Origin of the sequence: Pseudomonas entomophila, from assembly GCF_029478665.1 — a bacterium.
Taxonomy (GTDB): Bacteria; Pseudomonadota; Gammaproteobacteria; order Pseudomonadales; family Pseudomonadaceae; genus Aquipseudomonas; species Aquipseudomonas entomophila_F.
Genome location: NZ_JARPQB010000040.1, coordinates 1 through 57,671 on the forward strand (window position 1 = coordinate 1; position 57,671 = coordinate 57,671).

Annotated in this window: 41 protein-coding genes (1 of these 41 running past the window's edge); 26 read left to right on the top strand and 15 right to left on the bottom strand. The window is 66.1% G+C overall.

What is annotated here, in order from left to right:
- The first annotated feature begins 253 nt into the window (after positions 1–253).
- The 9 genes from ppnN (at position 254) to P5705_RS19075 (ending at position 15,728) form a co-directional block, all read left to right on the top strand.
- Entirely contained in the window at positions 254–1,627 is a 1,374-nt protein-coding gene (ppnN, locus tag P5705_RS19035) for a nucleotide 5'-monophosphate nucleosidase PpnN (RefSeq protein ID WP_277462506.1), read from the top strand.
- Positions 1,628–2,062: 435 nt separating this feature from the next.
- Entirely contained in the window at positions 2,063–3,622 is a 1,560-nt protein-coding gene (glgA, locus tag P5705_RS19040) for a glycogen synthase GlgA (RefSeq protein WP_277462507.1), read from the top strand.
- Between the two features lie 15 nt (positions 3,623–3,637).
- Positions 3,638–5,380 carry a malto-oligosyltrehalose trehalohydrolase gene (gene treZ, locus P5705_RS19045; RefSeq protein ID WP_277462508.1) on the top strand — a complete coding sequence of 581 codons (1,743 nt, stop codon included), beginning with the start codon at positions 3,638–3,640 and terminating at the stop codon, positions 5,378–5,380.
- Entirely contained in the window at positions 5,377–7,446 is a 2,070-nt protein-coding gene (gene malQ, locus P5705_RS19050; RefSeq protein WP_277462509.1) for a 4-alpha-glucanotransferase, read from the top strand. The genes treZ and malQ overlap by 4 nt, the downstream gene beginning before the upstream one ends.
- Positions 7,443–10,217 carry a malto-oligosyltrehalose synthase gene (locus P5705_RS19055; RefSeq protein WP_277462510.1) on the top strand — a complete coding sequence of 925 codons (2,775 nt, stop codon included), beginning with the start codon at positions 7,443–7,445 and terminating at the stop codon, positions 10,215–10,217. The genes malQ and P5705_RS19055 overlap by 4 nt, the downstream gene beginning before the upstream one ends.
- Before the next feature lie 20 nt (positions 10,218–10,237).
- Positions 10,238–10,477 carry a DUF2934 domain-containing protein gene (locus tag P5705_RS19060; RefSeq protein WP_277462511.1) on the top strand — a complete coding sequence of 80 codons (240 nt, stop codon included), beginning with the start codon at positions 10,238–10,240 and terminating at the stop codon, positions 10,475–10,477.
- A gap of 120 nt (positions 10,478–10,597) precedes the next feature.
- On the top strand, positions 10,598–12,751 hold the full coding sequence (gene glgX / locus P5705_RS19065) for a glycogen debranching protein GlgX (protein ID WP_431196963.1): 2,154 nt from the start codon (positions 10,598–10,600) through the stop codon (positions 12,749–12,751).
- A gap of 565 nt (positions 12,752–13,316) precedes the next feature.
- The gene (locus P5705_RS19070; RefSeq protein WP_277462512.1) at positions 13,317–14,393 is read left to right on the top strand and encodes an autotransporter outer membrane beta-barrel domain-containing protein; all 1,077 of its coding nucleotides are present in this window, start codon (positions 13,317–13,319) and stop codon (positions 14,391–14,393) included.
- Positions 14,394–14,681: 288 nt separating this feature from the next.
- Entirely contained in the window at positions 14,682–15,728 is a 1,047-nt protein-coding gene (locus P5705_RS19075) for a hypothetical protein (protein ID WP_277462515.1), read from the top strand.
- A gap of 89 nt (positions 15,729–15,817) precedes the next feature.
- Here P5705_RS19075 and glgB read toward each other — a convergent pair whose 3' ends face one another.
- The 3 genes from glgB to P5705_RS19090 form a co-directional block, all read right to left on the bottom strand.
- The gene (glgB, locus tag P5705_RS19080; RefSeq protein WP_277462516.1) at positions 15,818–18,028 is read right to left on the bottom strand and encodes a 1,4-alpha-glucan branching protein GlgB; all 2,211 of its coding nucleotides are present in this window, start codon (positions 18,026–18,028) and stop codon (positions 15,818–15,820) included.
- A 159-nt stretch (positions 18,029–18,187) separates the two neighbouring features.
- Complete coding sequence (gene treS, locus P5705_RS19085) at positions 18,188–21,505, bottom strand: maltose alpha-D-glucosyltransferase (RefSeq protein WP_277462517.1); 3,318 nt, start codon at positions 21,503–21,505, stop codon at positions 18,188–18,190.
- Between the two features lie 149 nt (positions 21,506–21,654).
- Positions 21,655–23,673: an alpha-1,4-glucan--maltose-1-phosphate maltosyltransferase gene (locus P5705_RS19090; RefSeq protein WP_277462518.1), complete on the bottom strand. Its 2,019-nt coding sequence runs from the start codon at positions 23,671–23,673 to the stop codon at positions 21,655–21,657.
- Between the two features lie 135 nt (positions 23,674–23,808).
- On the opposite strand from P5705_RS19090, the gene P5705_RS19095 reads away from it, so the two are divergent.
- Positions 23,809–23,976 carry a hypothetical protein gene (locus P5705_RS19095; RefSeq protein ID WP_277462519.1) on the top strand — a complete coding sequence of 56 codons (168 nt, stop codon included), beginning with the start codon at positions 23,809–23,811 and terminating at the stop codon, positions 23,974–23,976.
- A gap of 91 nt (positions 23,977–24,067) precedes the next feature.
- On the top strand, positions 24,068–24,286 hold the full coding sequence (locus tag P5705_RS19100; protein WP_213660525.1) for a DUF2970 domain-containing protein: 219 nt from the start codon (positions 24,068–24,070) through the stop codon (positions 24,284–24,286).
- 183 nt (positions 24,287–24,469) lie between these two features.
- Here P5705_RS19100 and P5705_RS19105 read toward each other — a convergent pair whose 3' ends face one another.
- Entirely contained in the window at positions 24,470–25,006 is a 537-nt protein-coding gene (locus tag P5705_RS19105; RefSeq protein ID WP_277462520.1) for an RrF2 family transcriptional regulator, read from the bottom strand.
- 269 nt (positions 25,007–25,275) lie between these two features.
- On the opposite strand from P5705_RS19105, the gene P5705_RS19110 reads away from it, so the two are divergent.
- Positions 25,276–26,478 carry an NAD(P)/FAD-dependent oxidoreductase gene (locus P5705_RS19110; RefSeq protein WP_277462521.1) on the top strand — a complete coding sequence of 401 codons (1,203 nt, stop codon included), beginning with the start codon at positions 25,276–25,278 and terminating at the stop codon, positions 26,476–26,478.
- 233 nt (positions 26,479–26,711) lie between these two features.
- Positions 26,712–28,322 (top strand): methyl-accepting chemotaxis protein, encoded by a 1,611-nt coding sequence (locus P5705_RS19115; protein WP_431196964.1) that lies wholly within the window; start codon positions 26,712–26,714, stop codon positions 28,320–28,322.
- Between the two features lie 94 nt (positions 28,323–28,416).
- On the opposite strand, the gene P5705_RS19120 is transcribed toward P5705_RS19115, so the two are convergent.
- The gene (locus P5705_RS19120) at positions 28,417–29,820 is read right to left on the bottom strand and encodes a purine-cytosine permease family protein (protein ID WP_277462523.1); all 1,404 of its coding nucleotides are present in this window, start codon (positions 29,818–29,820) and stop codon (positions 28,417–28,419) included.
- A 315-nt stretch (positions 29,821–30,135) separates the two neighbouring features.
- Between P5705_RS19120 and P5705_RS19125 the strand changes: the two genes are divergently transcribed.
- From P5705_RS19125 to P5705_RS19170, 10 genes are all read left to right on the top strand, one after another.
- A complete protein-coding gene (locus P5705_RS19125) occupies positions 30,136–30,621 on the top strand; it encodes a flavin reductase family protein (protein WP_277462525.1) in 486 nt (161 codons plus the stop codon).
- A 151-nt stretch (positions 30,622–30,772) separates the two neighbouring features.
- The gene (locus P5705_RS19130) at positions 30,773–31,813 is read left to right on the top strand and encodes an LLM class flavin-dependent oxidoreductase (RefSeq protein ID WP_277462526.1); all 1,041 of its coding nucleotides are present in this window, start codon (positions 30,773–30,775) and stop codon (positions 31,811–31,813) included.
- A gap of 324 nt (positions 31,814–32,137) precedes the next feature.
- On the top strand, positions 32,138–32,734 hold the full coding sequence (locus P5705_RS19135; RefSeq protein WP_277462528.1) for an amino acid synthesis family protein: 597 nt from the start codon (positions 32,138–32,140) through the stop codon (positions 32,732–32,734).
- Between the two features lie 66 nt (positions 32,735–32,800).
- The gene (locus P5705_RS19140) at positions 32,801–33,634 is read left to right on the top strand and encodes an alpha/beta fold hydrolase (protein WP_277462530.1); all 834 of its coding nucleotides are present in this window, start codon (positions 32,801–32,803) and stop codon (positions 33,632–33,634) included.
- Entirely contained in the window at positions 33,631–35,112 is a 1,482-nt protein-coding gene (locus tag P5705_RS19145; RefSeq protein ID WP_277462532.1) for an aldehyde dehydrogenase, read from the top strand. The genes P5705_RS19140 and P5705_RS19145 overlap by 4 nt, the downstream gene beginning before the upstream one ends.
- Positions 35,113–35,124: 12 nt before the next feature.
- Positions 35,125–35,610, top strand: a complete 486-nt coding sequence (locus P5705_RS19150; protein ID WP_277462534.1) for a flavin reductase family protein — start codon at positions 35,125–35,127, stop codon at positions 35,608–35,610.
- Positions 35,611–35,749: 139 nt separating this feature from the next.
- Positions 35,750–36,139, top strand: a complete 390-nt coding sequence (locus P5705_RS19155) for a carboxymuconolactone decarboxylase family protein (protein ID WP_277462535.1) — start codon at positions 35,750–35,752, stop codon at positions 36,137–36,139.
- A 92-nt stretch (positions 36,140–36,231) separates the two neighbouring features.
- Positions 36,232–36,984 (top strand): GntR family transcriptional regulator, encoded by a 753-nt coding sequence (locus P5705_RS19160; RefSeq protein ID WP_240063222.1) that lies wholly within the window; start codon positions 36,232–36,234, stop codon positions 36,982–36,984.
- Positions 36,985–36,986: 2 nt separating this feature from the next.
- Complete coding sequence (locus P5705_RS19165) at positions 36,987–37,550, top strand: NUDIX hydrolase (protein WP_277462536.1); 564 nt, start codon at positions 36,987–36,989, stop codon at positions 37,548–37,550.
- Between the two features lie 227 nt (positions 37,551–37,777).
- Positions 37,778–39,967, top strand: coding sequence for a GAF domain-containing hybrid sensor histidine kinase/response regulator (locus P5705_RS19170; RefSeq protein WP_277462538.1), 2,190 nt, complete (start codon positions 37,778–37,780; stop codon positions 39,965–39,967).
- A gap of 87 nt (positions 39,968–40,054) precedes the next feature.
- On the opposite strand, the gene P5705_RS19175 is transcribed toward P5705_RS19170, so the two are convergent.
- Both P5705_RS19175 and P5705_RS19180 read right to left on the bottom strand, forming a co-directional pair.
- On the bottom strand, positions 40,055–42,136 hold the full coding sequence (locus P5705_RS19175) for an ATP-binding protein (protein WP_431196965.1): 2,082 nt from the start codon (positions 42,134–42,136) through the stop codon (positions 40,055–40,057).
- A 199-nt stretch (positions 42,137–42,335) separates the two neighbouring features.
- Positions 42,336–42,968, bottom strand: coding sequence for a LysE family translocator (locus P5705_RS19180; protein WP_277462541.1), 633 nt, complete (start codon positions 42,966–42,968; stop codon positions 42,336–42,338).
- Positions 42,969–43,383: 415 nt separating this feature from the next.
- On the opposite strand from P5705_RS19180, the gene P5705_RS19185 reads away from it, so the two are divergent.
- Positions 43,384–43,617 (top strand): hypothetical protein, encoded by a 234-nt coding sequence (locus tag P5705_RS19185; protein WP_346780512.1) that lies wholly within the window; start codon positions 43,384–43,386, stop codon positions 43,615–43,617.
- Between the two features lie 275 nt (positions 43,618–43,892).
- On the opposite strand, the gene P5705_RS19190 is transcribed toward P5705_RS19185, so the two are convergent.
- From P5705_RS19190 to P5705_RS19200, 3 genes are all read right to left on the bottom strand, one after another.
- Positions 43,893–47,048: an efflux RND transporter permease subunit gene (locus P5705_RS19190; protein WP_277462544.1), complete on the bottom strand. Its 3,156-nt coding sequence runs from the start codon at positions 47,046–47,048 to the stop codon at positions 43,893–43,895.
- A 15-nt stretch (positions 47,049–47,063) separates the two neighbouring features.
- Positions 47,064–48,281 (bottom strand): efflux RND transporter periplasmic adaptor subunit, encoded by a 1,218-nt coding sequence (locus tag P5705_RS19195; RefSeq protein ID WP_277462545.1) that lies wholly within the window; start codon positions 48,279–48,281, stop codon positions 47,064–47,066.
- Between the two features lie 111 nt (positions 48,282–48,392).
- Positions 48,393–49,607 carry a TolC family protein gene (locus tag P5705_RS19200; RefSeq protein ID WP_277462546.1) on the bottom strand — a complete coding sequence of 405 codons (1,215 nt, stop codon included), beginning with the start codon at positions 49,605–49,607 and terminating at the stop codon, positions 48,393–48,395.
- 312 nt (positions 49,608–49,919) lie between these two features.
- On the opposite strand from P5705_RS19200, the gene aroQ reads away from it, so the two are divergent.
- The gene (gene aroQ / locus P5705_RS19205; protein ID WP_277462547.1) at positions 49,920–50,369 is read left to right on the top strand and encodes a type II 3-dehydroquinate dehydratase; all 450 of its coding nucleotides are present in this window, start codon (positions 49,920–49,922) and stop codon (positions 50,367–50,369) included.
- Positions 50,366–51,214, top strand: coding sequence for a shikimate dehydrogenase (locus P5705_RS19210; protein WP_277462548.1), 849 nt, complete (start codon positions 50,366–50,368; stop codon positions 51,212–51,214). The genes aroQ and P5705_RS19210 overlap by 4 nt, the downstream gene beginning before the upstream one ends.
- Before the next feature lie 382 nt (positions 51,215–51,596).
- Here the strand turns inward: P5705_RS19210 and P5705_RS19215 are convergent, their stop codons facing one another.
- The 5 genes from P5705_RS19215 to P5705_RS19235 all read right to left on the bottom strand — a co-directional run.
- The gene (locus P5705_RS19215) at positions 51,597–52,730 is read right to left on the bottom strand and encodes an SGNH/GDSL hydrolase family protein (RefSeq protein ID WP_277462549.1); all 1,134 of its coding nucleotides are present in this window, start codon (positions 52,728–52,730) and stop codon (positions 51,597–51,599) included.
- Positions 52,717–54,549, bottom strand: coding sequence for a carbamoyltransferase family protein (locus P5705_RS19220; protein ID WP_277462550.1), 1,833 nt, complete (start codon positions 54,547–54,549; stop codon positions 52,717–52,719). Before P5705_RS19220 ends, P5705_RS19215 begins: the two co-directional genes overlap by 14 nt.
- Entirely contained in the window at positions 54,546–55,163 is a 618-nt protein-coding gene (locus P5705_RS19225) for a LysE family translocator (RefSeq protein WP_277462551.1), read from the bottom strand. Before P5705_RS19225 ends, P5705_RS19220 begins: the two co-directional genes overlap by 4 nt.
- The gene (locus tag P5705_RS19230; protein ID WP_277462552.1) at positions 55,160–57,337 is read right to left on the bottom strand and encodes an iron-containing redox enzyme family protein; all 2,178 of its coding nucleotides are present in this window, start codon (positions 57,335–57,337) and stop codon (positions 55,160–55,162) included. The genes P5705_RS19225 and P5705_RS19230 overlap by 4 nt, the downstream gene beginning before the upstream one ends.
- Positions 57,338–57,597: 260 nt before the next feature.
- Positions 57,598–57,671: the 3' portion of a TetR/AcrR family transcriptional regulator gene (locus P5705_RS19235; RefSeq protein ID WP_277462553.1), read on the bottom strand. The gene runs 589 nt beyond the window's last position; only the last 74 of its 663 coding nucleotides appear in the window; its start codon lies beyond the right edge, outside the window; it ends in the stop codon at positions 57,598–57,600.

Consider the following 57,671-nt stretch of genomic DNA (forward strand, 5'->3'; position numbering starts at 1 on the left):
CTCACTCCAGATTCTAATCCCCCATCAAGACACAAGCGGCTTTGTGCCGCGAAAGGGTCGCAGCGCGACCCCCCGGATATCGGCGGCGCTGCAATGATTGTTGGGGCTGCCCTGCAGCCCTTTCGCGGCACAAGGCCGCTCCTACAGGTGCCCCACCAGCTGCCGGGTTTTCACAAGCCCCCTCGTTGCCACGCACATTTGCTTGTATGGTGTTGTCCAAGAAGGATGTTTTACCCGCACAGGAAAGACTTACATGCCCCAACGCAATGTCATCAACGCCTCCGTCAGCCCCAAGGGCAGCCTGGAGACGCTGTCGCAACGTGAAGTCCAGCAACTGAGCGAAGTCGGTACCGGCAGCCTCTACACCCTCTTCCGCCAGTGCGCCCTGGCCATCCTCAACACCGGCGCCCATGTCGACAACGCCAAGACCATCCTCGAGGCCTACAAGGACTTCGAGGTGCGCATCCACCAACAGGACCGCGGCGTGCGCCTTGAACTGCTCAACGCGCCGGCCGATGCCTTCGTCGATGGCGAGATGATCGCCAGCACCCGGGAAATGCTGTTCAGCGCCCTGCGCGACATCGTCTACACCGAAAGCGAGCTGGCCAGCCAGCGCATCGACCTGGAAAGCTCCCAGGGCCTCACCGACTATGTCTTCCACCTGCTGCGCAACGCCCGCACCCTGCGCCCGGGCGTGGAACCGAAGATGGTGGTGTGCTGGGGCGGCCACTCGATCAGCAGCGAGGAATACCAGTACACCAAGAAGGTCGGCCACGAGCTGGGCCTGCGCAAGCTGGACGTCTGCACCGGGTGCGGCCCGGGCGTGATGAAAGGCCCGATGAAGGGCGCCACCATCGCCCACGCCAAGCAGCGCATGCACGGCAGCCGCTACCTCGGTTTGACCGAGCCGGGCATCATCGCCGCCGAGGCACCCAACCCGATCGTCAACGAGCTGGTGATCCTGCCGGACATCGAGAAGCGCCTGGAGGCCTTCGTCCGTGTCGGCCACGGCATCATCATCTTCCCCGGCGGCGCCGGCACCGCCGAGGAATTCCTCTACCTGCTCGGCATCCTCATGCACCCGGACAACCAGGACCTGCCATTCCCGGTGGTCCTCACCGGCCCGCGCAGCGCCGAGCCGTTCCTGCAGCAACTGCACGCCTTCGTCGGCGCAACCTTGGGCGAAGCCGCCCAGCGCCACTACCAGATCATCATCGACGACCCGGCCGAAGTGGCCCGCCACATGGTCGAGGGGTTGAAGGAGGTCAAGCAGTTCCGCCGCGAGCGCAACGATGCCTTCCATTTCAACTGGCTGCTGAAGATCGCCGAAGGCTTCCAGCATCCGTTCGACCCGACCCACGAGAACATGGCCGCGCTGGCCCTGCGCCGCGACCTGCCGCCCCACGAACTGGCGGCCAACCTGCGCCGGGCGTTCTCCGGCATCGTCGCTGGCAACGTCAAGGACAAGGGCATCCGCCTGATCGAAGAATACGGCCCTTACCAGATCCGCGGTGACGCGGCGATCCTCGACCCGCTGGGGCGCCTGCTGCAGGCGTTTGTCGACCAGCACCGGATGAAGCTGCCAGGTGGCGCGGCCTATGTGCCGTGCTACCAGGTCGTGACTTGAGACACCCCGGGGCCGCATCGCGGCCCCTCCTCCATCCCGCCCCGCACCATCAGTCACATGCCGTGACATCTCGCCAACGTTTGCGCAAAAAAACACCGCAATAAAAATGACCAGCGGGTCACTTTAATGCCCGTTCGTCTCCTACACTCCAGTTTCGGCCCGCGAATTGCTCGGAAAAAGTGACGTAAAAAAGTCGAACTTTCCGAAATACGGGCAGGTCAGGAACTAAGTAGGCCAACGCAAAGGGACTTCCTCACGCCAGGCCAACCCACCCCAGCCAGTCCACGCGCCTTTCGGCCGGAATGCCGCACGTGTCGCGCTTGCGCGCACAGCTTTGGGGCAAGGATCGCACTACGAAGATGCAGTGACCAAACCAGAGAGAACCAGAACGCGCCAACGCCACGCACCTGAAATGCACATGGGACGGAGAGAAGTATGATCAGTGCCGCTGTCGAACCTCACGTAGACGCATTCAACCCGGACAACCGCGAACCGCTCACTGCGGATTTCGCTCCGACAGCCAAGGCACCTGGCGCCCAGCGCCAGCACAACCCGAACAAGCGCAAGATCCTGTTCGTCACCTCGGAGATCGCCGACCTGGTCAAGACCGGCGGCCTGGGCGATGTCTCCGCGGCCCTGCCCCGGGCCCTGGCGCACCTGCACGATGTTCGCGTGCTGATCCCCGGCTACCGCCAGGTGGTCGAAAGCGACAACCCCATCCATATCGTCGGCGAGCTGGGCGGCCATGCCGCGCTGCCACCGTGCAAGATCGGGCGCATGGACCTGGCCGACGGCCTGGTGATCTACGTGCTGATCTGCCCCGAGCTGTACCAGCGCGACGGCACCCCCTACGGCGCCAACAATGGCCGCGACTGGCCGGACAACCATATCCGCTTCGCCCGCCTGGGCCTGGCCGCGGCCGAGATCGCCGCCGGCGAAGGCATGGCCCACTGGCGCCCGGACCTGGTGCACGCCCACGACTGGCCGGCTGGCCTGGCCCCGGCCTACATGCACTGGCGCGGCCTGAGCACACCGACCCTGTTCACCATCCACAACCTCGCCTACCAGGGCGTGTACAGCCGTGGCTGCAGCCCGGAGCTGGCGATCCCGGACCACGCCATGCAGCAGGAAGGCATGGAGTTCTACGGCAAGCTGTCGTTCCTCAAGGCGGGGCTTGCCTATTCCAGCCACATCACCACGGTCAGCGCCACCTATGCCCGGGAGATCACCACGCCCGAGTTCGGCTGCGGGCTGGACGGTTTCCTCGCCAGCAAGGCCCAGCAAGGCCTGCTCGGCGGCATCCCCAACGGCATCGACGAGAGCTGGGACTCGGCCACCGACCAGCACCTGCACCACAACTTCAGCATCAACGACTGGGCCGGCAAGGCGCGCAACGCCCAGCAGGTGCGCGAGCTGTTCGCGCTGGAACCGTCCGAAGGGCCGTTGTTCGCGGTGGTGTCGCGGCTGGTCTACCAGAAAGGCCTGGACCTGACCCTGGGCGTGGCCGACGCCATCGTCGAGCAAGGCGGCCAGCTGGCGATCATCGGCCGAGGCGAGCCGGAAGAAGAACAGGCCATGCGCGAACTCGCCCTGCGCCACCCGGGCCGCATCGGCGTGCGCATCGGTTTCAACGAGACCGACGCCCGGCGCATGTTCGCCGGTTCCGACTTCCTGCTGATGCCCTCGCGCTACGAGCCCTGCGGCCTGAGCCAGATGTACGCCCAGCGCTTCGGCTCGCTGCCGGTGGCGCGCAACACCGGCGGGCTGGCCGACACCATCGAGAACGGCGTGACCGGTTTCCTGTTCGACGACTCGACCGTCGACAGCTACCGCGAGGCCCTTGAACGCGCCTTCTATGTGTACGGCAAGAAGCACCTGCTCAACGCCATGCGCTGCCTGTCGATGACCCAACCCTTCAACTGGTGCCAGGCCGTGGAACCCTACGCCCGTTTGTACGAGGACCTGGTCAAGCAGGCGCACTTCGCCCACTACTGAGACAGGGAGCGCACGATGCACAGGCATGGCGCACAGTTGCTGGACGCCACGTCGGCGCGCTTCGCCCTCTGGGCACCGGATGCGCGCAGCGTGAGCGTGGTGATCGGGCAACGACCGCCCGTCGAACTGCAGGCCGAGGGCGATGGCGGGTACAGCGTGGTCACCGCCTGCCAGGCGGGTGAGCGTTATCACTTTCAGATCGACGATGAGCTGCAGGTGGCCGACCCGGCCTCGCGCTACCAGCCCGAAGGCGTACAGGGCCCCAGCGCGCTGGTGGACCTGAGCGGCTACGCCTGGCAACACCCATGGCAGGGCCGGCCCTGGCATGAGGCCGTGATCCAGGAGTTGCACGTCGGCCTGCTCGGCGGTTATCCCGGTGTCGCCGAGGTATTGCCACGCCTGGCTGCGCTCGGCATCAGCGCCATCGAGCTGATGCCCCTGGGGCAGTTCCCGGGCGAGCGCAACTGGGGTTATGACGGTGTGCTGCCCTTCGCGCCTCAACACAGCTATGGCACGCCACGGGAGCTTTTCGACCTGGTCGACAGTGCCCATGGCCACGGCCTGATGGTGCTGGTGGACGTGGTCTACAACCACTTCGGGCCCGACGGCAACTACCTGCACCACTATGCCAGCCCGTTCTTTCGCGACGACCGGCAGACGCCCTGGGGCGCGGCCATCGACTTCCGCCGGCCGGAGGTGCGCGAGTACTTCATCCAGAATGCGCTGATGTGGCTGTGCGACTACCGCTGCGACGGGCTGCGCCTGGATGCCGTGCACGCCATCGACCAGCCGGACTTCCTGGTCGAGCTGGCACAGCGGGTGCGCGCCGCCGTCGAGCCGGGGCGGCAAGTCTGGTTGGTGCTGGAAAACGAACACAACCAGGCCTCGCTGCTGCAGCAAGGCTTCGACGCCCAGTGGAACGACGACGGCCACAATGCCCTGCATGTGCTGCTGACCGGTGAAACAGAGGGCTACTACGCCGACTACGCGAAACGCCCCATCGAACAATTGGCCCGCTGCCTTGTCGAGGGTTTCGCATTCCAGGGCCAGTCCGATCGCCATGGCGTGCCACGGGGCGAGCCCAGCGGGCACCTGGCGCCCACTGCGTTCGTGCTGTTCCTGCAGAACCATGACCAGGTTGGCAACCGCGCCCTGGGCGAACGCTTGAGCCGCCTGTGCCCGCCACAGGCCTTGCGCGCCGCCACCGCGTTGTTGCTGCTGGCGCCAATGATCCCGCTGCTGTTCATGGGTGACGACGAGGGTAGCCGCGAGCCGTTCCTGTTCTTCACCGACTTCCATGACGAACTGGCCGATGCCGTGCGCGAAGGCCGGCGCGGTGAGTTCGCCCATTTCAGCGCCTTCACCGACCTGCGGCAGCGCGAGCTCATCCCCGATCCCAATGCCGAAACCACCTTCGACACCTCCAGGCTGCACCACAAGGAAGTGCTGGCTGGCTGGCACGGCCTGTATCAGCAACTGCTCGACCTGCGCAGGCGCCACATCATCCCGCGCCTGCCCGGCACCCGCGCCCTGGGCGCCGACGTGCTGGGCGACAAGGCACTGACCGCCCGCTGGCGCCTGGGTGATGGCCACGTGCTGCGCATCGACCTCAACCTCGACGCGCAGCCGCAACCGGCACAGCTGCCGCCCCTGGAGCGGCGCTTGTACGACAGCAGCGACAACGCCCATCCCGACTCGACGTTGGCCGCGCACAGTTGCGTGGTCAGCCTGCTGCCCCCCGACCAGGAGACGCCATGAGCGAGCAACCCCTCCATCGCCTGGCCGCCCGGGTGGGCCTGGCCCGCGACTGGATCGACGCCAACAACCGTCCGCAGCAGGTGAGCGACGACGTATTGCGCCAAGTGCTGCAAGGCCTGGGTCACCCGGCCCACGACCGCGCGGCGATCGACGCCAGCCTGCGCGCCGTCGAGCAGGCCGAGGACAGCGAACACCTGCCACCGTTGCTGACCGTCGACAGCGGCCAGCCGCTCGACCTGCAACGCTACTTCAGTGCCGCAAGCACCGCGCGATGCATCCTCGAAGACGGTACGCCACGCACCTTGCAACTGGACACCCAGGCCCGCCTGCCGGGCGAACTGCCGCTGGGTTACCACCAGCTGGACATCGACGGCCGAACTTTCACCGTGGCGGTGGCGCCCGCGCGCTGCCATGCCCTGCAGGACCGCGTGCAGCAAACACCGCCCCGCTGCTGGGGCCTGGCGGTGCAGTTGTACAGCCTGCGTCGCCCCGGCGATGGCGGCCATGGCGACTGCCTGGCCCTGGAGCAGCTGGCACGCAGCGCCGCCGAACGCGGCGCCGATGCCCTGGCGATCAGCCCGATCCATGCGTTGTCGATCGTCGACCAGCAGCACTACAGCCCCTACTCGCCCTCCAGCCGCCTGCTGCTCAACACCCTGTACGCCAGCCCCGCCGCCCTGCTGGGCGAGCGCGCCGTGCGCATGGCGATCGAGGCCTGCGGCCTGGAACAGACGCTCGAAGACCTGGAGCAGCGCCCGCTGGTCGACTGGCCACGGGCCGCCGACGCCCGCCTGCGCCTGCTCGAGGCGCTCTACCACGACTTCAGCCAGGGCGATCACCCGCTGCGCGAAGATTTCGACGGTTTCCGCGCCGGCGGCGGTGAAAAGCTCGAGCACCACTGCCGCTTCGAAGTGCTGCAGGCCCACGCCCTGGAACACGGCCTGGGCGCCGACTGGCGCACCTGGCCGGCGGCCTGGCACGACCCCTACCACCCGGAAGTCGAAGCCTTCGCCCATGCCTACCCCGCCCGCGTGGAGTTCCATGCCTTCTGCCAGTGGCTGACCGAACGCAGCCTGCAACGGGCCCAGGACGCCGCGCGCGGCAACGGCATGGCCATCGGCCTGATCGCCGACCTGGCGGTGGGCGCCGACGGTGCCGGCAGCCAGGCCTGGAGCCGCCAGGACGAGCTGCTGGCCGACCTCAAGGTCGGCGCGCCCCCGGATATTCTCAACCGCGCCGGGCAGGATTGGGGCATCTGCGCGTTCTCGCCCGAAGGCCTCAGGCGCAACGGCTTCCGCGCCTTCATCGAGATGCTGCGGGCCAACCTGGCCCATGCCGGCGGCCTGCGTATCGACCATGTGATGGGCCTGCGCCGGTTGTGGCTGGTCCCCCGTGGCGCCAAGCCCAGCGAGGGCGCCTACCTGGAGTACCCACTGGACGACCTGCTGCGCCTGCTGGCCCTGGAGTCGGTACGCCACCAGGCGATTATCCTCGGCGAAGACCTCGGCACTGTGCCCGAAGGCCTGCGTGAACGCCTGGCTGACAAGGCCGTGCTGGGCATGCGCGTACTCCCCTTCGAACAAGCCTCGCCTGGGCATTTCACGCCGATCCTCGACTGGCCCGACAACGCCCTGGCCACCACCGGCACCCATGACCTCGCGCCCCTGGCCGGCTGGCTGGCGGGCCGCGATATCGACTGGAGCCACCGCCTGAAGCTGATCGAGGCCGCCACCGAGTTGCACTGGCGGCATACCCGGGCGCTGGAGCGCGACGGCTTGCGTCGCACCCTGGAACAGAACTACGGCCCGCAAGCGGACGACAGCGCGCTGATCGACGCCGCGATCCGCTACGTCGGGCACACCCGCGCCCCGCTGGTGCTGGTGCCCCTGGAGGACCTGCTGGGCTGCGACGAACAACCCAACCTGCCCGGCACCACCGAAGGCCACCCCAACTGGCGGCGACACTTCAGGACACCCGTGCGCGACCTGCTCGACGACGAGGACGCCGCCCGCCGCCTGGAGCTGCTGGCCCAGGCCCGCGAGCAGGCCTGGGAGCGTGACCGGTGAAAGCGCTGACCGCGACCCTGCGCCTGCAACTGCACAGCGACTTCACCCTCGATGACGCGGTGCCGCTGGTGCCTTATTTCGCCCGGCTCGGCATCAGCCATGTCTACGCCTCGCCGATCCTCACCGCGCGCACAGGCTCACGCCACGGCTATGACGTGGTCGACCCGACCCGGGTCAACCCGGAGCTGGGTGGCGAGGCGGCGCTGGAGCGCCTGGTGGCCGCCCTGCGCCAGCACGGGATGGGGCTGATCCTCGACACGGTGTCCAACCACATGGCCGTGGGCGGCGCCGACAACCCCTGGTGGCAGAGCCTGCTGGCCTGGGGGCGGCGCAGCCCGTACGCGAGTTTCTTCGATATCCAGTGGCACTCCAGCGACCCGCTGCTGGCCGGGCAACTGCTGCTGCCCTTCCTCGGCAGCGACTACGGCGTGGCCTTGCGCGACGGTGAGATCCCGCTGACCTTCGACGCGGACCAGGGCCTGTTCGAGGTCGCCCATCATCAACACCGTTTCCCGATCTGCCCGCTGGACTACGGGCGCATCCTCGGCCAGGCCGAGGACCCTCGCCTGCACGCCCTGGCCCAGCGTTTCAGCGCCCTGCACGAAGCCGTCGAGCCGCTGGCCGACGCCTTGCCCCTGCACCGCGAGCTGGCACGCCTGGCCACTGCCGGAGCGCGCCTCGAGGGCGCCCTCGCCGCCTTCGACAGCTGCGACGCGGCGGGCTTCAAGCGCCTGCACCTGCTGCTCGAACGCCAGGTCTACCGCCTGGCCAGCTGGCGCACCGCCGCCGACGACATCAACTGGCGGCGCTTCTTCGACATCAATGAACTGGGTGGCCTGCGGGTGGAACGCCCGGAAGTGTTCGAGGCGACCCACGCCAAGTTGTTCGAGCTGATCGAGCGGGGGCTGGTGGATGGCCTGCGCATCGACCATATCGACGGCCTCGCCGAGCCACGCCGCTACTGCCGCAACCTGCGACGGCGCGTAGAGCGGTTGTTGGCGCGCCGCCCTGTGCAGGCCGCCATCGAGCACTTCCCGATCTACGTGGAGAAGATTCTCGGCACGGACGAACACCTGCACCGTGACTGGCTCACCGATGGCACCACCGGCTACGAATTCATGAACCAGGTATCGCTGCTGCAGCACGACCCTGCCGGCGAAGCCCCCTTGGGCGACCTGTGGCGCGATGTCAGCGAACGCCCCGACTTCCCGGACGAAGTGCGCGAGGCCCGCCACCTGGTGCTCAACGCCAGCCTGGCCGGCGACTGCGAGTCGGTGGCCCAGGCCCTGCTACAGGTGGCCCGCGACGACCTGATGACCCGCGACCTCACCCTGGGGGCCATCCGTCGCGCATTGCAAGCACTGGTCGAGCACTATCCGGTGTACCGCACCTACATCCATGCCGGGGGCCGCCCCAGCGAGGACGAAGCATGCTTCCAGCAGGCACTGGCCGGCGCACGCCGGTCACTGGGTGAAGCCGACTGGCCGTTGCTCGATCACCTGGAGCAGTGGCTCGGCGGACAGCCCTGGCGCCAGCTGCCGCCTGGCCGAGCACGCAAGCACCGGCGCCACGCCTGCGTACGCTTTCAGCAATTGACCGCGCCGAGCGCCGCCAAGGCGGTGGAGGACACCGCCTTCTACCGCTCCGGCCGCCTGCTGTCGCGCAACGATGTCGGTTTCGACGCCGAACGCTTCAGCGCCGATCCCGCCTGGTTCCACAACGAGGCGCAACGGCGCCTGCGCGACTTCCCCGACAACCTGCTGGCCACCGCCACCCATGACCACAAGCGTGGCGAGGACTGCCGCGCCCGCCTGGCGCTGCTCAGCGAGCGTGGGCCCTGGCTGGCCAGCCGCTTCGAGCATTGGCACGAACTGGCCACACCCTTGCGCACGGCGTTGGAAGATGGCGTCGCGCCCAGCCCGGGCGATGAGCTGATGCTGTACCAGACCCTGCTCGGCAGTTGGCCACTGGACCTTGACCTGCACGATGCCGTGGCCCTGCGCGCCTATGCCGAACGCATTCGTCAGTGGCAATGCAAGGCGCTGCGCGAAGCCAAGTTGCGCAGCAGCTGGGCGGCGCCCAACGAAGCCTATGAACAGGCCTGCGCCGAGTATGTCGACGGCCTGTTGCTGGACGACGAGAACCAGCAACTGCGCCAGTCCCTGCACGACGCCGCGCGCCGCCTCGATTGCCCCGGCGCCCTCAATGGCCTGGCCCAGTGCCTGCTACGCATGACCACCCCCGGCGTGCCCGACCTGTACCAGGGCAACGAGTACTGGGACCTGTCGCTGGTCGACCCGGACAACCGCCGCCCGGTGGACTACGCGGCAAGGCGGGCCAGCCTGGACGACAGCGCGACGTCGGCCGAACTGCTCGCCCACTGGCGCGATGGGCGCATCAAGCAAGCGTTGCTCGCGCGGGTACTGGATTGCCGGCAGGCCCACCCCGAGCTGTTCCAGCGTGGCGCCTACCTGCCGCTCACCGTGCGCGGGCGTCACGCTGACCAGGTGCTCGCCTTCGCCCGCCTGGGCGAGGGCGAACGCGCCGTCATCGTCGTACCGAGGCTGGCCAGCGCCCTGCTGGGCAACGCCCCGACCCCCTTGATCCCGGCGCAGAACTGGGACGATACCCGGCTGACCTTGCCGTTCGCCTTGTCGCCTGCCAACTGTTCGGGACTTTTCGCCGGTGCCGCGGTCACCCCTTCAAGGGAGTTGTTGTTGAGCACCGTGCTGGCGGAGTTTCCGGTCAATGTGTTGATTGATCATGCCTAACTGCATTCAGGAGCGTCGTGATGAGTGTCGATGAAAAACGTATTCGCGAATTCGCCTATCAAATCTGGGAGTCGGAGGGTAAGCCGGCCGGCCAGGAGGACCGCCATTGGGACATGGCGCGCAAGCTCGCCGAGGCCGAGTCGTTGGCGCCTAAAGCCGCGCCGCGCAAGAAGGCGGTGGCCAAGCCCAGGGCGACGCCAGTGGAGAAGCCCACTGTCGCCAAGAAGCCTCGGGCGGTGAAAAAGCCCGCGGCGGGCTGACACCTGCACCGGCCTCTTCGCGGGTAAACCCGCTCCCACATGCTCTCCTGCAGGAGCGGGTTTACCCGCGAAGAGGCCAGCATTGCCACCCAAGCATTCCCCCGCACCTTGAGGACTGCCATGAGCCCCCGCGCCCTGAAGAAAACCCGCTCCGTCGCCCCGTCGCGCATCCGCGAAGGCCTGCCCTTCCCGCTCGGTGCCACCTGGGACGGCCTGGGGGTCAACTTCGCCCTGTTCTCGGCCAATGCCAGCAAGGTCGAACTGTGCCTGTTCGACGCCACCGGAGAACACGAGCTCGAGCGCATCGAGCTGCCCGAGTACACCGACGAGATCTACCACGGCTACCTGCCGGACGCCCATCCTGGCCTGGTCTACGGCTACCGCGTGCACGGCCCGTACGATCCGGCCAACGGCCATCGCTTCAACCCCAACAAGCTGCTGATCGACCCCTACGCCAAGCAACTGGTGGGCACGCTGAAATGGTCCGAGGCACTGTTCGGCTACACCATCGGCCACCCCGACGGCGACCTGTCATTCGATGAGCGCGACAGCGCGCCCTTCGTGCCCAAGTGCAAGGTGATCGACCCGGCCTTCACCTGGGGCCGCGACCAGCGCGTGCTGATCCCCTGGGAGCGCACGATCCTCTACGAGGCCCACACCCGCGGCATCAGCATGCGCCACCCCGCGGTACCAGAGGACTTGCGCGGCACCTTCGCCGGCCTTGCCAACGACGAACTGCTCGGGCATATCAAGGCACTGGGGGTGTCGAGCATCGAGCTGCTGCCGATCCACGCCTTCGTCAACGACCAGCACCTGCTGGACAAGGGCCTGAACAACTACTGGGGCTACAACAGCATCGCCTTCTTCGCCCCCCACCCGCGCTACCTGGCCAGCGGCAAGATCGCCGAGTTCAAGGAGATGGTCGCGCACCTGCACGACGCCGGGCTCGAAGTGATCCTCGACGTGGTCTACAACCACACCGCCGAAGGCAACGAGCGCGGCCCGACGCTGTCGATGCGTGGCATCGACAACGCCTCGTACTACCGCCTGATGCCCGACGACAAGCGCTTCTACATCAACGACTCCGGCACGGGGAACACCCTCGACCTGAGCCACCCCTGCGTGCTGCAACTGGTCACCGACTCGCTGCGCTACTGGGCCGGCGAAATGCACGTGGACGGTTTCCGCTTCGACCTGGCGACCATCCTCGGGCGCTACCACGACGGCTACAGCGAGCGCCACGGCTTCCTCGTCGCCTGCCGCCAGGACCCGATGCTCAGCCAGGTCAAGCTGATCGCCGAACCCTGGGACTGCGGCCCCGGCGGCTACCAGGTGGGCAACTTCGCCCCCGGCTGGGCGGAGTGGAACGACCGCTTCCGCGACACCGTGCGCGGTTTCTGGAAGGGCGACGAAGGCATGCTCGCCGACTTCGCCGCGCGCATGACCGCCTCGGGCGACCTGTTCAACAACCGCGGCCGGCGCCCCTACGCCTCGGTCAATTTCGTCACCGCCCACGATGGTTTCACCCTGCGCGACCTGGTCTCGTACAACGAGAAACACAACGAGGACAACGACGAGAACAACCAGGACGGCACCCACAACAACCTGTCGTGGAACTGCGGCGTGGAAGGCCCCACGGACGACCCGCAGGTCAACGCCCTGCGCGTGCGCCAGATGCGCAACTTCTTCGCCACCCTCCTGCTGGCCCAGGGCACGCCGATGATCGTCGCCGGCGACGAGTTCAGCCGCACCCAGCACGGCAACAACAACGCCTACTGCCAGGACAGCGAGATCGGCTGGGTGAACTGGGAACTGGACCAGGATGGCAAGGAACTGCTGGCCTTCGTCAAGCGCCTGACCCGGCTGCGCCTGGCCTACCCGATCCTGCGCCGCTCGCGCTTCCTGGTCGGCGACTACAACGAGGCGATCGGGGTCAAGGACGTGACCTGGCTCGCCCCCGACGGCGATGAGATGACCGTCGAGCAGTGGGAAGACCCGCACGGGCGCTGCCTGGGCATGCTGATGGACGGCCGCGCCCAGGTCAGCGGCATCGCCCGGCCCGGCGCCGAGGCGACGCTGCTGTTGATCGTCAACGCCTACCACGACGTGGTGCCATTCAAGCTACCGACAGTGCCGGAGGGCGACTACTGGAGCTGCCTGGTGGACACCGACCGGCCGGAGATGCGCAAGCCGCAGCACCTGCAGTTCGAGACGGTGTTCGAGGTCAAGGGGCGGTCGTTGCTGTTGATGGCGTTGCAGCGTGAGGAGGAATGAGTGGTGGCCGCCAGGTGCCTGGCGATGGCCTTGCAGCGCCCCGGAGATCGAGCGCCGCCTTCGCGGCGCATCGCGGATGAATCCGCTCCTACAGGCCTCAAGCCTTGTGCCAACCATGGCCTGCACGTTGCAACAGATGTAGGAGCGGATTCATCCGCGATGCGCCGCGCGGGCGGCGCTCGATCTCATAGACGATGCAACTCTACCGTTGAACACCTGAAAAACACCGACACTAGCAACGATTCGGCATAGCGCGGCAACGGCAAATCACCATTATCGATATACCAACTTCAAACATGCCGAAAATCAAACAGTTGCATTGATAAACGAACCTTTACCACGCCACTCACGATTTCTTGACGCAAGCCCCGTCCTCTCCTTAGCTGAACAGTAATCAGCAGACGTAAAAACTCGTGCCGGGCCTCTAGCTCGCGCCTTCGTGCGCGCCCTTCGAGGCTGGCGCGCTGGCTTGGGTCGCCCTGTTTTTGACGTACAGCACGTGACATAAGGCCTGCTCTGCGGTTGCCCCACGCGCTGTCCCTCAACCCTCAACAGGAGATCCGCCATGAAAAGCACCTCGAATCCCTCGCGTTTCGATGTCTTTTTCTACGCGGTTTCCACGTCGCTGCTTCTGGCAACCCCGTTGGAAACCTTCGCTTTCGAAGCGCAGGAAGGCGAGCCCTTCGCCCGCTTTCTGCAACAGCCCGAGGTGCCGCGACTATCCCTGGACCCCATGAACGCCAGCGGCCTCAACCAGGGCTTGCTCAACGCCTTCTCCGAGCGCATGGGCGAGCGCCACGGCCAGGCCATGCCGGATACCATCGCCAGCCAGTGGGCGCAGTTCTTCCCCGGCGCCCCGCGCATCGGCGCCCAGGCGCCGGCGCAACTGGAAGCCCCCAGCCAGCAACTGATGATCGGCCCGGACCTGTTCGTGCGCGAGGCCAGTGACGGCAGCGTGCACCGCGCGGGGATCTTCATGGGGCACAACAACCTGCAGAGCAGCTTCAACGGCATGCGCCCCCTGCTCGGTGACAAGCAGCGCGACGCGGTCAACCTCAGCGGCGAGAGCCTGGGCGTGTACTGGAGCATGACCCACGAGCAGGGCTGGCACGTGGACGCGGTGGCCATGGGCACGCGCATCGACGTCAACGGTCGTTCCCAGGCCGGCGAACGGGTCGATGACAGCGGCCATGCGATGACCTTCTCGGTGGAAGGCGGCTACCCCATCGGCCTGGGCGGTGGCTGGGTGATCGAACCCCAGGCGCAGTTGATCAACCAGCAGTTCTTCCCCGGCAGCCAGGCCCAGGAAGAAACCCTGCAAGCCTTCGACAGCCAGCCCACCTGGAGCGGCCGGGTCGGTGCCAAGCTGTCGGCGCGCTACGAAGTCAGTGGCATGCCCATCGAACCCTATGTGCGCACCAACGTCTGGCACGACTTCGGCAACTCCGACGCGGTGAAGCTGGACCAGGTGGACAAGATCTCCAGCTCGCGCAGCGCCACCACGGTGGAACTGGGGTTGGGGCTGGTGGCGCGGGTCACGCCCAATGTGGCGTTGTTTGTCAGCGCCGACTACAGCAGTGATGTGGATGACAATGATCTGAATGGGCTGATTGGCAGCCTGGGCGTCAGGATGCGCTGGTAGCGCTGACGACCAGCACCCCGATAGGCGCGACACGAGGCCGCGCCTACAAAAGAAGAACCGATCACGCCGGTTTCATTACCAGAACGCCCAACGGCGGCAAATTCAGCGTCAAGGAGACCATCCTTAGCAGCATCAGCTATCTAGAACCCATGTTTCATACCAAACGTATTTAAGTTCGCTCACGGTGGTCTAGACCTAGTAAATATGACAGTTGTGAGGTTTTCCATGACGTGCCACCTTGCAGAAGCCCCTCTCCAGGGAACTACTAAAACTGCAAAGGACCGTATCATGACCAGCGACGCACAAGCACCTGAAGTCACCCTATTCGAAAATCTCAAAAACATCTTATTCTCGAAATACGCTAATGAGAGAGAACGGCAAGACAACTACATAAGAATCAGATCAGCCATCCCCTATCATGACCCAGGACATGTTCTGAAAGCCGAGCTGGAAAAAGACGGATCCTTTTTAATCAGCAGCTCAATCTCGAAAACAATCTCACACTTCCTCAGCTACTACCGGGCAGCAGTCTTCCCTCATTTATCGCTTGAGAACTATGACCCTACCAAACCAACTTACAATTGCGACCATACTTATCACCCCCAGCCAATTTATAGACACAAACAATATTTTGATGACAACGAATCAGACGATACCAGCACGCCGCTTAAGTACCCCGCAACCTTCGTTAAATTTTCAGTATATGCAGACGACGAGCTCATGCAGCTGTTAGTAAACCCCTCACACACACAAAAGTCGGCGTTGCAGAATTTTTTTGACCAATGCTCCAAAGCCGAAGCACGAGAGGATTACCTTCAATCTCTATCTCTTTTCAACTTGGATTTACCAAAGCCACTACGGCAATTCCTCGGAGATTATCTACATGCTCAATTTCCCAATCCCTACCAGAATACACACTGGGATAACCAGGCACACTCACCAGCAACCAAAGTCACTCCTCAATCATTAGTTGAGTCACTCGAAAATTTTTTAGAATACGAAGACCTTAGAGATTTCTCGCCCGCTGGTGATCGTGGCGAAGAGCCCTACGATCTCGCCAATGCGATCTTCAATGATTCACTCAAGAAACTAGCTGACTTGGACTTGGAAAACAAAGCCGAAGACGTCAAACTGGAGGATTCAAAGACCACCAGCAGCGGCAACTACAAAGTTACCGTCACCCTCCAGAAAATCAAATTCGAACCAGGATTAAAACAGAAGTCTTTCGCTGAGGTGCGAAATGGCATTACTCAAAACGCAAACTTCTACAACAAAGGTGTTGTCTGCAATGGCACAATTGCATTGGAGGTCAGCGTACGTCGGCAGGGAACTTGATGCGCCGTCCTCATAGCACTTCATCCGCTACACAACAAAGACCAACGCCTACGCGTATCACGTAGGCGTCGGGTTGCCGGCGAAGTGCCTCACGCCGGCCTCATCACCAACACCCCCAACGGCGGCAGGTTCAGCGCCAGCGACAAAGGCTGGTCATGGCTAGCGCTAGCCTCCGTCGCCACCGCCCCGAGGTTGCCGACGTTCGATCCGGCATACAGCTCGGCGTCGCTGTTGAGCAGTTCCACCCACTGTTCGCCAAACGGCACGCCGATGCGGTAGCCCTCGCGCGGCACCGGGGTGAAGTTGGCCACCACCAGCAACGGCTCGCCCTGGCTGCTCCAGCGCAGCCAGGCATACACGCTGTTGGCGGCATCGTCGCCGATCAACCACTGGAAGCCTTGGGGCTGGCAGTCCTGCTCGTGCAGCGCGGGCAGTTCGCGATACAGGCGATTAAGGTCGGCGACCAGCTTCTGCACCCCTTGGTGCTCGGAGTACTGCAGCAGGTACCAGTCCAGCTGCTGGTCGTGGTTCCATTCGCGCCACTGGCCGAACTCGCAGCCCATGAACAACAGCTTCTTGCCCGGATGCATCCACATGAAGGTCAGGTACGCCCGCAGGTTGGCGAACTTCTGCCAGCGGTCGCCGGGCATCTTGTCGATCAGCGAATGCTTGCCGTGCACCACCTCGTCGTGGGAGATGGGCAGGATGAAATGCTCGGAATACGCGTAGATCAGCCCGAAGCTCATCTCGTTGTGATGGTAGGTGCGGTGAATCGGGTCGTTCTGGATGTAGTGCAACGTGTCGTGCATCCAGCCCATGTTCCACTTGTAGGCGAACCCCAGCCCGCCCTGCTGCACCGGCTGGCTGACGCCGGGCCAGGCGGTGGACTCCTCGGCGATGATCAGCGCGCCCGGCGCTTCATGGGCGGCGACGCTGTTGAGGTGGCGGATGAAGTCGATGGCCTCGAGGTTCTCGCGCCCGCCGTGGCGGTTGGGCACCCATTCGCCGGCCTTGCGCGAGTAGTCGCGGTACAACATCGATGCCACCGCGTCGACGCGCAGGCCGTCGATGTGGAAGTGCTTGAGCCAGTGCAGCGCCGAAGCCAGCATGAAGCCACGCACTTCGTTGCGGCCAAGGTTGTAGATCAGTGTGTTCCAGTCCTGATGGAAGCCTTCCAGCGGATTTTCGTACTCGTACAGCGCAGTGCCGTCGAAACGCGCCAGGCCATGCTCGTCGGTGGGGAAATGCGCCGGCACCCAGTCGAGGATCACCCCGATTCCGCCCTGGTGGCAGGCGTCGACAAAGGCGGCGAAATCCTCGGCGCTGCCGTAGCGCGAGGTGGGCGCGAACAGCGACAGCGGCTGGTAGCCCCAGGAGCCGCCGAAGGGGTGCTCCATGATCGGCATCAGCTCGATGTGGGTGAAGCCCAGTTCCTGGACATAGGGGACAAGTCGGTCGGCCAGCTCGCGCCAGTTGTAGAAGCGCGCGACCTCGCCGGCATCGTCCAGCTCGCAGCGCCAGGAGCCGGCATGCAGCTCGTAGATCGACAGCGGCGCGCTGTAGGCGTGACGCTGGGCACGCTGCTCCATCCAGCCATGATCGCGCCAATCGTGGGCCAGCGCCCCGGCCACCTTCGACGCGGTGCTGGGCGGCAGTTCGGTGGCGCGGGCCAGGGGATCGGCCTTCAGTGGCAGCACACCGTCCTGGCCGAGCACTTCGAACTTGTAGGTTTCCCCCACGCCGAGCCGGGGTACGAACAGCTCCCACACCCCAGCGCTGTGACGCAGGCGCATGAGGTGGCGGCGGCCATCCCAGTTGTTGAAGTCGCCGACCACCGACACCCGCCGGGCATTGGGTGCCCACACCGAGAAACACACGCCGTCGATGCCATCGACCTGGATTGGCTGGGCGCCGAAGCGCCCGGACAGGTCGCGGTGGTTGCCTTCGGAGAACAGGTACATGTCCATGTCGCCCAACTGCGGACCGAAGCTGTAGGGGTCCTCGGTGAGCTGCTCGCCACCGGCCCAGCCGATCTGCAGCAGGTAGGGGATCGCTTGGTCCAGGTGCGCGGTGTACAGCCCCGGCAGGCTGGCCTGTTGCATGTCGACGAGCACGCGCTCGTCGTGGCGCGCCAGCACGCGCACGCTCAGGGCGTTGGGCAGGAAGGCACGGATCAACTGACCGCCCGCACCATCGGAGTGCGGGCCGAGTACGGCGAACGGGTCGGCGTGCTCGGCGCGGGCCAGGGCATCCAGGTCCCGTTGCCGAAGGCCGCCGTTGTCACGCGTGGTTGCATTCATCTCACTGCCCCTTTTCATAGGTTCAAAAAAATGCCCCGCCATCCCCCTGTAGGAGCGGCTTCAGCCGCGATCACCCGCAAAGCGGGTGCCAGACACCGCGCTGCCTTCATCGCGGCTGAAGCCGCTCCTACAGAGGTATTGCGCACGGCCTTGGGAATTTCACCTCTCCCCCCAGGTACCGATCAGCCCATGCAGCCCATGCAAAGGCACGGCCAGCCAGCCCGGCCGGTTCTCGGCTTCATAGGTGATTTCGTAAACGGCCTTCTCCAGGCAGAACAGCTCCAGTGCCGCGCGCTCCCCTTCCGCCTGCTGCCAGGCATGGGGCATGGCCGCGGTGGCCAGGCCATAGGCTTCGACGAAGGCATGGCGCGACTGGTGCAGGTACTGCCGGGCGACCCGCTGACGGGCCTGGCGCGCCGCGTCGGAAAGGTCGACCGCCGAGGCGCTGCGCAGGATCATCGCAGCAGCATAGTCGAAGGAGCGCAACACGCCGCTGACATCCTTGTACGGGCTGTGCCGAGCGCGGCGCTGCTCCAGCGGGCGCGACGGCTCGCCCTCGAAATCGATCAGGTAGGCATCGCCCTGCACCACCAGCACCTGGCCCAGGTGCAAGTCGCCATGCACGCGCATCAGCACACCGCCCTGGGCTAGTCGTGCGAGGTTGTCGATGTGCTGGGCAAGGCCTTCGCGTTGTTGCAGCAGTTCATCGACCAGGGCCTGGCTGTCGCCGTCCAGCACGGCGCGGTGCTCGGCCAGCAGGTCGAGGGCATGGTTGAGCTCGGCGCTGATCTGGTGGCTCCAGCGCTGGCTGTCCTGTTCATCGCTTGCCCGTGGCTGGAAGGCCGGATCCTCGGTCGGCGCGGCCAGCAACAGGTGCATCTCGCCCAGGCGCTGGCCGAGCAAGGCGGCGAAACCGGTGAGCTCGGCCAGGGCATCGGGGTGCGCGTCGGCCTCGCCGGTGGCGGGTTCCATCTGGTCGCGGATCGCCCGCTCCAGGGTGTTCTGGGTCCAGCCCCAGGCATCACCCTGGTTGCTCAGGTAACCCTGGGCGATCATCAGCAGGTGCGGCTCGCCCGCAGCGTCCACCCGGCTGACCCAGCCCAGCAAGGGCGAGATGTTGGCAAAGCCCGCAGCGGTGAGGTAGGCGCTCATTTCCAGTTCCGGGTGAATGCCCGGATTGACCCGGCGGAGCAACTTGAGCACCAGGCTGCCGCCCACCACCACCGAACTGTTGGACTGCTCGGCGCTGAGGTACCGCACTTCGCTTTCGTCATCGAGGCCCAGTGCGGCCAGTTGTGGCGTGCCGGTGAAGCGCAGCTCGCCCAAGCCATCACCACAGGGCTGCCGGGTGTTTCCCTGGCAGGCCTGCAGCACCGCACGGACAAAAGGCTCCAGCACGAAGGCATCGGTAATCAGGCCCACCTGCCGCCCGCGGCGCACCCGCGACAGCGCCAACTGCTGGGGTGGCGCGGCATTGATCTGCTCCTCTGGCAGCAGGCCGAACGGCAACTGGTAATGGCTGACCGCCCCCGCGCTGCGCACCTCAAGCTCCGCGAGCAGCGTCGGCAAGGTGGCCGTGGCGAAGCGCACGCCATAGTGCAAGCGCACCTGGTCGATCGGCCCTTCCTTGCCGGCGAACCAGCGCCGCTTGGGCAAGTACTGCGGCAGGATCGATTGCTCCAGGGCGTCGCGCGAAGGCGCTTCGAGCAGTTCCTCCAGGCGCTTGCGCAGCACCAGGGTGGTCAGTTCGGGCAACCCTTCGCTGGGCTCGATATGCCAGCTGGGCATGCGGTCGTGGGGCGCCAGCAGGAACCAGTAGAAGCCGTAGGGCGGCAAGGTGAGCAGGAACGGCAACTGGCCGATGGGCGGGAAGGCACTGCCGCCGAGCATCTCCACCGGAACCCTGTCGGCGTACTGCGACAACTCCAGCTCCGCCGCCTGGGCGGTGCGCGAGACATTGGCCACGCACAGCACGATCTCGTTGTTGCCGTTGGCGTCGGTGTACTCGCGCAGGTAGGCGAGGATGCGCCGGTTGCTCGGGCTGAGCATCCTCATGCTGCCCCGGCCAAAGGCCTTTTGCTGGCTGCGCACCGCCAGCAGGCGGCGGTTCCAGTTGAGCAGCGAGTGGGGATCGTGGGCCTGGGCCTCGACGTTGATGGTCTGGTAGCCGTACAGCGGGTCCATGATCGGCGGCAGCACCAGGCGCTGCGGGTCGGCCCGGGAGAACCCGCCGTTACGGTCCGGCGACCATTGCATGGGGGTGCGCACGCCATCGCGGTCGCCCAGGTAGATGTTGTCGCCCATGCCCAGTTCGTCGCCGTAGTACAGGGTCGGGGTACCGGGCATCGACAGCAGCAGGCTGGTGAGCAGCTCGATGCGCCGACGGTCGCGTTGCAGCAGTGGCGCCAGGCGCCGGCGAATGCCGAGGTTGATGCGCGCGCGGCGGTCTTCGGCGTAGTAGTTCCACAGGTAGTCGCGCTCGCGGTCGGTGACCATCTCCAGGGTCAGTTCATCGTGGTTGCGCAGGAAGATCGCCCATTGGCAGTTGGCCGGGATGTCCGGGGTCTGGCGCAGGATGTCGGTGATCGGGAAGCGGTCCTCCATGGCCAGGGCCATGTACATCCGCGGCATCAGCGGGAAGTGGAAGGCCATGTGGCATTCGTCGCCGTCACCTTCGCCGAAGTACGGCCGGGTGTCCTCCGGCCACTGGTTGGCCTCGGCCAGCAGCATGCGGTCGGGGTAGTTGGCGTCGATCTCGGCGCGGATCGCCTTGAGCACCACATGGGTCTCGGGGAGGTTTTCGTTGTTGGTGCCGTCGCGCTCGATCAGGTAGGGAATGGCGTCCAGGCGCAGGCCGTCGACACCGATGTCGAGCCAGAAGCGCATCACGTCGATCACCGCCTTCATCACGTGCGGGTTGTCGAAGTTGAGGTCCGGCTGGTGCGAGTAGAAGCGGTGCCAGAAGTACTGGCCGGCGACCGGGTCCCAGGTCCAGTTGGACTTCTCGGTGTCGAGGAAGATGATCCGCGTGCCGTCGTATTTCTGGTCGTCGTCGGACCACACGTAGAAGTCCCGGGCCTTGCTGCCGCGCTTGGCGTGGCGGGCCTTGTGGAACCAGGGGTGCTGGTCGGAGGTGTGGTTGATGACCAGTTCGGTGATCACCCGCAGGCCGCGTTTGTGGGCCTCGGCAATGAAGCGCCTGGCGTCGGCCATGCTGCCGTAGTCCGGGTGCACGGCCTTGTACTCGGCGATGTCGTAGCCGTCGTCGCGCCGGGGTGAAGGGTAGAACGGCAGCAGCCAGAGGGTGTTGACGCCCAGTTCGGCGATGTAGTCGAGCTTGCCGATCAGCCCCGCGAAGTCGCCGATGCCGTCGTTGTTCGCATCGAAGAACGATTTGACGTGCAGCTGGTAGATCACCGCATCCTTGTACCACAGCGGATCGTCGATGAAGGCTGCCGGGCGGGAACGCTTGGCCATGTGCGACTCCTTGCTTTGTCTGGTTCGGCACGCCCCTTGTAGGAGCGGCCTTGTGCCGCGAAAGGGCTGCGAAGCAGCCCCAGCAATATCTGCAGCGCCGCTGAAATCCTGGGGCCGCTTCGCGCCCCTTTCGCGGCACGAGGCCGCTCCTACAGGGCTTTTTCGATGCGCCAGATGCCGAACGGCTGCAGCCAGGGTTCGATGCGCATCCACTGGGTCTTGCCGTGCCAGGTCCAACGGTGGCCGTTCATCAGGTCCTCGCCCTGGGTGTCGGCGTTGTCGTCCAGCCCAAGCTCCCACAACGGCAATTCGAAACTGGCCTCCTGGGCGTTGTAGGGGTCGAGGCTGATGGCGACGAGAATGACGTTGTCGCGCTCGGGGGTGCGCTTGGCGAAGTAGAGGATGTTGTCGTTCCAGCAGTTGAGGAACACAACCCCCAGGTGCGTCTGCAGCGCGCGGTTCTGCCGGCGGATACGGTTGAGCTGGGCGATCTCGGCGACGATGTTGCCCGGCTGGCTGAAGTCGCGCGGGCGGATCTCGTACTTCTCCGAATCCAGGTACTCCTCCTTGCCTGGCAGGGGTGTTCCCTCGCACAGCTCGAAGCCCGAATACATGCCCCACAACCCAGAGCCCATGGCCGCCAGGGCGGCGCGGATGAGAAAGCCCGGGCGGCCGGAGGTCTGCAGGAAGAACGGGTTGATGTCCGGCGTGTTGACAAAGAAGTTCGGCCGGTAGCACTGGCTCCAGGGCGGCTGGTTCAGTTGCTCGAAGTACTCGCGCAGCTCCTGCTTGCTGTTGCGCCAGGTGAAGTAGGTGTAGCTCTGGGCGTAGCCGACCTTGCCCAGGCGCGCCATCATCGCCGGGCGGGTGAAGGCTTCGGCGAGGAAGATCACGTCGGGGTGCTGGCTGCGCACATTGGCGATCAACCATTGCCAGAACGGCAGCGGCTTGGTGTGCGGGTTGTCGACGCGGAACGTCCTGACCCCCGCCTCCACCCAGCCGACCACCACGTCACGCAGGGCCAGCCACAGCGACGGCACAGCCTCCGGTGCGTAGAAGTCGACATTGACGATGTCCTGGTACTTCTTCGGCGGGTTCTCGGCGTAACGGATGGTGCCGTCGGGACGCCAACTGAACCAGCCCGGGTGCTCGATCAGCCAGGGGTGGTCCTGGGAGCACTGGATGGCGAAGTCCAGGGCGATCTCCAGGCCGTGCTCGGCGGCCGCGGCCACCAGCCGGCGGAAGTCCTCGCGGCTGCCCAACTGCGGGTGGATGGCGTCGTGGCCACCCTCTGGGCTGCCAATGGCGTAGGGGCTGCCGGGGTCGCCGGGCTCGGCCTGGAGCGCATTGTTGCGGCCCTTGCGGTGCTTCATGCCGATCGGGTGGATGGGCGGGAAGTACAGCACATCGAAACCCATGTCGCGGATCATCGGCAGGCGCTGGTGGACAGTGTCGAAGGTGCCGTGACGCTGTGGGTCGTCGGTGATCGAACGCGGGAACAGCTCGTACCAACTGGCGAACAACGCCGCCTCGCGGTCGACATCCACGGGGTACTCGGGGCTATGGGTCAGGTAGCTGCGGTGCTCGGCCTCGCCCATCAGCCGCGCGGCGTCGGGGTGCAGCAGCAGTACCACCTGGTCGTCCACCGGCAGCTCGGGCAGGCGTTCGCGCAATTGCCCGAGCTGCTCGCGCAACGCACCGTCGCTGCGCTCGATGCCCTTGCCCAGCAACAGGCGACCCTCCTCGAGCTCCAGGCGCACATCCACGCCAGCAGCGTATTTCTTCTCCAGGTCATGGCAATAGGTGGCGAAAGGGTCAATCCAGGCCTGGATATTGAACACATGCAGGCCCAGGTCGGTGGGCGTGAACGCGGCCAGCCACAGGTCGTTGCCCGGCGAGTGCATGGCCACGCAGTGCCAGCGTCGGCTATGGGCCTGACGCCAGTGCAGGGTGACGGCCAGGCGATCATGACCATCGCTGTAGACCTTGGCGCTGACGTCGACCTTCTGCCCGCGCACCGCCTTGGCCGCGAAGGCACCGGCGTCGAGCACCGGGCTTGCGTCCTCGATCACGATGCGCGGCGCCAGCAACGCTTGCGACAGGCTGATGGCCTGGTCCGGGTGATCGTTGGCCGTGGGCCCGCTTTCGAAGGGCTCGTTACCTGACATCGCACTCGCTCCGTTTGGCTGGTGGCGGTAAGGGTTCAGAGCCGTGCTGGCGCGCGGGGTTCAAAAAATGAGCGAATGACGGTGGCCAGGGTCGAAGCCTGCACTACCTCTTCATTCACCCCGCGAGGCCAGGCCATGAACATTCCCATTCCACCGGAGACGCCCGATCCGAACATCGACGACCCGACGTTGCCGCCGCCGGTGCCTGAACAAGACCCGGACGAGCTGCCGACCAGGCCGAGCGTGCCGCCGACCGTGGGCGATCCGCCCAGCGAGGAGCCTCCGGTGAAAGGGCAAGGATAGCCAAGACTGGCCGGATGAGTGGGCGCTGCGGGCAGCCTGCCGATCGATCTCCTACACTGGTCGTGATTGCTTCTGACTTGAGGAGCTACTCATGGACGATCATGATTCCGGCAAGGCGCCCGGGTTCTGGCAGATGCTGCAAAGTGTGCTGGCGGCGGCGTTTGGGGTGCAGAGCGGCAAGAACCGGGCGCGGGATTTCACCTATGGCAAGGCCAGTCATTTCATCGTGATGGGGACTGTGTTTACCCTGGTGTTCATTTTCGTGTTGATTGGCTTGGTGCAGTTGGCGATGCATTTGACCGCGCGGTGATTGGGGGCTTGCAGCGTGCTTGAGACCGAGCGCCGCCCTGCGGCGCATCGCGGCTGAAGCCGCTCCTACATTCGTTGCAACCGATAGGCCGCCGCCCCACCTGCCTGTGTGTAGGAGCGGATTCATCCGCGATGCGCCGCAAAGCGGCGCTCGGTCTCTAGGGCACTGCAAATCACAAGCGAGTCAAACAACCACCAGCGGAATATCCCCGCCCTTCCCATCCCGCCGCTCGCTCATCCAGTCATTGACCTTCTGCCCGAACTCAACCGGCGCCTTGCGCCCGAACCGCCGCGCCAGGTCGAGAATGGTCTGCTGCGCCAGCGCCTCCTCCATGCGTTTCTGCGCCCCCAGCATCACCGCGTGGATCGCGCAGGTGCCCTCGGTCGCCCACCCCGGCGCCGAGCCCTCGAACACCGCGCAGCGCTCGCGGATCTCCCGGCAGTCGAAGATCTTCTTCGCCCCATCGATGGCCGTGACGATATCCAGCACGGTGATCTCGTCCGACGGCCGCGCCAGGCGAAACCCGCCGCGCACGCCCTCGGTGGCCGCCACCAGCCCGGCCCGGGCCAGCTTGGTGAACACCTTGGCCAGGTACTCCTGGGGCACCCCCTGCAGCTCGGCCAGGTCGCGCACGCTGGCCTCGCGGCTATCCCCGCGCTCGTCCACCAGGAACAGCAGGCAATGGATGCCGTACTCGACGCCGGCACTGTAAAGCGACATGTCAATCTCCGACTTAATTTGTCGCAAATAGTACGCCTTACAACCACTCCACGCAAAGCCATCCCGCGCCGTCCGTCGTTCGCCAAAAAAAACTGAAGCGTCTTAAAGCCTTTATTCACGCCGTTTACGGCAGGTTCCAGCGACGCCATCGGCACGCTCGAATGGAAAAAACACTTGCCCCTTCAAACTACGATCAATACAGTCGTAGTTATTCGCCAGGCAGCCAAACCCTGACCGAAGCCCCTTTCCCACCCTTGCGGAGCACCTACATGACTTCCCATATCCTGATCATCGGTGCCGGCTTTGCCGGTGTCTGGAGCGCCCTGAGCGCCGCCCGTCTGCTCGACCAGGCCCAACGTGGCGACGTGCGCATCAGCGTGCTCGCACCGCAACCAGAACTGCGTATCCGCCCACGCTTCTACGAGGCTGACGTGCACACACTCAAGGCCCCCGTGGGCGAACTGCTCGACGCGGTCGGGGTCGATTTCATCCAGGGCAACGCCGAGCACATCGACAGCGCCGCACGCCAGGTCGGCTACCTCGACGGCAACGGCCAGCGCCAGCAACTCGGTTATGACCGCCTGATCCTCGCCGCCGGCAGCCAGGTCGCCCGCCCCGCCGTGCCGGGCCTGGCCGAGCACACCTTCGATGTCGACCAGATGGAGTCGGCCGTGCGCCTGGAGCAACACCTGGTCGCCCTGGCCGCGCAACCGGCCTCTCCGGCGCGCAACACCGTGGTGGTTTGCGGCGGTGGTTTCACCGGCATCGAGACCGCCACCGAGATGCCCGCCCGCCTGCGCAGCATCCTGGGTGAAAACAATGCCCGGGTGATCCTGGTCGACCGTGGCCAGGCTATCGGCGCGGCACTGGGCGCCGGCATCACCCCGTCCATCGTCGCCGCCAGCGAACAGGCTGGCGTGCAATGGCTGACCAACACCTCGGTGGTGGCGGTCGACGCTGGTGGCGTGACCCTCGACAACGGCGAATACATCGCCAGCAAGACGGTGATCTGGACCGTGGGCGTCAAGGCCAGCCCGCTGACCGCGCAAATCGACGGCGAACGCGATGGCTTCGGCCGCCTGCGGGTCGACGACCACCTGAAAGTGGTCGGCCAGGCGCACATCTACGCCACCGGCGACACCGCCTGGGCCAAGGTCGACGAACTGGGCAACCACGCCCTGATGACGTGCCAGCACGCCATCCCCATGGGCCGCCACTCAGGCAACAACGCCATGGCCGACCTGCTGGGCCTGGCACCGCTCGCCTACCGCCAGCCCAAGTACGTTACCTGCCTCGACCTGGGTGACTGGGGCGCGGCGTACAGCGAAGGCTGGGAGCGCGAACTGGTGCTCGAAGGCCAGGAGGGCAAGCACCTCAAGCGCCAGATCAACTCGGTGTGGATCTACCCGCCCGCCGCCGATCGCGCGCAAGCCCTGGCGGCCGCCGACCCGATGATCCCGATCGTGGCGTGACGCGAAAAGACAGGCCCGTCTCGTAAGTGACGGGCCTTTCAATTTTCGTTATTACTTTGGATGACTGGTCAATAATAGTGGCGTTATGGCACTATCGAAGAAAAACAATACGAAAAATGAGGAAATCACACCCCCACGCAGTGCATCGAGAGCCTGAACCACCGAGCCCGGTAAACCCGCGCTCTTGACGCCTGCCAGCCATCGTCAAGGAGCGTCGCATGCAATTAAGGAACATGAAGATCGGCATTCGGGCAGCCACTGTGTTCACCCTTCTCGGGGTCCTGGTCCTGGCCATGGGCCTGATCGCCCTTTATGAAACCCGCAAGATGGACAGCGCCACCGACGAGATCCGCGTCACCTGGATGCCCGCGGTCATCGCCCTGGGCGATGTCAGCACCAACCTGGGCCGTGCCCGCGCCCTCACCCTGCGCAGCGTGCTCGAGGACGAGCCTGCCACCCGCCACGCCACCCTGGCCCGCATCGTCGAGGTCAACCAGCAACTCGAAGGCGACCTCAAAGCCTACGAAAGCACCATCATCGCCCAGGACGACCGTGCCCTGTTCACCACCTTCATGAGCCTGAGCGAGCGCTACCACGGCCTGCAGAAAGCCATCCGCGAGGCGGCCGGCCACGACCAGATGGACGAGGCCCGACGCCTGGTCAACGGCCCGCTGGCCGAGTATGCCGACAGCATGATGAAGGCCTTGGGCGCACTGGTGGAATACAACACCCAGGGCGCCGAACAGGCCTCGTTGCGCAGCAGCAACGCTTCCGACGAGGCCTTCAAGTTGCTGATAGGTGCGCTGGTGGTGATCCTGCTGGCGCTGGTGGCGATCTCCACCCTGCTCACCCGCAGCATCGTGCTGCCGCTGGCCGACGCCGTGGCGGTGGCCGAGCGCGTCGCCGTCGGTGACCTGACCCGCGACATCGTGGTGACCGGCCGCGACGAACCGGCCCTGCTGCTGCGCGCCCTCGGCCAGATGCAACAGAGCCTGCGCGAGACCCTGCGCAAGATCGCCGCCTCCTCCGACCAACTGGCCTCGGCCTCGGAAGAGCTGCACACGGTCACCGAAGACACCAGCCGCGGCCTGCACCAGCAAAGCGCCGAGATCGACCAGGCCGCCACGGCGGTCAACCAGATGACCGCCGCCGTGGAAGAAGTGGCGAACAACGCGGTGAGCACGGCCGACGCCTCGCAAGGCGCCGACCAGAACACCCGCGACGGCCGCGACCGGGTCAACCAGGCCCTGAGCTCGATCCAGCTGCTGGTCGCGGACGTGACCGGCACCTCGCAGGAGATCGAACAGCTGGCCAGCAGCGCCAACGAGATCAGCCAGGTGCTCGATGTGATCGGTTCGATCGCCGGGCAGACCAACCTGCTGGCCCTCAACGCCGCCATCGAAGCCGCCCGCGCCGGCGAGGCCGGGCGCGGTTTCGCCGTGGTCGCCGACGAAGTGCGCGCCCTGGCCCACCGCACCCAGCAGTCCACGGCGGAGATCGAACAGATGATCGGTGGCATCCAGACCGGCACCGAGCGCGCGGTCAGCGCCATGCACAGCAGCCAGGGCCGGGCCAGTGGCACGCTGGAAGTGGCGCAGTCGGCCGGGCAGGCGCTGGAAGTGATCGCCGAGGCCATCGCCGCGATCAACCAGCGCAACCTGGTGATCGCCAGCGCCTCCGAGCAACAGGCGCAGGTGGCGCGGGAGGTGGACCGCAACCTGGTGAATATCCGCGACCTGGCGATGCAGACCTCGGCGGGGGCCAACCAGACCAGCGCGGCGGCGCAGGACCTGTCGCGGTTGGCGGTGGAATTGAACGGGATGGTGGCGCAGTTCAAGGTCTGACAGTCAGCGCGCGGCCCATTCGCCAGCAAGGCTGGCTCCTACGAGGATTACGGCGATCCCCTGTAGGAGCCAGCCTTGCTGGCGAACCACTCTGTCAGTCATTCACCTCAATCACCCGCCCCGCCTTCACCGGCTGGCTGCGCGTCGCCAGGCAGTAATACAGCGGCACCGTCACGATCAACCCAAACAACCACGACAAGTCCGCCCCTTCGACAATATTCGAATACGGCCCCACATACAGCGACGTATTGGCAAACGGCAGCTGCACCAGGATGCCGCAGGCATAGGCAATGATCGCGTGGTGGTTGAAGCGGCCATAGATCCCACCGTCAGCACGGAAGATCGACGCAATGTCGTACTGCCCCTTCTTGATCAAGTAGAAGTCGACCAGGTTGATCGACGCCCACGGCACCAGCACCAACAGCAGCGCCAGGATCAGCCCGATGAACTGGCCGATGAAGCCCGCCGACGCATTCAGCGCCACCAGCCCGCAACCCGCCAGGATCACCGAGGCCAACACCACCCGCACCTTGATGCTCGGCGTCCACTGCGCCGCGAAGGTCTGGATCGCGGTGACGATCGACAGCACCGCGCCATACAGGTTGAGGGCGTTGTGGCTGATGATGTTGAGCAGGAACAGCACCATCAGGATCGACCCCAGCCAACCCGTGGCCTGCTTGACCGCATCCATCGCGTCGGTGCCTTCGGGCACGCACAGCACCGCCACCGCGCCGAAACTGAAGCACAGGATGGTACCCAGGGTGGCACCGAAGTAAGTGGCCCAGAACGGCCTGGCGATGCCCACTTCACGCGGCAGGTAGCGCGAATAATCGGAGGTGTACGGCGAGAAGCTGATCTGCCAGATGGTGCCCAGCGACACGGTGGCGATGAAGCCCGACAGGTTGAAGGCACCACGGCTGAAGAAGTCGGCCGGCAGGTCCTGGACGAACATCATGATGAAGCCGGCCAGCAGCGCCGAACCCATCACCCAGGTGCCGATGCGGTTGAGGATGTGGATGAAGCGGTAGCCGATCACGCCGATGGCCGTCGCGCTCAACGCGCCGATCACGATCGCGCCCGGCATCGGCACGCTCGGCGTGATGCCATGGATGGTCTTGCCGGCCAGGACGATGTTGGAAATGAAGAAACCGACATAGATCAGCGCGGTGAAGAACACGATCAGCAGCGCGCCGTAACGGCCGAACTGGCCACGGCTCTGCACCATCTGTGGAATGCCCAGTTGCGGCCCCTGCGCCGAGGCCAGGGCGATCACCACGCCGCCGGCCAGGTGCCCCAGCACGATGGCGACCAGGCCCCACAGCAGGTTCAGGTGGAACACCTGGATCACCATGGCGCCGGTGACGATGGGCAGGGGTGCGATATTGGTGCTGAACCAGAGGGTGAACAGGTCACGCGCCTTCCCGTGGCGCTCGGCGGGTGGCACGTAATCGACCGTGTGGTTCTCGACAAACGCGTGTTGCGACGACGGTTGGGACATAGGATTTCAGCTCGAAAGGTCGTTTTTATCGTTGTAAGGAAACCGCTCGGGGCGGCCTCTCAGCTGCGCACCATATTATGGTATTCCAAGCTTTTGACAACACTGCACCGGGGTTTTTCGGCGCAGCTGATCCGCTCTCTATCCTCTCTTCGCGCACTGTTTTCAGCGGCCACGCCAATGAAACCGCGGACTGTGCCGTTCATCGCGTTCTGCGCGGGCTGGAAAATTCCGCTTGCAAAGAAGGTATTACGGTATACCATCAGACACATCAACGATAAAAACCGCGGACCACCGCTGCCCCTCGAGGATCACACCATGATCGACGCAACCGTCTACAAACACGTCCTGGGCTCCTTCCCGTCCGGCGTCACGGTCATCACCACCCTGGACGACGACGGCTCGATCGTCGGCCTCACCGCCAGCGCCTTTTCGTCCCTGTCGATGGAGCCGCCGCTGGTGCTGTTCTGCCCCAACTACAGTTCCGACTCCTACCCTGTACTGATCAAGAACCAGCGTTTCGCCATTCACCTGCTCTCCGGTGAGCAGCAAGCCGAAGCCTATGCCTTCGCCAAAAAGGGCAAGGACAAGGCGGTGGGTATCGACTGGACCTTGAGCGAACTGGGCAACCCGATCCTGGCCGGCGCCACCGCCGTCATCGAATGCGAGCTGTGGCGCGAATACGAAGGCGGCGACCACGCAATCATGGTGGGCAAGGTACACAACCTGATCGTCCCGCAGGAGGCGCCCCGCCCGATGGTCTACTGCCGCGGCAAGATGGCCAGCCTGCCGGCCTTCGCCTGAACATTCAGCAGGGGACCGTGTAGGAGCGGGTTTACCCGCGAACACCGGCGAAGCCGGTGCCATCCACCGCGTCGCCCGCTTCGCCGGCAAGCCGGCTCCTACAGAAAAGCCTGCCTGCCAGGCAACAACAACAAGCTCCGAGGAAAGCCCCATGAAATTTTCGCTGTTCGTGCACATGGAACGTTGGGATGAACAGGTCAGCCACCGCCAGCTGTTCGAAGACCTGACCGAGCTGACCCTGATGGCCGAGGACGGCGGTTTCAGCACCGTGTGGATCGGCGAGCACCACGCCATGGAGTACACCATCTCGCCAAGCCCGATGCCGCTCTTGGCCTACCTCGCCGCGCGCACCGAGAAGATCCGCCTGGGCGCCGGCACCCTCATCGCGCCGTTCTGGAACCCGCTGCGCGTGGCAGGCGAATGCGCCCTGCTCGATGTGATCAGCAACGGCCGCATGGAAGTGGGCCTGGCCCGTGGCGCCTACCAGTTCGAGTTCGACCGCATGGCCGGCGGCATGCCGGCCACCGACGGCGGCAAGGCGCTGCGCGAGATGGTGCCGGTGGTGCGCAAGCTGTGGCAGGGCGACTGCGCCCACGACGGCGAGGTGTACAAGTTCCCCACCTCCACCAGCGTGCCGAAGCCGTTCAACACCGAACCACCGATGTGGATCGCCGCCCGCGACCCCGACTCGCACAACTTCGCCGTGGCCAACGGCTGCAACGTCATGGTCACCCCTTTGATGAAGGGCGACGAGGAAGTGCTGGACCTGAAGAACAAGTTCCAGGCCGCCCTCGACAACAACCCCGGCGTACCCCGCCCGCAACTGATGGTGCTGCGCCACACCCATGTGCACAGCCCGGCCGAGCCGGACGGCTGGAAGGTCGGCGCCCAGGCCATCTCGCGCTTCTACCGCACCTTCGATGCCTGGTTCGGCAACAAGACCGTGCCGGTCAATGGTTTCCTCGAACCAAGCCCGGAGTCGAAGTTCGCAGAAGTGCCGGCGTTCCAGCTGGAGAACATCCGCAAGAACACCATGATCGGCACACCCGAGGAGATCACCGCGCGCATCCGCTACTACCAGGAACTGGGGGTCGATGAGTTCAGTTTCTGGTGCGACAACAGCCTGCCCCACAGCGAGAAGAAGAAGTCGCTGGAGCTGTTCATCAAGGAAGTGGTGCCGGCGTTCACCTGAATGCCCTTTGCAGAGGGGGCTCGCCGGGCCCTCTATGGCGCCTATGAGGTCGAGCGCCGCCCGCGCGGCGCATCGCGGATAAATCCGCTCCTACACATTTATTGCGACATGGCCACGCCTGTTTGGGCCCACCTGCCTTTGTAGGAGCGGATTCATCCGCGATACGCCGCACAGCGGCGCTCGATCTCCCAAACACCACAAAACCCGGGCCATCCGCCACCTTTCATCCCCTTCCCAGAGATTTTTCCAGCCTCCTCTTGCACATCAAATATTATGGTATACCATCAGACAACAAGAACTGATCACCCTACCCAGGAGCCCTCCATGAGTTTCGAAATCCGCAAGATCGTCACCTACTCCGAAGAGACCCGCATCGAAGGCGGCAAGGCCACCGACACGCCGGTGACCATGGTCGGCCTGGCCGTGGTGATCAAGAACCCCTGGGCCGGTCGCGGTTTCGTCGAAGACCTCAAGCCTGAAATCCGCGCCCACTGCTCCGAGCTCGGCGCGCTGATGGTCGAGCGCCTGACCGCCGCCATCGGCGGCGCCGACAAGATCGAGGCCTACGGCAAGGCCGCCGTGGTCGGCGCCGACGGCGAGATCGAGCACGCCTCGGCGGTGATCCACACCCTGCGTTTCGGCAACCACTACCGCGAAGCCGTGCAGGCCAAGAGCTACCTGAGCTTCACCAACAAGCGCGGCGGCCCCGGCACCTCGATCCAGATCCCGATGATGCAGAAGGACGACGAGGGCCTGCGCTCGCACTACATCACCCTGGAAATGCAGATCGAGGACGCCCCGCGCGCCGACGAGATCGTCGTGGTGCTGGGCGCCGCCGACGGTGGCCGCCTGCACCCGCGCATCGGCAACCGCTACATCGACCTGGAAGAACTGGCGGCGGAAAAGGCCAACGCTCGATAACAACAACCAAGACGGGCCTGGGCGTGGCGAACTCCCGCCGCGCCCGACCTTCAAGGAGCGCCCTTCATGATTCAGCCTGTCGCTGAACTTACACCGGCCGGGACCAGCTACCTGGCCCTCGGCCAGGGCCACCCCGTGGTGCTGATCCACGGCGTGGGCCTGAACAAGGAAATGTGGGGCGGGCAGTTCGTCGGCCTGGCCAACGACTACCGCGTCATCGCCTACGACATGCTCGGCCACGGCCACAGCCGCGTGCCCGCCGCCGACACCGCGCTGGAAGGCTACGCCGACCAGCTCGCCGAACTGCTCGACCACCTGCAGGTTCCGCACGCCACCGTGATCGGTTTCAGCATGGGCGGCCTGGTGGCCCGCGCCTTCGCCCTCAACCACCCGCAACGCCTTGCAGCGCTGGTGGTGCTCAACAGCGTGTTCAACCGCACCCCCGAGCAGAGCGCCGGGGTCATCGCCCGCGCCGCCCAGGCACTGGCACAAGGCCCGGACGCCAACGTCGATGCCGCGCTGGAGCGCTGGTTCAGCCGCGAATACAAGGCCGCCAACCCGGCCCAGGTCGCGGCCATCCGCCAGGTGCTGGCCAGCAACGACCCGCAGGGCTACCACACCACCTACGCGCTGTTCGCCACCCAGGACATGTACCGCGCCGAAGCCCTTGGCAGCATCCAGGTGCCGACGCTGATCGCCACCGGCGAGCTCGATGCCGGCTCCACCCCGGCCATGGCCCGCCAGCTCGCCGCGCGCATACCCGGCGCCCATTGCGTGGTGCTCGCCGAGCAACGGCATATGATGCCGGTGGAAGCACCGCGCGAAGTCAACAAGATGCTGCTGGACTTCCTCAGGCAGGCCCGCACCCTTACCGAATCCGCCAAGGGGATAGTTGCATGACCCTCGTTCGTTTCCAGATGTGCATCGACGGCCAATGGCGCGATGCCCACAGCGGCAAGACCTTCGACAGCCTCGACCCGGCCACCGCCAAGGCCTGGGCGCAACTGCCCGACGCCGATGAAGCCGACGTCGAGCTGGCCGTGCAGGCCGCCCAGCGCGCCTTCGACAGCAAGGCCTGGCGTGGCCTCAGCGCCACCGCCCGGGGCAAGCTGCTGCGCCGCCTCGGCGACCTGATCGGCGAAAACAAGGAGCACCTGGCCCAGCTGGAAAGCCGCGACAACGGCAAGCTGATCCGCGAGACCCGCGGCCAGGTCGGCTACCTGCCGGAGTTCTTCCACTACACCGCGGGCCTGGCCGACAAGCTCGAAGGCGGCACCCTGCCGCTGGACAAGCCCGACCTGTTCGCCTACACCGTGCACGAACCGATCGGCGTGGTGGCCGGGATCATCCCGTGGAACAGCCCGCTGTACCTCACCGCGATCAAGCTCGCCCCGGCCCTGGCCGCCGGCAACACCATCGTGCTCAAACCCTCCGAACACGCCTCGGCGACCATCCTCGAGCTGGCCCGCCTGGCGCTGGAAGCCGGCTTCCCGGCCGGAGTGGTCAACGTGGTCACCGGCTTCGGCCCGAGTACCGGCGCGGCGCTGACCCGCCACCCGCTGGTGCGCAAGATCGCCTTCACCGGCGGCGCCGCCACCGCCCGCCATGTGGTGCGCAGCAGCGCCGAGAACTTCGCCAAGCTGTCGCTGGAGCTGGGCGGAAAGTCGCCCAACATCATCTTCGCCGACGCCGACCTGGACAGCGCCGTCAACGGCGCGGTGGCCGGCATCTACGCCGCCTCCGGGCAGAGCTGCGTGGCCGGCTCGCGCCTGCTGGTGCAGGACGAGATCTTCGATGAATTCGTCGAGCGCCTGATCGCCCGTGCCCAGCGCATTCGCATCGGCAACCCGCAGGACGACGCCAGCGAGATGGGCCCGATGGCCACCGCCCAGCAACTGGCCGTGGTCGAAGGCCTGGTCGCGGCGGCCAAGGCCGAAGGCGCCCGGCTGCGCATGGGCGGCAAGCGCGCCGACGTCGAGGGCGACGGCTGGTTCTACGAACCGACCCTGTTCGAGTGCGACAGCAACGCCATGACCATCATGCAGGAAGAGGTGTTCGGCCCGGTCGCCGCGGTGATCCGCTTCAAGACCGAGGAAGAGGCCCTGGCCATGGCCAACGACTCGCAGTTCGGCCTGGCCGCCGGTATCTGGACCCGCGACCTGGGCCGCGCCCACCGCCTGGCCCGCGACGTGCGTTCGGGGATCATCTGGGTCAACACCTACCGCGCGGTGTCGGCCATGGCCCCGATCGGCGGCTTCAAGAACAGCGGCTACGGCCGCGAGAGCGGCATCGATTCGGTGCTGGCCTATACCGAGCTGAAGACCGTGTGGATCAACCTGTCCACCGCGCCCATGCCCGACCCCTTCGTGATGCGCTAGGAGAACCGCAAGATGATCGAACCTGGCATCTACAAAGACGTGATGGGCTCGTTCCCGTCCGGTGTCACCGTGGTCACCACCCTGGATGCCGACGGCGGCATCGTCGGCATCACCGCCAGCGCGTTCAGCGCGTTGTCGATCGAGCCGGCACTGGTGCTGTTCTGCCCCAACTACGCCTCCGACACCTACCCGGTGCTGCGCGACAGCAAGCAGTTCGCCATTCATTTGCTGGCCGCCGAGCAGACCGCCGAGGCCTATGCCTTCGCCGGTAAAGGCAAGGACAAGGCCAAGGGCATCGACTGGCACCTGAGCGCGCTGGGCAACCCGTTGCTGAGCAAGGCCACGGCGATCATCGAGTGCGAACTGTGGCGCGAATACGACGGTGGCGACCACGCGATCATCGTCGGCCAGGTGAAGAACCTGGTGCTGCCTGAGCAACCGGCGACGCCGATGGTGTACCACAAGGGCAAACTGGGTGCGTTGCCGCCGCTGGGCTAAAGCGACGAACGCCTACCTGTAGGAGCCAGCCTTGCTGGCGAACCGGCCATGGCACGGCATTGCAATTGTGGCGCGGCCGTTCGCCAGCAAGGCTGGCTCCTACAGGGAAAGCCCACCCACTCACACAGGAACCCGGCCCATGAACAACGAAAAATACGCAAAAGGCCTGCAGATCCGCACCCAGGTGCTCGGCGAGGACTACGTCAACCGCTCGATCCAGAACGCCGACGACTTCACCAAGCCCCTGCAAGACCTGGTCACCGAGTACTGCTGGGGCCACGTCTGGGGCCGTGATGGCTTGTCGCTCAAAGAGCGCAGCATGATAAACTTGGCGATGATTTCCGCGCTCAACCGGCCCCATGAGCTCAAGCTGCATATCCGCGGCGCCCTGCGCAATGGCCTGAGTCGCGAACAGATTCGCGAGATCCTGCTCCAGGTCGGCATCTATTGCGGCGTGCCCGCGGCGGTGGACAGTTTCCGCCTGGCCCGCGAAGCGTTCGCCGCAGCCGACGCGGAGCAACCCCGTTAACCGCGGGCTGTGCGAACCACGGCAAGGAGCAGCCCCCACGGTTCGTGGTGCTGCGCGAACCTGGCGCAACAGCCTCATACAGAGCGCACCTGATGAAACGCCAGCCCCTCGACGACAGCTTCAAGGTCAACCGCAACCCCGTCACCCTGCGTGAAATCGTGCTCGACAAGCTGCGCGGCGCGATCATGAACTTCCACCTGCTGCCCGGCGATCGCCTGGTCGAGCGCGACCTCTGCGAGCGCCTGGGTGTCAGCCGCACTTCGGTGCGCGAGGCCCTGCGCCACCTGGAGTCCGAAGGCCTGGTCGAGTTCGCCGACGCCAAGGGCCCGCGCGTGGCCATCATCACCCTGGAAGACGCCCGCGACATCTACGAGCTGCGCTGCGTGCTCGAAGGCCTGATCGTCCAGCTGTTCACCCTCAACGCCAAATCAAAGGACATCCGCGCCCTGGAGCGCGCCCTGGAGGTCAACCGCGAGGCGCTGGAAGACGGCGAGCTGGCCCAGGTGCTCGACTCGGTGCAGGGCTTCTACGACGTGCTGCTCGAAGGCTCCGGCAACCAGGTCGCCGCCCAGCAGCTGCGCCAGTTGCAGGCGCGCATCAGCTACCTGCGCGCCACCTCGGTATCCCAGGAAAACCGCCGTGGCGCCAGCAACCGCGAAATGGAGAAGATCGTCGAGGCGATCAAGAGCGGCGACCCGCAAGCCGCCCACCAGGCCTCGGTCGACCATGTGCGCGCCGCCGCAAAAGTGGCCCTGGACTACCTGCGCCAGAAACAGGACGACAACGCCAAGGTCCGCGAAATCGTCGAGCCCCTGCCCCTCAAGGACCCTCGCATAGGCCGCTGACCATGCCCACCGCCCCGCGCTACTGCCCGCACTGCACCACGCAACTGGCCCGGGGCGTTCCCACCGGCGACAGCCACGAGCGCCTGCACTGCACCGCCTGTGGTTTTGTGCACTACGTCAACCCGAAGATCATCGCCGGCTGCATCATCGAGCGCGACGGCAAGTACCTGCTGTGCCAGCGCGCCATCCCCCCACGCCCCGGCACCTGGACCTTGCCGGCCGGCTTCATGGAGGCCGGCGAGACCACCGAGCAGGCGGCCCTGCGCGAGGTGTGGGAAGAGAGCGGCGTGCGCGGCGAGATCGTCTCGCCCTACTCGATCTTCAGCGTGCCGACGATCAGCGAGGTGTACATCATCTTCCGCGCCATCGCCACCGAGGAGACCGGGCAGTACGGGCCGGAGACGTTGGCCTACCGCTTCTTCGCGCCGGACGAGATCCCCTGGGACGAGATCTACTACCCGGCGATCCGGCAGATCCTCGAGCGCTACATCCTCGAACGGCAAGCCGGGGTGTACGGGATCTACATGGGCAACGACGATACCGGGAAGGTGCATTTCATTCGCTGAGCCCCACGCCACGCAACCCCTGTAGGAGCGGCCTTGTGCCGCGAAAGGGCCGCAAAGCGGCCCCGGCGATCTTTGCTCAACGTCGAAATCCTGGGGCCGCTGCGCAGCCCTTTCGCGGCACAAGGCCGCTCCTACAGGGGTAGGCAAAAATCCCGAAACAAATTCCTCGCCAAGCGCCGCCCCACGGTGCACCCTGATGGTCTCACGCAAATGGACCGGCAAACCTCATGGCGAAATGGCTGGACGGCGGCGGGTTGATGGCCGAACGCATCCGCACCCACGATTGGGCGGCGACCCCGCTTGGCCCGCTGGACACCTGGCCCGACGTGCTGCGCACCGCCGTTGCCCTGTGCCTGGCCTCGCGCTTCCCCCAGGCCGTGTTGTGGGGCGACCAGCTGACCACCCTGCACAACGATGCCTTCAGCGCCATCCTCGGCGAAAAACCCTTCGCCCTCGGCCGACCGTTCAGCGAAGTGTGGCAGGAAGCCTGGAGCGAAATCAGCCACCTGGCCGACCGTGCGTTGGCCGGCGAGGCGGTGTACATCGAGGACTTTCCGCTGCTGATCGAGCGCCACGGCAGCCCCGAGCGCGCCCACTTCACCTTCTGCTACAGCCCCATCCGCGACCATGACGGCCAGGTCGTCGGCATGCTCGACACCGTCACCGAAACCACCACCAGCGTGGTCGCCAACCGCCGCCTGAAATTCCTCGACAGCCTGGGCCGCGCCACCGCCAACGCCACCGACCCGGAACGCATCCTGGCCACCACCACGCGCCTGCTGGGCGAGCACCTGCAGCTGTCCAGCTGCGCCTATGCGGTGATGGCCCCCGACCAGGACGGCTTCACCATCTGCGGCGACTGGGTCAGGCCCGGCTCGCCACGGCTGCTGGGCCAATACCGCCTGGCCGACTTCGGCCAGCTGGCGGTGAGCTGCCTGCGCGCGGGCGAGCCCCTGGTGATCGAGGACAACCTCACGCAACTGCCGCCGCAAGCCGCGGCGACTTTCCAGGCCATCGGCATCACCGCGACCATCTGCATGCCGCTGATCAAGGAAGGCCGCCTGACCGCGCTGATGGCCATCCACGACAAGGCGCCCCGCGCCTGGACGCACTATGAGCAGACGCTGATCAGCGAAGTGACCGAGCGCTGCTGGGCACATATCCAGCGGGTCCAGGCCCACGCCGAAGTACGCGAGGCCTTCGCGGCGCTCGAAGCGCTCAATGCCACCCTCGAACAGCGCGTGGAGGAACGCACCAGCCAATTGCTGCACACCGAAGCGGTGCTGCGCCAGACGCAAAAACTCGAAGCCATCGGCCAGCTCACCGGCGGCGTGGCCCACGATTTCAACAACCTGCTGACCATCATCCGCTCCTCGATCCACTTCCTGCAGCGCCCCGACCTCGACGAGACCCGCCGCGCCCGCTACTTCAAGACCGTGGCCGACACTGTCGACCGCGGCGCCAAGCTCACCGGCCAGCTGCTTGCCTTCGCTCGCCGCCAGGCCCTGAGCCCCCAGGTGTTCGAAGCCGGCCCCAGGCTCGAAGCCATGGCCGACATGCTCGACACCGCCACCAGCGCCCGTATCGAAGTAAAGCTGGAACTGCCCGAGGCCCCCTGCCACGTCCATGCCGACCTGGGCCAACTGGAAACCGCGGTGATCAACCTGATGATCAACGGCCGCGACGCCATGGCCGGCGAAGGCACCCTGTGCCTGCGCCTGGAAGCCGACCAGGCCATGCCCGGGGCACACGACCTGGCCGGGCCGTTCGCGGCGATCTCGGTGATCGACAGCGGCGTGGGCATCGCCCCGCACCTGCTCGAACGCATCTTCGATCCGTTCTTCACCACCAAGGCTTCGGGCCAGGGCACGGGGCTGGGGCTGTCGCAGGTGTTCGGTTTCGCCAAGCAGTCCGGTGGCGACGTGAAGGTCAGCAGCGTCGAAGGCCAGGGCACGACCTTCACCCTTTACCTGCCCCAGGTGACCCTGGCCCAGGTGGAGCCCCGCGTTGCCGGCACGGTGTTGCCCGCCCACGGCGAACGGCGGCGGGTCCTGGTGGTGGAGGACAACCCCGATGTCGGCAGCTTCACCGCGCAGATCCTGCGCGACCATGGCTACCAGATCAGCTGGGCAACCAGTGCCGAGCAGGCCCTGACGCAGATCGGCGATGCGCGGGTGCCGTTCGACGCGGTGTTTTCCGATGTGGTGATGCCCGGCATGGGCGGGCTGGCGCTGGCCCGCCAGTTGCGCCAGAGTCATCCCGAACTGCCGGTGATTCTTACCTCCGGCTACAGCGAGGCGATCGCCGAGGAAGGCCACCAGGGGTTCGCGTTCCTGGCCAAGCCGTATTCGGCCGAACAGGTGTGCCAGATGCTGGGGGCGGTGCTGGGCGGAGCGTCCAGGAACACCACCGGCTGACCTGACAGAACACGGATCCCTGTAGGAGCCGGCTTTGCCGGCGAAAGGGCCGGTGCAGTCGGCACAGGACAGCGGCGCCCACCACAGTCACCCCCCTAACAACCGCGCCAGGCTGCGCGCCAGCTCCTCCTGGCGAAACGGCTTGCGCAACACCTCGAACCCGTGCAACTCGCGGGGCGCGAGATTGGCATACCCGGTAATGACCAACACCGGCAAATCCGCGAATCGCTCACGCACCTGCCGGGCAAACCGCACCCCCGTCATCCCGGCCATGACATGGTCGGTCAGCAGCACATCCGGACACAGCCCGTCATCCAGCAACGCCTGTGCCTGGGCCGCCCCATCCGCCTCGGTGACCTCATACCCCAATTCAAGCAACTGCAGCACCGTGGCCTGGCGCACCAGCGGCTCGTCCTCCACCAGCAACACCCGGGTCGACCGCTGCGGGCGTGGCAACTCGACGTGCCTGGCAGCGGCGGTCTCACTGTCACTGACGGGCAGCCACAAGGTCGCTTCGGTGCCCTGCTGCGGCCGCGAACGAATACCGAAGCCACCGCCAGACTGCATCGCCAACCCCTGGACCATCGGCAACCCCAGGCCGGTGCCCTTGCCCACGCCCTTGGTCGAGTAGAACGGCTCGGTGCAATGCTTCAACACGTCCGCACTCATGCCGCAGCCGGTATCAGCCACCTGCAGCCACACCTGGCGGCCCGCAGCCAGTCCGACCGGCCTGCCAGGCCCGTTCCTGTCGTCATCCAGGCCGGCGACGATGCTCAGGCGCCCGCCTTCGGTCATGGCATCACGGGCATTGACCACCAGGTTGAGCAGGGCCAGTTCCAGCTGATGGGGGTCGACCAGCACCTGCGGCAGCGCCGCGTCGATGCGCACCTGCACAGCGATGGTCGGCCCCAGCGAACGCGCCATCAGCTCGCGCATGTCGTCGACCAGCAGCGCCAGCGAAACCCCCTGAGGCTTGAGCGTCTGGCGCCGGGCGAAGCTGAGCAGGCGCCCGACCAGGTTACGCGCCCGCTCCGCCGCCTGCAGGCCGCCGTCGATCAAGCGCTCGCCCCGCGCCGGCTCGGGGTGGCGGCGCAGCAGCTCGAGGGAGGCGATGATCGGCGTGAGCATGTTGTTGAGGTCGTGGGCGATCCCGCCGGTGAGCTGGCCGATCATCTCCATCTTGTACGCTTCGTGCAGCTGCTGCAGGCCCGCCTCGCGCTGGGCCAGCATGGTCGCCACGCGCTCCTCCAGGCATTCGTTGAGCACATGCAGGGCGTGTTCGGCCCGGGCATGGCTGATCGCCGCCCAGGTCTGCTCGGCGGCTTCCTCGGCCAACAGGCATTCATCGTCCAGGATCGGATGCGCGCCATGGAAATGCACGATCAGCATCGCCTCCAGGCGCTCGGCGCGCAGCACCGGCACGTGCAGCGCGGCGCACAGCCCCTCCAGGTGCAACGGTCGCGGCTCGTCCTGCTGGTAGCTGTGCCGGGCAACGTGCCCGGCCTGCATCGCCCCGTACAGGTTCGGGTCGAAGTCGGAAAAGGGAAAATCGCCCAGCAGCGAGGGCACGCCATCGGCCCATTCGTGGGCGACGCGAAAGCGCTTGCCATCGCCCAGGTGCTCGCCGAAACACACCCGCGCGGCGCCCAGCTCCTGCGCCAGCCGGCGCGTGGCATGCCCTTCGATATGCTCGGCGTCGCCCAGTTCGGGCAAGGCCTGGCGCAGTTCCAGCAGGAACGCCTGGCGATGTTCGAAACGTACCCGCTCGGTGGTATCGGTAACGATGCACAGCACCCCACCCACCCCGCCGTCAGCTTCGCGCACGGCGGAATAGGACACGTCGAAATAGACCGTCTCACCCGCGCCACTGCGCTCGATATAGAACGGCCGGTCCTTCGCCGAGAAGGTGTCGCCTGTCTCGCGCACACCCCGCAGCAATGGCTCCAGGTCGTCCCACAGCTCGCCCCAATTCTCCTGCCCGGGCCGCCCCAGCGCGGCGGGGTGCTTGTTGCCGATGGTCGGGAAGTAGGCGTCGTTGTACAGGGCGATGTATTGCGGCCCCCAGAACAGCACGATTTGCGCCTGGGCCGAGAGCAACGTGGTGGTGATCGCCTTGAGGCCGGGCGACCAGCCCTGCGGCTGGCCCAGCGGCGAGCCGGCCCAGTCCATCGCCTGCAGCAGGCCGCTGACCACACCGTCATGACGCAGGAAGTTCGCCGCGGGATCGCGGTGTCTGGCGGGTCTGTGGCGGGCTGATTTCATGACGTTCGGGCCATGGTGGATCCTGTCAGATTGCCATCCTTCACAGGTATGAAATCAGCCAGCGCCAGACGTTCCAATCAATTCGGTTGTCGGGCGAATAAAGCGCTCAACGACGCCCTTCGGCCAGCATGCGCAGTGCCAGGCCCGCCAGCACGGTGCCCATCAACCAGCGCTGAACCTGCTGCCACAGCGGCCGCCCGGCGAGGAACACGGCGATCGAGCCGGCCATCACCGCGATCAATGCGTTCACCGTGACGCTGATGGCGATCTGCATGCAGCCCAGCACCAGCGACTGGCTCAGCACGCTGCCGTGGCCCGGTTCGATGAACTGCGGCATCAGCGACAGGTACATCACCGCGATCTTGGGGTTGAGCAGGCTGGTCAGCAAGCCCATGCCGAACAGCCGGCGCGGGCTGTCCGCCGGCAGGTCGCGGACCTGAAACGGCGAACGACCGCCCGGGCGCAGGGCCTGCCATGCCAGGTACAGCAGGTACAGCGCGCCGCCGATGCGCAAGGCGTCGTAGGCGAACGGCACGGCCATCACCAGGGCGGTGATGCCCAGTGCCGCGCAGAGCATGTAGATGACGAAGCCCAGGGCCACGCCCCCCAGCGAGATCAGCCCGGCCATGCGCCCCTGGCAGATGGAGCGGGAGATCAGGTAGATCATGTTCGGGCCGGGGGTGAGGACCATGCCCAGGCAGATCAGGGCGAAGGCCAGGAGGTTCGTGATGTCGGGCATGGGGCACAATCCTTGTGGGGGTGGGAGGCACGAAGTGTATCCGCACATGACCCCGCCTTGAAACGTGTTCCCGAGCCCGGTAACCTCTGCGCGCTGCTGTAAGTCCAGCGGCCGGGTTTGGTCACCCGCGAACATCAAGGCGCACAAGCGCCGCATAGCGATTCAGTTGGCGCTTTTTTGTGCCCGGCTGTCTCGTGTTATGGCGGCTGTGCGTGGGGCGCCTCCGTGCGCGCCGGTTTCCTTGATTCCCGGTTGACCAACCCGCGCACAGTCGCCACCCATTCGTTTGGTCACGTCGAGTGGCGGCTCTATTGAATCAAGGAGCGACACAATGACAAAAGCCTTACCCGATCCTCCGTCCCGCGCCACCACGGCCCCTTCCAGCTTCGGCAACTGCGAATGCAGTCACCCTTCCCTGTTCGCCGTGCGCGAAGGTGTCGACCTCGAGGATGCGCTGGTGCATCTCTCCACTCTGCTCAAGGGCGCATTCGCGACCAATCTAAAGGCTATGGAGCTGGCGAACGGCACCTGCCGCGATCTGTTGTTGGGCAATGACCATGGGCTGGATACCGCCAAGGCGGTGGTCGAGGCATTGCTCGATGGGCTGGAGATGCAGCAGGCGGCAAAGGCGCGGATGCGCACCGCCTGACACCCCGCACTGTAGGAGCCGGCTTTGCCGGCGAAAGGGCCGGCACATCCAGCACAAGAATCAGGCACTGTGCGGTGAAGGTGGGACCTGTTCGCCGGCAAAGCCGGCTCCTACAGGGACCGGCATGGGGGCACAATCCGTGGGGCACGAAGTGTATCGGCACATGGCCCCACCTTGAAACGTGTTCCTGAACGGCGCATTTTTTGTACCCGCTCGTTTCGTTCAATGGCGGCGATCGAGCGCCGTGCGGGTGGCGCTCAATCCCATGCAGAACCTCAGTGGCCCTGCGGCTCGTCCTGCTCCTCGCGCCGATGCGCCCACTGGTACAGCGCCGGCAACACCAGCAAGGTCAGCGCCGTCGACGACAGGATGCCGCCGATCACCACCGTCGCCAGCGGCCGCTGCACCTCGGCGCCGGTGCCGCTGGCCAGGGCCATGGGGATGAAGCCCAGCGAGGCTACCAGCGCCGTCATCAGCACCGGCCGCAGGCGGGTCAGCGCGCCCTCCTCGACCGCCGCGCGCAGGCCGCGCCCTTCTTCACGCAGGTTGCGGATGAAGGCGATCATCACCAGGCCGTTGAGCACCGCCACCCCCGACAGCGCGATGAAGCCCACGCCCGCCGAGATCGACAACGGAATGTCCCGCAGCCACAGCGCCAGCACCCCACCGGTCAGGGCGAAGGGAATGCCGGTGAACACCAGCAGGCCATCCTTGAGGTTGTTGAACATCATCAGCAGCAGCGCCATCACCAGCAGCAGCGACACCGGCACCACCACCCGCAGGCGCTCGGCCGCCGATTGCAGCTGTTCGAACTGGCCGCCCCAGCGGGTCCAGTAGCCCGGCGGGATCTGCACCTGGTCGATCAAGGCCTGCGACGCTTCCTCGACGAACGAGCCCAGGTCACGCCCGCGCACGTTGGCGCTGACCACCACCACACGCTTGCCGTCCTCGCGGCTGACCTGGTTGGGGCCCAGCTGCAGGTTCAGCGTGGCCACCTGCGACAGCGGGATGAAGCCGATCTGCGCGGCGCCGTTGGCGGCGCTGGCCGGCACCGGAATCAGCAGGCTGGACAAGCCGTCGACATCGGTACGCAAGGTCTCCGACAGGCGCACCACCATGTCGAAGCGGCGGTCGCCTTCATACAGGGTGCCCGCCGTGCGTCCGCCAACGGCAATGGCGATGGCGTCCTGCACGTCGCCGACGTTCAGGCCATGGCGGGCGGCCTTGTCGCGGTCGATGTCGATGGTCAGCACCGGCAGGCCGGTGGTCTGCTCGACCTTCACCTCCGAAGCGCCCGGCACACTCTGCAGGCGCGTGGCGATCTGCGCGGCGGTACGGTTGAGCACGTCCATGTCGTCGCCGAACACCTTCACCGCGACATCGCTGCGCACCCCGGAAATCAACTCGTTGAAACGCAGCTGGATCGGCTGCGACAGCTCGTAGTTGCTGCCCGGCACGCTGGCCGCGGCGCGCTGCACTTCGGCGATCAGCGCCTCGCGCGGCTTGCTCGGGTCCTGCCACTGGTCGCGGGGCTTGAGCATCACATAGGCGTCGGAGATGTTCGGCGGCATCGGGTCGGAGGCGATCTCGGCGGTGCCGGTGCGGGCGAACACCCGCTCCACTTCCGGTACCTGCCGGATGATGGTTTTCTCCAGGCGCTGCTGCATTTCCACCGACTGCGACAGGCTGGTGCCCGGCACGCGCAGGGCCTGCAGGGCGAAGTCGCCCTCGCTGAGGCTGGGGATGAACTCGCTGCCCATGCGGCTGGCCAGCACGCCCGACAGCAGCACCAGGGTGGCGGCGCCGGCGAAGGCCAGGTTGCGCCGCGCCAGCACCCAGTCGAGCACCGGCGCGTAGCGGCGGCGGGCGGTGCGCATGACCACGCCCTCTTCCTCTTTCACCTTGCCGGTGACGAACAGCGCGAGCGCCGCCGGCACGAAGGTCACCGAGAGGATCATCGCCCCCAGCAGCGCCATTACCACGGTGAAGGCCATGGGGTGGAACATCTTGCCCTCGACACCGGTCAGGGCAAAGATCGGCAGGTACACCACCATGATGATCAACTGCCCGTAGATCAGCGGCCGACGTGCCTCGCGGGCAGCGGCGAACACTTCGTGGAAGCGCTCGGAACGGGTCAGCATGCGGCCGTGGTGCTGCTGGGCATGGGCCAGGCGGCGGATGGCGTTCTCGACGATCACCACCGCGCCGTCGACGATGATGCCGAAGTCCAGCGCCCCGAGGCTCATCAGGTTGGCGCTGACCTTGTTGCTGAACATGCCGGTGAAGGTGAACAGCATCGACAGCGGGATGACCATGGCGGTGATCAGCGCCGCGCGGATGTTGCCCAGGAACAGGAACAGCACGGCGATGACCAGGATCGCGCCTTCGATGAGGTTCTTCTTCACCGTGGCGATGGCTTTTTCCACCAGGTTGGTGCGGTCATACACGGTGATCGCCACCACGCCCTTGGGCAGGCTGCGGTTGATCTCCTCGAGCTTGGCCGCCACGGCCTGGGACACCGTGCGGCTGTTCTCGCCGATCAGCATGAACACGGTGCCCAGCACCACTTCGCGGCCGTTCTCGGTGGCCGCGCCCGAGCGCAGCTCCTGGCCCAGGCCGACCTGGGCCACATGGCTGACGCGGATCGGCGCGCCGTCGACGCTGGAAATGACGATGTTGGCGATGTCCTCGGCCGAAGCCACCTGGCCCGGGGCGCGGATCAGCAGCTGCTCGCCGTTGCGCTCGATGTAGCCGGCGCCGACGTTGGCGTTGTTGCGCTCCAGCGCGGCGATCAGGTCGTTGAGGGTGAGCTTGTAGGCCGCCAGGCGCTTGGGGTCGGGGGCGACCAGGTACTGCTTGGCGTGGCCACCGATGCTGTTGACCTCGGCGACGCCCGGCACGTTGCGCAGCTGCGGCTTGATGATCCAGTCCTGGATCACCCGCAGGTCGGTGGCGGTATAAGGCGTGCCGTCGTCCTTCAGCGCCCCCTCCTTGGCCTCGACCGTCCACAGGAAGATCTCGCCAAGGCCGGTGGAGATCGGCCCCATGGCCGCCTCGATACCCTCGGGCAACTGCTCGCGCGCCACCTGCAGGCGCTCGTTGACCAGTTGCCGGGCGAAGAAGATGTCGGTGCCGTCATCGAAGATCACCGTCACCTGCGACAGCCCCGAACGCGACAGCGAGCGGGTCTGCTTGAGGCCCGGCAGGCCGGCCATGGCGGTCTCGATGGCGAAGGTGATGCGTTGCTCGGTTTCCAGCGGTGAATAGCCGGGCGCGGCGGTGTTGATCTGCACCTGCACGTTGGTGATGTCGGGCACGGCGTCGATGGGCAGCTTCTGGTAGCTGTGGATGCCCACGGCGGCCATCAGCACCACGGCGAGCATCACCACCAGGCGCTGCTCGATGGCGAATTGGATCAGGCGTTCGAACATGTCAGGCGTTCCCGGTCAGTGGCTGTGCGCGGCCGAGCCTTTGCCCAGCTCGGACTTGAGGACGAAGCTGCCGGCGGCAGCCACCACGGTGCCGGCGGCCAGCCCCTCGCGGATCTCCACCTGGCCGTTGTCGCGGCGCCCGGGCTTGACCGGGCGGGCCTCGAAGCCTTCGTCGTTGCGCACGAACACCACGGTCTGCTCCTCCCAGGTCTGCAAGGCGCTTTCCGGCACCACCACGGCGGCGTCGAAGCGCTCGACGGTGACCGCGATATTGACGAACAGCCCCGGGCGCCAGGCGCCGTTGGGGTTGGCCAGGGTGGCGCGCACGGTGGCGGCGCGGTTCTGCTCACCGAGCAGGCTGCCGACGTAGTTGACCTTGCCCTCGACCTGGGCGCCGAGGTCCGGCGCGCTGACGGTGACGCCACGGCCGCTGACCACCTTGTCCAGGTCACGCGGGGCGACGGCGAAGGTGGCCCAGACCCGGCTCAGGTCGGACAGGGTGAAGGCGTTGCTGGTCTCGTCCACCACCTCGCCCACGGTCAGGTGCTTCTCCACCACCACCGCATCGAACGGTGCGCGCAGTTCATAGCGGTTGCCCTTGCCGGCCGGGGCCACGGCGGCGACCTTCTGCCCGGCGTTGGCGGCGGCGATCTCGGCCTCCTGCAAGGCCTGGCGGGCTTGCAGGTAGTCCTGCTCGGCGCTGATGCGCTCCTGCCACAGCTGCTTTTCGCGTTCGAAGGTCAGCCGTGCCAGTTCCAGGCGGCGCTGGGCGGCCTGCTGCTCGCTGCGCAGCTCGGAGATCTGCTGGCTGGCGATCACCGCCAGCACCTGGCCGCGCTTGACCGCCTGGCCCAGCTCGGCGTGCACCGACTCGACCACGCCTGGCACCCGGGGCACCACGTGGGCGGTGCGGTCCTCGTCGAAGCGGATCTCGCCGGGGAAGCTGATGGCGGTGCCCAGGGTCTGTGGGCCGGCGGTGCTCAGTTGCACGCCGGCGGCCTGGATCTGCTCGGCGCTGAGGTGCAGCTTGCCCTCCTCCTCGCCGTGATTTTCGCCCTCGCCTTGCGAGGCGCCATGGCCATGGCCATCGTCCTGTTCTTCGGCATGGCCGTGGTCGTCTTGCTGGGCCTGGCCGCTGGAGGCCTGGCCGAGGGTGCCGGTCCAGGCCAGGCCACCCAGGCCGAGGGCGGCAATGGCGGCGGCGAGGATGGCGAGTTTGCGTGGGTTGGTCATTGTTGTTCCTGCTGGGAAGGGTCGTCAGTCGAATCGCCGGGGCCGCTGCGCGGCCCTTTCGCCGGCAAGCCGGCTCCTACGGAGCCGGCAAGCCGGCGGCGAACGAATGCATCACCGGCCTACCGCCAGATCGCCGTAAATCCGCTCCACCTGCGCCCGCGCATCGGTGGCCGAAGCCAGTGCGTCCAGATACAGCCCCCGCGCTTCGATCAGCGTGCGCTGCGCATCGAGCACATCGAGGAAGGCGAACTTGCCCATCTCGAAGCCACGGGTAGCGGTATCCACCGCCTGCTGGGCGGCCGGCAGGATGGTGCGGTCGTAGGCCTGTACCTCGCCCATGGCCGTGGCCCACTGTTCCAGGGCGCTGCGGGTATCGCTGCGCAGGCGCAGTTCCACGGCGTTGCGCAGGTCGCGGGCCTGGTCGGCGCGGCGCGCGGCGGCCAGCACATTGCCCTGGTTGCGGTCGAACAACGGCAGCGGCATCGACAGCCCCACCACATTGACCCGCTCGCGGTCCTCGCGGCTGTACTGGCTGCCGACGCTGACAGTCAGGTTGGGAATGCGCTGGGCCTTCTCCGAACCCAGGCTCGCGTCGCCGCGCTCGATCTGCGCCGCGGCCAGGCGCCAGTCGGCGGTCTGCTCGACCTTGGCCAGCAGTGGCTCAGGTCTGGGCGCCGGCCCCGGTGAAAGGGTCGTGGCATCGAGCCGGTCGAAGCTTGTCTGCGCGCTGCCGGTCAGGCGTGCCAGCGATTGCCAGGCGACGCCGCGTTCGGTCTGCGCACGACGCACCGCGGCCTGGGCCTGGGCCAGTTGCACCTGGGCACGGGTGGCCTCCACCGGCGAGGACTGGCCCGCCTTGACCCTCCCCTCCACCACCCGCAGGCCACGCTCGGTCAGCGCCTGCGACTGCTGCGCCAGTTCCAGCGCGGTCTGTGCGCGCAGGGCGGCGTGGAAGGCCTGGATCACGTCAGCGCGCAGGCCGTTGCGCTGGCGCTCCAGCTCCAGCCGGGCGAGCGCCTGGCCGGCCTCGGCGACATCGATGCGCGCGCCGCGCTTGCCGCCCAGTTCCAGGACCTGGCTGAGGGTGACGGTGGTGGTGCTGGTGTCGCGGCGGGTGTCCTCGACCTCCCAGGACAGTTCAGGGTTGGGGATCAGCCCGGCCTGGCGGCGCTCGCCCTCGGCGATGCCGACTTCGCGGCCGACGGCGGCCAGGTCCGGGTTGCGGGCGTAGGCGGCGTCGAGCGCCTGTTCCAGGCTCAAGCCCTGGGCACCGGCGGGGCCGGCCAGGAACAGGCAGAGCAAGGCGATCTTGCGGGGGATGGGCACGGCGTGGGTCCTCGTCGACAAAGCGGCGGAATGCTTTGGCGTGGGACTCTAGGGAGGGGTGGTTATCGGGGCGGTGGCGGGAAAATTACAATTCTGTAATCAAGGTACCCTCCCCTGTAGGAGCCAGCCTTGCTGGCGAACCGGGCCGACACCGAACCACCGTGTCGACTCGGTTCGCCAGCAAGGCTGGCTCCTACAGGGACCGCGTGCAGGCGTTCGATAATCGCCCGTTTTATGGATCAGCTTATTTGACGAAACTAACCAGGTAGTACATATATCAAGGCATCCAAAAACAACAAAGCGATGCCCGCCATGACACCCCGAATCCTCGTGCTCAACGGCCCCAACCTGAACCTGTTGGGCACCCGCGAACCCGCCCAGTACGGTCGCGAAACCCTCGCCGACCTGGCCAACCTGTGCGCCGCCAGCGCCCACGAGCTGGGCCTGGAACTGGAGTTCCGCCAGACCAACCACGAAGGCGAACTGATCGACTGGATCCACGCCGCCCGTGGCCGCTGCCACGGCATCCTGATCAACCCCGCCGCCTGGACCCACACCTCGGTGGCCATCCGCGATGCGCTGGTGGCCAGCGAGTTGCCGGTGATCGAGGTGCACCTGTCCAACGTGCACAAGCGCGAGCCCTTTCGCCACCTGTCGTTCGTCTCCAGCATCGCCGTCGGCGTGATCTGTGGCCTCGGCAGCCAAGGCTACGCCATGGCCCTCGGCTATTTCAGCGGGCTGTTCAAGGAGCAGGCGGCATGAGCGCGCCCGGCATTCTCGCCGGCCTGATCGGCCGTGGCATCCAGGCCTCGCGCACGCCCGCGTTGCACGAGGCGGAAGGCGACGCCCAGGCGCTGCGCTACCTCTACCGGCTGATCGACGCCGACCAGCTGGGGGTGGACGACAGTGCCCTGCCCCAGCTGCTCGACGCCGCCCAGCGAACCGGCTTCACCGGGCTTAACGTCACGTTCCCGTTCAAGCAGGCGATCCTGCCGTTGCTCGATGAACTGTCGGAGGAGGCCCGAGGCATCGGCGCGGTCAATACCGTGGTGCTGCGCGACGGTCGACGGATTGGCCACAACACCGACTGCCTGGGCTTTGCCGAAGGCTTGCGGCGTGGCCTGCCAAATGTCGAGCGGCGCCAGGTGGTGCAACTGGGCGCAGGTGGCGCAGGTTCGGCGGTGGCCCATGCCCTGCTTGCTGAAGGCGTCGAGCGGCTGGTGTTGTTCGAGGTGGACGCGGCACGTGGCCAGGCCCTGGTGGCTAACCTGGCGCAGCGTTTTGGTGCCGGGCGCGCGGTGCTCGGCCAGGACCTGGCGAGCGCGATGGCCGAAGCCGATGGATTGGTCAACACCACCCCGGTGGGCATGGCCAAGCTGCCGGGCATGCCATTGCCCGCCGAGCTGTTGCAGGCACGCCTGTGGGTGGCGGAAATCATCTACTTCCCGCTGGAAACCGAACTGCTGCGCCAGGCCCGGGCACTGGGTTGCCGCACCCTGGATGGCGGCACCATGGCGGTGTTCCAGGCCGTCAAGGCGTTCGAGCTGTTCAGCGGTCGCCCGGCCGATGCCGGGCGCATGCAGGCGCATTTCGCCAGCCTGGGCTGAACATGGTTTGGGTTCAACGCGGCCCCTGTAGGAGCGGCCTTCAGCCGCGAAAGGGCTGCGAAGCAGCCCCAGAATTTCAGCTTCAGCAAAGATCGTCGGGGCCGCTCCGCGGCCCTTTCGCGGCTCAAGGCCGCTCCTACAGCTACCGCAACGGGTAGATCGACCCGCCGCGCTTCTTCTTGCGCTTAAACAGGCTTAACAGCTTGCGATTCAACGCGACCCCTGTAGGAGCGGCCTTCAGCCGCGAAAGGGCTGCGAAGCAGCCCCAGGATTCCAGCTTCAGCAAAGATCGCCGGGGCCGCTCCGCGGCCCTTTCGCGGCTCAAGGCCGCTCCTACAGCTACCGCAACGGGTAGATCGACCCGCCGCGCTTCTTCTTGCGCTTAAACAGGCTTAACAGCTTGCGAATGAGGCTCATGGCTTTTCTCCTGATAAAGGCCGAGTTCGTCACTGATCAATTGAGCGAGTTGCTGGTTGCCGAGGTCGTTGAAGTGGACGCGGTCCACGAACAGCGTTTCCTCGAAGACGGGGCTGGACTTGAGCATCGCGTTCATGTCCAGGCAGGGAATGCCGTCGGCGCTGGCCTGGATGTGCTGGAAGAACGGTGCATGCACCTCCTTGCCGAGCACGCCGCTGAACAGGCGGTAGAAGTTGTTCGGGCAGCTGTCGATGGCATGGAACACCGCTTCTTCTTCAGCGGTCAGGCGCTCCCGGCACCAATGCGCCAGCGGCTGCAGGACGAAGCTCAGGCTGGCGCCATGGCCGGCCAGCAGCAACCGCCATTGCTTGAGCGCATCGGTGATCGCCAGGGCTGCCCGCTCCAGGCGCTCGTCGAGCGAGACACCTTCATCGGTGATCACCTCATCCGCCGGATTCTCGTCGAACAGGGCACTCTTCCAGCGCTTGAGCAGCGATTCGCCACCGGTGCCGCCGAAGGTGTTCTTCTTGCGCTTCATGTCCTCGTTGAACTTGTTCATGTAGTGCTGGAATTCGAACGAGTAGTAGTAGCGCCCATGGTCGCTGGCGAAGGCGTCGGGAATACCCTCCAGGGCCAGGGTGTTGATGCCGCTGAACACCACCACGTGGCCCACTTCGCCGATGCGCTTCTGCTGCATCAGGTACATCAGCAGCTCTTGCGTGGCGTTATAGCCGCGCCCGGCGAAATTCAGCCACACCTCGCCGGTGATCGCACTCAGGTACGAAGCCACCGTGGCGCCGTCGTGGGTCGAGCCCACGCCCAATGCGGTGGAGCCGCCCACCAGCAGGTTGACCTTGCCCGCCAGCGGGCGCTCGGCCACCGAATGGCGCTTGCCGTCGAACTCGGTATAGCGAAAGCCCAGGGCATCGGTGTTGATGGTCGGCGAGCGGAACATTTTTTCGTGAAAGTACATGGTGTACGGCACCCAGCGCGCGCCGATGTGCATGAAGCGGTCGTAGTCGCGGATCTGCGGGGTCCAGCGGTACACCTCCTGCACCGCCTCGTGGTGGCTCAGTACAGGCTTGTCAGTCGAGTGCATATTGGCTTCTCCAGTCGGCCACTTCGTGCCAGTGCGGCTGCTCGGCCTTGACCAGCAGGTAGTCGCCGAGCACCAGGCAATCCATTTCGGTGCGCATGAAACAGCGGTAGGCGTCTTCCGGGCTCTCGACGATGGGTTCGCCGCGCACGTTGAACGAGGTGTTGATCAGCACCGGGCAGCCGGTGAGGTCGGCAAAGCTGGCCAGCAGGTCGCGGAACAACGGGTTGTGGCGCCCGTCCACCGTCTGCACCCGGGCCGAACAGTCGACGTGGGTGACCGCCGGGATCTGCGAACGCACCAGTTGCAGTTTTTCGATGCCGCTGTAGCCGCGCTCGTCCAGCCCTGCCATGCGCTTTTGCGCGTGCACCGGGGCGACGATCAGCATGTAGGGCGACGGCGTGTCCAGCTCGAACCACTGCCCGGCCTGCTCGGCCAGCACCGCCGGGGCGAACGGGCGGAACGACTCGCGGTTCTTGATCTTCAGGTTCATCACGCTCTGCATCGTCGCCGAACGCGGGTTGCCGAGGATCGAGCGCGCGCCCAGCGAGCGCGGGCCGAACTCCATGCGCCCCTGGAACCAGCCCACCACCTTGTCCTCGGCCAGGTGCGCGGCGGTGGCGGCAAGCAACGCGGCACGGTCGAGCTTCTGGTACGGCGCGCCGTGGTGGTTGAGGGTGCGCTCGATCTGCGAGCTGTCGTAGGCATTGCCCAGGTAGGCGCCCTGCATGGCGTCGTCCACGCCGTTGGCCTGGCGCGCCGCCTGGCTGGTCTGGTAATGGCAATGCAGCGCCGCGCCCAACGAGCCGCCCGAGTCACCCGAGGCCGGCTGGACGAACAAGCCCTTGAACAACCCCGAGCGCAGCAGTTTGCCGTTGGCGACGCAGTTGAGCGCCACGCCACCGGCCAGGCACAGGTAGTCGGCCTGGGTCTGTGCCTTGATCCGCCGCGCCAGGGCCAGCATGACGCGCTCGGTGACCACCTGGATCGACGCCGCCAGGTCCATCTCGCGCTGGCCGATGGGGCTCTCCGGCTCACGGGCCGGCGCGCCGAACAGGGTCTCGAACGCGGTGCTGATCATCCGCTCGCCGACCTCGTAGTCGAAGTACTTGCGGTTGAGGCTGAAGCTGCCGTCCTCCTCGAGGGTGATCAAGTGCTCGAGGATGGTGTCGACGAAGCGCGGCTCGCCATAGGGCGCCAGCCCCATCAGCTTGTACTCGCCGGAGTCGACCTTGAAGCCGCAGTAGTAGGTGAACGCCGAATAAAGCAGGCCCAGCGAGTGCGGGAAGCGCACTTCGAACAGCGGCTCGAGCTGGTTGCCCTTGCCCTGCCAGGCCGTGGTGGTCGACCACTCGCCGACCCCGTCCACACACAGTACGGCGGCCTCTTGATAAGGCGACGGGTAGAACGCCGACGCGGCATGGCTCAGGTGGTGCTGGCTGATGAAGATCGCCGGCAGCGGCTGGTCCGGGAACAGCCCCTGCAACTCGGTATTGATGATGCCCTTGATGTCCCGGCGCGCGGCAAAGCGGGTGTACTGCTGGGCGAAGGCCAGCGCGCCACGGGGGAAGTTGCGCTTGTAGGTGGTGCAGATGCGCTCGAACTTCACCTCCGGGTCTTCGTAGTAGGCCAGCCAGGCGACATCGGCCAGGCTGATGCCGGCCTGCTCCAGGCAGGCGCGCAGGGCATGGCGGGGGAACCCGCGGTCCTGCTTGATCCGGGAAAAGCGCTCTTCCTGCAAGGCGCAGACGATCTGCCCGTCCTTGATCAGGGTGACCGCGCTGTCGTGGTAGAAGGCCGATAGCCCGAGGATGTAAGTCATGCGAACTCCCGTGTCAGGGTCAGTACCGCGATGGCCAGGAACAGCACCGGTGGCACGTAGTCGAACCACGAGCTGCGCTGGATGAACGCCCGCAGGTTATGCGCCGCCAGGCCCACGGTCATGTTCACCAGGATGCCGCCGATGTTGAACACCAGGCCGTAGATCAGGAAGTACAGCCAGGCCGGCTGGGCGTCGGCCGGCACGAACTGCGGCAGCAGGCTGACGAAGAACAGGCCGATCTTGGGGTTGGACAGGTTGATCAGCACGCCCTTGCCAAAGGCGAAGCGCGCGGGTGGCGACGTACCTTCACCACTGGCGCTGGCGCCGGCCGCGCTGCGCCGTGGCCAGCAGGTGTAGGCCAGGTACAGCAGGTACAGGGCGCCGGCCACCTGGACGATGCGGTACAGCAACGGCACTTCCTTGAAGATCAGCATCAGGCCGAACGCCGCCAGCAGCACGTAGAAGAACACCCCGAACTCGACCCCGGCGGCGGCCTTGAGCCCCGTGCGCACGCCGTGGCGCAGCGACTGGTTCATCACGTACAGCATGGCCGGGCCGGGCGAGGCGTTGATGATCAGGACTGCCAGCAGAAAGGAGAGAAAGCCGTACGTCATGGCGCACCTCGTCGTTGAGTGAATGTGTGGCGAATGCTGTGCAGGCGGTCCTTGACCCACTGCAACGGCGACCCCGAGGGAGGGCTCAGGGCGCGGTAACCCACCCAGATCCGCTCCCAGTGCCGCGCCTGCTCCTGCTCGCCACCGCGCTGCAGGGCATCGTCCAGGTGCTGGCGGATCGCCTCGATGGCCCAGGCGGTGTGGCCGCTGACCACGTTGTCGATGGTGTTGTGCAGGTCGGTGAACAGCGCGCTGAAACCGTAGTGGCGCAGGACGTCGGCGGAGCGCCGGTACTCGCCGCCCACGCCCGACAGCTCCATGGCCAGGTTCAAGCCCAGGGTTTCCGGTTGATAGCGCTGCGGGAACAGCGAGATGGCCAGCCAGAACACCGGCACCCGCAGGTCGTCGTCCTCGAAATGGCGCGCGGTGGCGAAGCCCGGCTCGACGAAACTGCCCACGTCCTGGCCCATGCTCGCCAGCAGTTGCTGGTAGATGTTGCCGTGGTGCAGCGCGCTGTCGCCCTGCCCCAGTTCGTCGATCAGCGTGCGGTAGAGCAAGGCGCCGATCGGTGTGGTGACACTGGCCGGGGCCACCACCTGGCGCAGCCAGGCGCCGTCGATCAAGGTCAGGGGGGCCAGGCTCAAGGCATCGGCGACGATGTCCTCGCGGGTCTCCTCGGGGGCGCCGACCAAGGGGCGATAGCTCTGCACCTGCCGCGCATGCTGCGCCTCCAGCCATTGCGCCAGGGCTTCGTGGCTGTATGGGCTGAACGGCAGGCCTTCGCGGCGCAGGCCCAGCCGGTGCCGTGCCAGCCAGGCATCGGCAAAGGCCCGGGCCGCTGGCAAGGCGTCGGGCGCCTGGTCGATCTGCAGGAACAAGGGATACAAGGCCCGCAGCGACAGGTGCCGGTACTTTTTCAAGGCAAGCCGGTTGGCCTGGGCCAATGCCTGCTCGCACAAGGTCACGGCCACAGGCGTGGGCGGGGTGCCCTCGGCGTTTGCCGTCGGGCGCTCGGTGGTGGGTGCCAGCGTCGAGACCCAGCGCTCGACCACCGCGATATCGTCGCCGGAGAACACCCCGAACATGCTGCCCGTGGGTTTGCCGATGATGTTCAGCAGCGCGCTGCGCGCCGGCTGGCCCGGCCGGACATAGCGCGAATCGGCCAGTGCCTTGACCGTGGCGTGGGGGCAGAACGTCTCCGGCGCCAGCCAATGGTCGATGGGCTCGCCCGCCAGTTGCCCGCGCTGATGGTAACCACACCCATGGCGCCCCAGCCTGTCGATGAGCGCCACCATGGCGGCGTGCTCATTGAAGCGCTGCGGGTCGGCCAGCACCTGGGCCAAGTGCCGCTCGTGGGTTTCGATCATCGCCAGTGCACAGCGATACCCCGCGCCGACCCGGGCGCTATCGGCCACCGATGCCCGCTGCAGGAAGAGATCGAGCGCGGACACGGCCATGCCGTGGTAGGCCGTTGCCTGCGGCTGCCCGAACAGCGCCGTGTCGCCCTCGCGCAAGGCATTGAGCTGGTCGACGTAGTCGCACAGGGCCAGGTTGACGCCCAGCGTCTCGGCATGGAACGCCCGCGGGAAGCAGGCCAGGGCCAGCAGGAACACCGGCAGCTCGAATGCCGCGTCTTCGATGGCGGGATCGTCGCAGAAACGGTGGCTGAACACCTCGGCCACGGCCATGCCCACACGGTGCGCCGCCTGGTCGAACAGCCGGCTCTGGCTACGCTGCGGATAACCACCACCGACCATCAGCGCATGGATCTTGAGCAACTGGCCGCTGTCCGCTCGCCAGGCGTGGGCGATGGAGGTGACACCATCGAGCCAGCCCCCCATCACTTTGAACAAGGGCGCGTGCTGGAAATAGAAGTGACGTTTGCGCGCGCTATCGGGGATCAGCGCGGGATAGTCGGCCCGCAGGCGCTCGTGAAGCGCTCGCGATGGCTGGTCGATTGCGACCGCTTGCAGCGTGCTCGCGTCGCGATACGCCGCGAAGCGTTGTGTCACCTGCGTCCAGACCAGCTCCAGCAAGCCATGCCGCTCTTCCTGGTTGACCAGTCTGAAGAACCATTGCCGGGCGTTCAGTCGCACCTGCCCGAGTGCTGTCGGCGTGATCGCCAGAAAGCTGGGTGCGGTGAACGCAGGCACCTCCTGCGCCAGGTTGGCCATTGCGCCAGCCCCTCCTCTTCATGATGGTCTGAGGACAGACCTCACCCAGGCCAGGCCGGGCCGCGCGAGGTTATCGCGTAGGCTGGCGGCCGAAGACCTGCGTGAAGAGTGCATCGTCCTTGATGCGAAGCATCTTCCTGATACGAGGGAATATGCTTATAACGTTTTGCGAGGGGGATTTTGCGCAGTGGTCATGAAAATGTAAAACGGGCCGCATTGGCGACAAGCATGAGCCTCGCTAATGCTGCAGTGCCGCCAGGTCAGGCCTTGATGTAGCGCATCACCGCGTCACCGATCATCTGCTTGTGCCGCAGCTTGATCTGCTCGTCGGCCA

What these genes read in the sequence shown, in the direction of transcription:
- ppnN (WP_277462506.1), top strand. Translation starts at nt 254, where the DNA reads ATGCCCCAACGCAATGTCATCAACGCCTCCGTCAGCCCCAAGGGCAGC.
- glgA (WP_277462507.1), top strand. Translation starts at nt 2,063, where the DNA reads ATGATCAGTGCCGCTGTCGAACCTCACGTAGACGCATTCAACCCGGAC.
- treZ (WP_277462508.1), top strand. Translation starts at nt 3,638, where the DNA reads ATGCACAGGCATGGCGCACAGTTGCTGGACGCCACGTCGGCGCGCTTC.
- malQ (WP_277462509.1), top strand. Translation starts at nt 5,377, where the DNA reads ATGAGCGAGCAACCCCTCCATCGCCTGGCCGCCCGGGTGGGCCTGGCC.
- P5705_RS19060 (WP_277462511.1), top strand. Translation starts at nt 10,238, where the DNA reads ATGAGTGTCGATGAAAAACGTATTCGCGAATTCGCCTATCAAATCTGG.
- glgX (WP_431196963.1), top strand. Translation starts at nt 10,598, where the DNA reads ATGAGCCCCCGCGCCCTGAAGAAAACCCGCTCCGTCGCCCCGTCGCGC.
- P5705_RS19070 (WP_277462512.1), top strand. Translation starts at nt 13,317, where the DNA reads ATGAAAAGCACCTCGAATCCCTCGCGTTTCGATGTCTTTTTCTACGCG.
- P5705_RS19075 (WP_277462515.1), top strand. Translation starts at nt 14,682, where the DNA reads ATGACCAGCGACGCACAAGCACCTGAAGTCACCCTATTCGAAAATCTC.
- glgB (WP_277462516.1), bottom strand. Translation starts at nt 18,028, where the DNA reads ATGAATGCAACCACGCGTGACAACGGCGGCCTTCGGCAACGGGACCTG.
- treS (WP_277462517.1), bottom strand. Translation starts at nt 21,505, where the DNA reads ATGGCCAAGCGTTCCCGCCCGGCAGCCTTCATCGACGATCCGCTGTGG.
- P5705_RS19090 (WP_277462518.1), bottom strand. Translation starts at nt 23,673, where the DNA reads ATGTCAGGTAACGAGCCCTTCGAAAGCGGGCCCACGGCCAACGATCAC.
- P5705_RS19095 (WP_277462519.1), top strand. Translation starts at nt 23,809, where the DNA reads ATGAACATTCCCATTCCACCGGAGACGCCCGATCCGAACATCGACGAC.
- P5705_RS19100 (WP_213660525.1), top strand. Translation starts at nt 24,068, where the DNA reads ATGGACGATCATGATTCCGGCAAGGCGCCCGGGTTCTGGCAGATGCTG.
- P5705_RS19105 (WP_277462520.1), bottom strand. Translation starts at nt 25,006, where the DNA reads ATGTCGCTTTACAGTGCCGGCGTCGAGTACGGCATCCATTGCCTGCTG.
- P5705_RS19110 (WP_277462521.1), top strand. Translation starts at nt 25,276, where the DNA reads ATGACTTCCCATATCCTGATCATCGGTGCCGGCTTTGCCGGTGTCTGG.
- P5705_RS19115 (WP_431196964.1), top strand. Translation starts at nt 26,712, where the DNA reads ATGAAGATCGGCATTCGGGCAGCCACTGTGTTCACCCTTCTCGGGGTC.
- P5705_RS19120 (WP_277462523.1), bottom strand. Translation starts at nt 29,820, where the DNA reads ATGTCCCAACCGTCGTCGCAACACGCGTTTGTCGAGAACCACACGGTC.
- P5705_RS19125 (WP_277462525.1), top strand. Translation starts at nt 30,136, where the DNA reads ATGATCGACGCAACCGTCTACAAACACGTCCTGGGCTCCTTCCCGTCC.
- P5705_RS19130 (WP_277462526.1), top strand. Translation starts at nt 30,773, where the DNA reads ATGAAATTTTCGCTGTTCGTGCACATGGAACGTTGGGATGAACAGGTC.
- P5705_RS19135 (WP_277462528.1), top strand. Translation starts at nt 32,138, where the DNA reads ATGAGTTTCGAAATCCGCAAGATCGTCACCTACTCCGAAGAGACCCGC.
- P5705_RS19140 (WP_277462530.1), top strand. Translation starts at nt 32,801, where the DNA reads ATGATTCAGCCTGTCGCTGAACTTACACCGGCCGGGACCAGCTACCTG.
- P5705_RS19145 (WP_277462532.1), top strand. Translation starts at nt 33,631, where the DNA reads ATGACCCTCGTTCGTTTCCAGATGTGCATCGACGGCCAATGGCGCGAT.
- P5705_RS19150 (WP_277462534.1), top strand. Translation starts at nt 35,125, where the DNA reads ATGATCGAACCTGGCATCTACAAAGACGTGATGGGCTCGTTCCCGTCC.
- P5705_RS19155 (WP_277462535.1), top strand. Translation starts at nt 35,750, where the DNA reads ATGAACAACGAAAAATACGCAAAAGGCCTGCAGATCCGCACCCAGGTG.
- P5705_RS19160 (WP_240063222.1), top strand. Translation starts at nt 36,232, where the DNA reads ATGAAACGCCAGCCCCTCGACGACAGCTTCAAGGTCAACCGCAACCCC.
- P5705_RS19165 (WP_277462536.1), top strand. Translation starts at nt 36,987, where the DNA reads ATGCCCACCGCCCCGCGCTACTGCCCGCACTGCACCACGCAACTGGCC.
- P5705_RS19170 (WP_277462538.1), top strand. Translation starts at nt 37,778, where the DNA reads ATGGCGAAATGGCTGGACGGCGGCGGGTTGATGGCCGAACGCATCCGC.
- P5705_RS19175 (WP_431196965.1), bottom strand. Translation starts at nt 42,136, where the DNA reads ATGGACTGGGCCGGCTCGCCGCTGGGCCAGCCGCAGGGCTGGTCGCCC.
- P5705_RS19180 (WP_277462541.1), bottom strand. Translation starts at nt 42,968, where the DNA reads ATGCCCGACATCACGAACCTCCTGGCCTTCGCCCTGATCTGCCTGGGC.
- P5705_RS19190 (WP_277462544.1), bottom strand. Translation starts at nt 47,048, where the DNA reads ATGTTCGAACGCCTGATCCAATTCGCCATCGAGCAGCGCCTGGTGGTG.
- P5705_RS19195 (WP_277462545.1), bottom strand. Translation starts at nt 48,281, where the DNA reads ATGACCAACCCACGCAAACTCGCCATCCTCGCCGCCGCCATTGCCGCC.
- aroQ (WP_277462547.1), top strand. Translation starts at nt 49,920, where the DNA reads ATGACACCCCGAATCCTCGTGCTCAACGGCCCCAACCTGAACCTGTTG.
- P5705_RS19210 (WP_277462548.1), top strand. Translation starts at nt 50,366, where the DNA reads ATGAGCGCGCCCGGCATTCTCGCCGGCCTGATCGGCCGTGGCATCCAG.
- P5705_RS19215 (WP_277462549.1), bottom strand. Translation starts at nt 52,730, where the DNA reads ATGCACTCGACTGACAAGCCTGTACTGAGCCACCACGAGGCGGTGCAG.
- P5705_RS19220 (WP_277462550.1), bottom strand. Translation starts at nt 54,549, where the DNA reads ATGACTTACATCCTCGGGCTATCGGCCTTCTACCACGACAGCGCGGTC.
- P5705_RS19225 (WP_277462551.1), bottom strand. Translation starts at nt 55,163, where the DNA reads ATGACGTACGGCTTTCTCTCCTTTCTGCTGGCAGTCCTGATCATCAAC.
- P5705_RS19230 (WP_277462552.1), bottom strand. Translation starts at nt 57,337, where the DNA reads ATGGCCAACCTGGCGCAGGAGGTGCCTGCGTTCACCGCACCCAGCTTT.